At 69.1% G+C, this 57,671-nt stretch carries 46 protein-coding genes (1 of these 46 running past the window's edge); 36 read left to right on the forward strand and 10 right to left on the reverse strand.

Annotation, left to right across the window (positions count from 1 at the left end):
- Positions 1-1,524 precede the first annotated feature (1,524 nt).
- The 7 genes from WG922_RS18480 (at position 1,525) to WG922_RS18510 (ending at position 9,663) form a co-directional block, all read left to right on the forward strand.
- On the forward strand, positions 1,525-3,549 hold the full coding sequence (locus WG922_RS18480) for a SpoIIE family protein phosphatase (protein WP_340284311.1): 2,025 nt from the start codon (positions 1,525-1,527) through the stop codon (positions 3,547-3,549).
- A 110-nt stretch (positions 3,550-3,659) separates the two neighbouring features.
- On the forward strand, positions 3,660-4,535 hold the full coding sequence (locus tag WG922_RS18485) for a transporter substrate-binding domain-containing protein (RefSeq protein WP_340284313.1): 876 nt from the start codon (positions 3,660-3,662) through the stop codon (positions 4,533-4,535).
- A complete protein-coding gene (locus WG922_RS18490) occupies positions 4,532-5,362 on the forward strand; it encodes a class I SAM-dependent methyltransferase (RefSeq protein WP_340284315.1) in 831 nt (276 codons plus the stop codon). Before WG922_RS18485 ends, WG922_RS18490 begins: the two co-directional genes overlap by 4 nt.
- 29 nt (positions 5,363-5,391) lie before the next feature.
- On the forward strand, positions 5,392-7,059 hold the full coding sequence (locus WG922_RS18495; protein ID WP_340284316.1) for an ABC transporter permease subunit: 1,668 nt from the start codon (positions 5,392-5,394) through the stop codon (positions 7,057-7,059).
- Positions 7,056-7,658 carry an ABC transporter permease subunit gene (locus tag WG922_RS18500; protein WP_340284317.1) on the forward strand — a complete coding sequence of 201 codons (603 nt, stop codon included), beginning with the start codon at positions 7,056-7,058 and terminating at the stop codon, positions 7,656-7,658. The genes WG922_RS18495 and WG922_RS18500 overlap by 4 nt, the downstream gene beginning before the upstream one ends.
- 35 nt (positions 7,659-7,693) lie before the next feature.
- Positions 7,694-8,545, forward strand: coding sequence for an N-formylglutamate amidohydrolase (locus tag WG922_RS18505; protein WP_340284318.1), 852 nt, complete (start codon positions 7,694-7,696; stop codon positions 8,543-8,545).
- Positions 8,545-9,663: an NAD(P)/FAD-dependent oxidoreductase gene (locus WG922_RS18510; RefSeq protein WP_340284319.1), complete on the forward strand. Its 1,119-nt coding sequence runs from the start codon at positions 8,545-8,547 to the stop codon at positions 9,661-9,663. Before WG922_RS18505 ends, WG922_RS18510 begins: the two co-directional genes overlap by 1 nt.
- Positions 9,664-9,684: 21 nt before the next feature.
- Here WG922_RS18510 and WG922_RS18515 read toward each other — a convergent pair whose 3' ends face one another.
- Positions 9,685-10,743, reverse strand: a complete 1,059-nt coding sequence (locus tag WG922_RS18515) for a quinone-dependent dihydroorotate dehydrogenase (protein WP_340284320.1) — start codon at positions 10,741-10,743, stop codon at positions 9,685-9,687.
- Between the two features lie 35 nt (positions 10,744-10,778).
- Here WG922_RS18515 and rpiA point away from each other — a divergent pair, with 35 nt between their 5' ends.
- The gene (gene rpiA, locus WG922_RS18520; RefSeq protein ID WP_340284321.1) at positions 10,779-11,450 is read left to right on the forward strand and encodes a ribose-5-phosphate isomerase RpiA; all 672 of its coding nucleotides are present in this window, start codon (positions 10,779-10,781) and stop codon (positions 11,448-11,450) included.
- A gap of 96 nt (positions 11,451-11,546) precedes the next feature.
- Here the strand turns inward: rpiA and WG922_RS18525 are convergent, their stop codons facing one another.
- The 6 genes from WG922_RS18525 to WG922_RS18550 all read right to left on the reverse strand — a co-directional run bounded on the left by WG922_RS18525 (position 11,547) and on the right by WG922_RS18550 (position 19,313).
- The gene (locus WG922_RS18525; RefSeq protein ID WP_340284323.1) at positions 11,547-12,038 is read right to left on the reverse strand and encodes a type III secretion system chaperone; all 492 of its coding nucleotides are present in this window, start codon (positions 12,036-12,038) and stop codon (positions 11,547-11,549) included.
- 210 nt (positions 12,039-12,248) lie between these two features.
- Positions 12,249-12,905, reverse strand: coding sequence for a glutaredoxin family protein (locus WG922_RS18530; protein ID WP_340284324.1), 657 nt, complete (start codon positions 12,903-12,905; stop codon positions 12,249-12,251).
- Positions 12,906-12,938: 33 nt separating this feature from the next.
- Entirely contained in the window at positions 12,939-14,972 is a 2,034-nt protein-coding gene (locus tag WG922_RS18535; RefSeq protein ID WP_340284325.1) for a M3 family metallopeptidase, read from the reverse strand.
- 110 nt (positions 14,973-15,082) lie between these two features.
- Complete coding sequence (locus WG922_RS18540) at positions 15,083-15,934, reverse strand: bifunctional methylenetetrahydrofolate dehydrogenase/methenyltetrahydrofolate cyclohydrolase (RefSeq protein WP_340284326.1); 852 nt, start codon at positions 15,932-15,934, stop codon at positions 15,083-15,085.
- A gap of 227 nt (positions 15,935-16,161) precedes the next feature.
- Positions 16,162-16,779 (reverse strand): response regulator transcription factor, encoded by a 618-nt coding sequence (locus tag WG922_RS18545; protein ID WP_340284328.1) that lies wholly within the window; start codon positions 16,777-16,779, stop codon positions 16,162-16,164.
- A complete protein-coding gene (locus WG922_RS18550) occupies positions 16,776-19,313 on the reverse strand; it encodes a PAS domain S-box protein (RefSeq protein ID WP_340284329.1) in 2,538 nt (845 codons plus the stop codon). Before WG922_RS18550 ends, WG922_RS18545 begins: the two co-directional genes overlap by 4 nt.
- Before the next feature lie 195 nt (positions 19,314-19,508).
- On the opposite strand from WG922_RS18550, the gene aceE reads away from it, so the two are divergent.
- Genes aceE through lpdA (WG922_RS18570) form a run of 4 tightly spaced genes read left to right on the forward strand, consistent with a single transcriptional unit; the run spans position 19,509 to position 26,448 of the window.
- A complete protein-coding gene (gene aceE / locus WG922_RS18555) occupies positions 19,509-22,223 on the forward strand; it encodes a pyruvate dehydrogenase (acetyl-transferring), homodimeric type (RefSeq protein WP_340284330.1) in 2,715 nt (904 codons plus the stop codon).
- Positions 22,224-22,263: 40 nt separating this feature from the next.
- Entirely contained in the window at positions 22,264-23,982 is a 1,719-nt protein-coding gene (gene aceF / locus WG922_RS18560; RefSeq protein ID WP_340284331.1) for a dihydrolipoyllysine-residue acetyltransferase, read from the forward strand.
- A gap of 19 nt (positions 23,983-24,001) precedes the next feature.
- Positions 24,002-24,595 carry an MFS transporter gene (locus WG922_RS18565; protein ID WP_340284332.1) on the forward strand — a complete coding sequence of 198 codons (594 nt, stop codon included), beginning with the start codon at positions 24,002-24,004 and terminating at the stop codon, positions 24,593-24,595.
- Positions 24,592-26,448, forward strand: a complete 1,857-nt coding sequence (lpdA, locus tag WG922_RS18570) for a dihydrolipoyl dehydrogenase (protein ID WP_340284333.1) — start codon at positions 24,592-24,594, stop codon at positions 26,446-26,448. The genes WG922_RS18565 and lpdA (WG922_RS18570) overlap by 4 nt, the downstream gene beginning before the upstream one ends.
- Positions 26,449-26,845: 397 nt before the next feature.
- Here lpdA (WG922_RS18570) and WG922_RS18575 read toward each other — a convergent pair whose 3' ends face one another.
- Positions 26,846-27,448: a C40 family peptidase gene (locus WG922_RS18575; protein ID WP_340284334.1), complete on the reverse strand. Its 603-nt coding sequence runs from the start codon at positions 27,446-27,448 to the stop codon at positions 26,846-26,848.
- 451 nt (positions 27,449-27,899) lie between these two features.
- Between WG922_RS18575 and WG922_RS18580 the strand changes: the two genes are divergently transcribed.
- From WG922_RS18580 to WG922_RS18620, 9 genes are all read left to right on the forward strand, one after another.
- A complete protein-coding gene (locus tag WG922_RS18580) occupies positions 27,900-28,502 on the forward strand; it encodes an isochorismatase family protein (RefSeq protein ID WP_340284335.1) in 603 nt (200 codons plus the stop codon).
- A gap of 53 nt (positions 28,503-28,555) precedes the next feature.
- Positions 28,556-30,448 (forward strand): propionate--CoA ligase, encoded by a 1,893-nt coding sequence (locus tag WG922_RS18585; protein ID WP_340284336.1) that lies wholly within the window; start codon positions 28,556-28,558, stop codon positions 30,446-30,448.
- 267 nt (positions 30,449-30,715) lie between these two features.
- Positions 30,716-31,093, forward strand: coding sequence for a helix-turn-helix transcriptional regulator (locus WG922_RS18590; protein WP_340284337.1), 378 nt, complete (start codon positions 30,716-30,718; stop codon positions 31,091-31,093).
- Positions 31,090-32,445, forward strand: a complete 1,356-nt coding sequence (locus WG922_RS18595) for a type II toxin-antitoxin system HipA family toxin (RefSeq protein WP_340284338.1) — start codon at positions 31,090-31,092, stop codon at positions 32,443-32,445. Before WG922_RS18590 ends, WG922_RS18595 begins: the two co-directional genes overlap by 4 nt.
- 144 nt (positions 32,446-32,589) lie before the next feature.
- Positions 32,590-35,460, forward strand: a complete 2,871-nt coding sequence (locus tag WG922_RS18600) for a 2-oxoglutarate dehydrogenase E1 component (protein WP_340284339.1) — start codon at positions 32,590-32,592, stop codon at positions 35,458-35,460.
- 108 nt (positions 35,461-35,568) lie between these two features.
- The gene (gene odhB, locus WG922_RS18605; protein WP_340284340.1) at positions 35,569-36,861 is read left to right on the forward strand and encodes a 2-oxoglutarate dehydrogenase complex dihydrolipoyllysine-residue succinyltransferase; all 1,293 of its coding nucleotides are present in this window, start codon (positions 35,569-35,571) and stop codon (positions 36,859-36,861) included.
- A gap of 148 nt (positions 36,862-37,009) precedes the next feature.
- Positions 37,010-38,455, forward strand: a complete 1,446-nt coding sequence (lpdA, locus tag WG922_RS18610; protein WP_340284341.1) for a dihydrolipoyl dehydrogenase — start codon at positions 37,010-37,012, stop codon at positions 38,453-38,455.
- Between the two features lie 5 nt (positions 38,456-38,460).
- Positions 38,461-39,579, forward strand: coding sequence for a cell division protein ZapE (gene zapE, locus WG922_RS18615; protein ID WP_340284342.1), 1,119 nt, complete (start codon positions 38,461-38,463; stop codon positions 39,577-39,579).
- On the forward strand, positions 39,576-40,391 hold the full coding sequence (locus WG922_RS18620; RefSeq protein WP_340284343.1) for a hypothetical protein: 816 nt from the start codon (positions 39,576-39,578) through the stop codon (positions 40,389-40,391). Before zapE ends, WG922_RS18620 begins: the two co-directional genes overlap by 4 nt.
- 94 nt (positions 40,392-40,485) lie before the next feature.
- On the opposite strand, the gene WG922_RS18625 is transcribed toward WG922_RS18620, so the two are convergent.
- The gene (locus WG922_RS18625; RefSeq protein WP_340284344.1) at positions 40,486-41,250 is read right to left on the reverse strand and encodes a PP2C family protein-serine/threonine phosphatase; all 765 of its coding nucleotides are present in this window, start codon (positions 41,248-41,250) and stop codon (positions 40,486-40,488) included.
- Positions 41,251-41,348: 98 nt separating this feature from the next.
- On the opposite strand from WG922_RS18625, the gene WG922_RS18630 reads away from it, so the two are divergent.
- Together WG922_RS18630 and WG922_RS18635 are read left to right on the forward strand one after the other, a co-directional pair.
- The gene (locus WG922_RS18630; protein ID WP_340284345.1) at positions 41,349-41,552 is read left to right on the forward strand and encodes a DUF465 domain-containing protein; all 204 of its coding nucleotides are present in this window, start codon (positions 41,349-41,351) and stop codon (positions 41,550-41,552) included.
- A 104-nt stretch (positions 41,553-41,656) separates the two neighbouring features.
- The gene (locus WG922_RS18635; protein WP_340284415.1) at positions 41,657-43,666 is read left to right on the forward strand and encodes an ATP-dependent DNA helicase; all 2,010 of its coding nucleotides are present in this window, start codon (positions 41,657-41,659) and stop codon (positions 43,664-43,666) included.
- On the opposite strand, the gene WG922_RS18640 is transcribed toward WG922_RS18635, so the two are convergent.
- Positions 43,629-44,429, reverse strand: coding sequence for an outer membrane protein assembly factor BamD (locus WG922_RS18640; protein ID WP_340284346.1), 801 nt, complete (start codon positions 44,427-44,429; stop codon positions 43,629-43,631). The two genes, WG922_RS18635 and WG922_RS18640, sit on opposite strands and share 38 nt — an antisense overlap.
- 32 nt (positions 44,430-44,461) lie before the next feature.
- On the opposite strand from WG922_RS18640, the gene WG922_RS18645 reads away from it, so the two are divergent.
- The 13 genes from WG922_RS18645 to hfq all read left to right on the forward strand — a co-directional run.
- Positions 44,462-45,520: an RluA family pseudouridine synthase gene (locus WG922_RS18645; protein WP_445322859.1), complete on the forward strand. Its 1,059-nt coding sequence runs from the start codon at positions 44,462-44,464 to the stop codon at positions 45,518-45,520.
- A gap of 61 nt (positions 45,521-45,581) precedes the next feature.
- Positions 45,582-46,253, forward strand: a complete 672-nt coding sequence (scpB, locus tag WG922_RS18650) for an SMC-Scp complex subunit ScpB (RefSeq protein ID WP_340284347.1) — start codon at positions 45,582-45,584, stop codon at positions 46,251-46,253.
- A complete protein-coding gene (locus WG922_RS18655) occupies positions 46,250-47,890 on the forward strand; it encodes a pseudouridine synthase (RefSeq protein ID WP_340284348.1) in 1,641 nt (546 codons plus the stop codon). Before scpB ends, WG922_RS18655 begins: the two co-directional genes overlap by 4 nt.
- A 176-nt stretch (positions 47,891-48,066) precedes the next feature.
- Positions 48,067-48,492 carry a nucleoside-diphosphate kinase gene (gene ndk / locus WG922_RS18660; RefSeq protein WP_340284349.1) on the forward strand — a complete coding sequence of 142 codons (426 nt, stop codon included), beginning with the start codon at positions 48,067-48,069 and terminating at the stop codon, positions 48,490-48,492.
- A 19-nt stretch (positions 48,493-48,511) separates the two neighbouring features.
- Positions 48,512-49,666, forward strand: a complete 1,155-nt coding sequence (gene rlmN, locus WG922_RS18665; protein WP_340284351.1) for a 23S rRNA (adenine(2503)-C(2))-methyltransferase RlmN — start codon at positions 48,512-48,514, stop codon at positions 49,664-49,666.
- A complete protein-coding gene (gene pilW, locus WG922_RS18670; protein ID WP_340284353.1) occupies positions 49,663-50,511 on the forward strand; it encodes a type IV pilus biogenesis/stability protein PilW in 849 nt (282 codons plus the stop codon). The genes rlmN and pilW overlap by 4 nt, the downstream gene beginning before the upstream one ends.
- Positions 50,504-51,490 carry a helix-turn-helix domain-containing protein gene (locus WG922_RS18675; RefSeq protein ID WP_340284355.1) on the forward strand — a complete coding sequence of 329 codons (987 nt, stop codon included), beginning with the start codon at positions 50,504-50,506 and terminating at the stop codon, positions 51,488-51,490. The genes pilW and WG922_RS18675 overlap by 8 nt, the downstream gene beginning before the upstream one ends.
- Before the next feature lies 1 nt (position 51,491).
- Positions 51,492-52,763: a flavodoxin-dependent (E)-4-hydroxy-3-methylbut-2-enyl-diphosphate synthase gene (ispG, locus tag WG922_RS18680; protein WP_340284356.1), complete on the forward strand. Its 1,272-nt coding sequence runs from the start codon at positions 51,492-51,494 to the stop codon at positions 52,761-52,763.
- A gap of 11 nt (positions 52,764-52,774) precedes the next feature.
- On the forward strand, positions 52,775-54,100 hold the full coding sequence (gene hisS / locus WG922_RS18685) for a histidine--tRNA ligase (RefSeq protein ID WP_340284357.1): 1,326 nt from the start codon (positions 52,775-52,777) through the stop codon (positions 54,098-54,100).
- A gap of 50 nt (positions 54,101-54,150) precedes the next feature.
- Complete coding sequence (locus tag WG922_RS18690) at positions 54,151-54,801, forward strand: YfgM family protein (protein WP_340284358.1); 651 nt, start codon at positions 54,151-54,153, stop codon at positions 54,799-54,801.
- Positions 54,798-55,952 (forward strand): outer membrane protein assembly factor BamB, encoded by a 1,155-nt coding sequence (gene bamB, locus WG922_RS18695; RefSeq protein WP_340284359.1) that lies wholly within the window; start codon positions 54,798-54,800, stop codon positions 55,950-55,952. The genes WG922_RS18690 and bamB overlap by 4 nt, the downstream gene beginning before the upstream one ends.
- Before the next feature lie 23 nt (positions 55,953-55,975).
- The gene (der, locus tag WG922_RS18700; RefSeq protein WP_340284360.1) at positions 55,976-57,313 is read left to right on the forward strand and encodes a ribosome biogenesis GTPase Der; all 1,338 of its coding nucleotides are present in this window, start codon (positions 55,976-55,978) and stop codon (positions 57,311-57,313) included.
- Between the two features lie 138 nt (positions 57,314-57,451).
- A protein-coding gene (hfq, locus tag WG922_RS18705) for an RNA chaperone Hfq (RefSeq protein WP_340284361.1) crosses the window boundary here: on the forward strand, positions 57,452-57,671 show its 5' portion. Its footprint extends 29 nt past the window's final position; 220 of the gene's 249 nt are visible here — the first part of the coding sequence; the start codon lies at positions 57,452-57,454; the stop codon falls past the right edge of the window.

A 57,671-nucleotide genomic window follows, 5' to 3' on the forward strand; every position in this document is an offset into this window, starting at 1 on the left:
GCGACCCGTGGGGCCCTGTCGTGCCCCACGGGCGACCTGCGGTGCTCGGTCGGCGGGGGAAGCGCGCAAACTCGCCCTGCGGGCTCAGACACGCGCGCTTCTTTTTCCCCGCCGCCCTGCGCGCCGCAGGCGCAGCCACAGGGGGGAGGGGGCCCCGACGGGCCATCGCTGCGCTCGGCCGCGGCGCTGGCGGACATTCATCGGCCGAGCCGAGCGTGTGACGCTGGAGCCGAGTGGCTTCATCTGCGCTGTGGCGTTTCGCGTTCTAGGACTTGTGTAGTCGAAGAGAGGCGCCGGGAGTTCGCCCCGGCGGGCGACCTACTTTCTTTGCTTCGCCAAAGAAAGTAGGCAAAGAAAGGCGACCCCGGTGTCTGCGACCCTTGCGGCCCTGTCGGGCCGCAAGGGCGACCTGCGGTGCTCGGTCGGCGGGGGAAGCGCGCAAACTCGCCCTTCGGGCTCAGACATGCGCGCTTCTTTTTCCCCGCCGCTCTGCGCGCCGCAGGCGCAGCCACAGGGGGGTGGGCCCCGACGGGCCATCGCTGCGCTCGGCCCCAGATCTTGGGGAGAGTTCATGGCGGCTGAGAACTGCGGTGTGTCCCGCTCACGTACGCCGTACGACTCCCATACCTAACCGACTTGACGCCACGTCACGCCATCACGTCACGCCATCACGTCACGACACGTCACGCCACGCCACGACACGGCACGACACGTCACGTCACGCCACGCCACGCCACGCCACGCCAAACGCCAAACGCCAAAACGCCAAAACGCCAACGCCAACGCCAACGCCAACGCCAATCCGCAACGCGCGCCAGAAGCAACCACGAAGGACACGGCCACAAGCCGTGTTGACCCCAAGCCCGTGTGTCTGCGCCTGCGCCGGACGGCTTCGGCCGGAAAAAGGGCCGCGCGTGTCTGAGCCCGCAGCGCGAGTTTGCGCGGACCCCGGCCGAAGCCGTTCGGCGCAGGGCGCCCCGCAGCGCAGCGTAGGGGTCGCAGACAGTCGGGTCGCCTTTCTTTGCCTACTTTCTTTGGCGAAGCAAAGAAAGTAGGTCGCCCGCCGGGGCGAAATCCCGGCACGCCGCGCAAGCGATGAACTCGCAACGCCGCAGCACGCCTCGCACAAGCGATGAACTCGCAACGCAGCAGCACGCCTCGCACAAGCAAGCACGGGACCCGCCACGCAACGCCAGCACCGCGCGCCAGAGCAAACCACGAAGGAAACGGCCGCAGGCCGTGTTGACCCCGAAGTCCCGTGTCTCTGCGCAGGTCGCCCCGCAGCGCAGCTCGGGTCGCCTTTTCTTGGTCACTTCTCTTGGCGAAGCAGAAGAAGTGACTCGCCCGCCGGGGCGAGATCCCGGCACACGCCCCCCGCGCACCCTCCACCCGCGCCAACAAGGGAAACCGAGCGCATGAGTACGCTTTCCGAACGAAGGCTAAGCGTTTATGCTCAAGCAAAGACTCGTCAAGGGGCCGTATGAATGCAATGGTGTTGCCCGGACCGGGTGGGCGGAGTCGCCCGTGAGCCTGCGCGAGCTGCGGTTCTTCCGCAACTACAACCGCACCCTCGGCGCCGCCTACCTCGCGCTCCTGCTCGGGATGTCCGGCTTCTTCGCCTGGCAGCTCGATCGCGCCATGGACGACGAGGTCCGCGCCCTCGGCGAGCACCTGCAGCGGCACCATCAGTTCCTCGAATTCGTGCTGCGCTCCTCCGCCGACCAGGTGGAGTCCTTGCGCATGGCGGCGGGCCGACCGGCCGCAGGTGGTCGGCGCCCGCGCGCGACGTGCCCAGGCCGGCCCGCACAGCTCGCCACGCGCGCAGCGCTGCGGCCGGCAGCCGCCGGCGGCTGGAACCGGGACCTGCTCGAGGATCGCGACGCCGGTGGCAACCTCGTGGGCGTGGGCGCGCTCGGGGGACGCGACCCCGACTTCTACTGCGATCTGGACGCGGCCCTGTCGCTGGATGCGCAGCTGCGCTCGGTGGCATTTCGACTGCCGCACGCGGCGCGCGCGAGGTTTCTCTCGGTGCAGCAGTTCCAGCTCGCCTGGCCCTGGCGCCCCGCACACGAGATCCCGTTCATGCCGGCGCTCTACGACGATCCGGTCTGGCGCATCGCGCAGCCCCAGCGCAACCCGGAGCGGCTCAAGTTCTGGGGGCCCGCCTATTTCGGCGGACAGGACGTCGGCCTGCTGGTGCCGGTCGCCGCGCCGGTGTACGACGCCGACCGCTTCATGGGCGTGGTGGCGCTCGACATGAGCCTCGATTACCTGCACCGGGTGCACGCCAGCTTCGCCTGGGGTCTCGGCACGGCGTCGGTGATCGACGAGAGCGGCGCGCTGCTCGCGCATCCCGGGCTGTACGCCGACCCGCTCGCGGTTCTCTCGACGCTGCACATGTCCCAACTCCTGGCGCCCGACGCGCTGCCGGACTTCGCGTCCGTGCTCGCGTTGCCCGATGGTGTGCCGGTGGTGCGCAATGGCAAGCTCCTGATCCGCCGTGGCTTCGCTGCGGCGCCGTGGCACCTGGTCCAGGTGGTCCCGCGCAGCGCGCTGTGGACCAAGCTGCTGTTCGAACGCGGCGCCGGGATGCTGGCGGCGCTTGCCGGGATGGCCCTGCTGATGGCGCTGAGTTGGGTGCTCACCTCGCGCGAGTTCGTGCTGCCTGCGGCACGGCTCGTCTCGCATCTCATGGCCGAATCGGGAGGGCAGCCGCAGCCGGTGCCGCGCGTGCCCCCGGCATGGCGACCGTGGTTCGATGCGATCACCCGCGCCTTCCGGCGCTCGCTGGAGCTCACCGCGCTGCGCCGCGAACTCGACATCGCTGCGCGCTTGCAGCAGTCGATCCTGCCGCGACACTGGCCCTCCGATGCGCGCTTCACGTTGTGGGGAACGACGGCGGCGGCGCGGGAGGTCGGGGGCGACTTCTACGACCACTTCCAGCTGGTCGATGGCCGCTGCGCCCTGGTGGTGGCGGACGTGAGCGGCAAGGGGATCGGCGCCGGGCTGTTCGCCATGGTCGCCAAGACGCTGTTGAGATCGGTGGGCCTGCAGGCGCAGGCGGCGGTGGGCGAGGTCTGCGGCCACGTGAACACCGGGCTGTGCGCCGACAACGACACCAGCATGTTCGTCACGGCCCTGCACGCGCACTATGAGCCCGCGAGCGCCGAGCTGGTCTACGTGAGCGCGGGCCATCCCCCGGCGCTGTGGATCCATGCCCACGGCGGCTGCGAGTGGCTGGCCTCCACCGGCGGCACCGCGCTGGGCGTCGTCGAGGACCTCGCGTACCGGGAAGGCCGCATTCGCCTGGCACCGGGCGAGACCCTGCTGATGTACACCGATGGCGTCACCGATGCCGAGGACGCGGGCGCACGAGCTTTCGGCATGCAGCGCCTGCAGGCGCTGTTCGCGCAGCGTCCGCCGGCCGGGGCGCGCGAGGCCGTCGATCGGGTGCGCAAGGCACTGATCGACTTCACGGACGGCGCCGAGCAGTTCGACGACATCACCTGCATGGCGCTTCACTGCAACCGGTTGGGGGCGGCGGCATGAGGCGCCGCGACGGGGCCCCTGCACTGGCGCAGCGCCGGTCGATGCAGTCCATCGCGTCTTCGCAGGTGCGGTGCTCGCTGGCGCGCCGGCTATCGCACGCATTGCGGTCCGTGCGGCCCTTGCATGTCCTCCTGGCGCTCGCGTTCATGGCGCTCGCGCCACTCTCGAGGGCCGACGCCCTGGACGACATCCAGCGGCGAGGCCGGCTGGTGGTGGGCGTCAAGCAGGATGTGCCGCTCTGGGGATGGACCGATCCGCGCACGGGCGTACCGGTGGGGCTGGAGCCCGACCTCGCGGCCGACCTGGCGCAGCGCCTAAGCGTTCGCCTGGAACTGGTGGGGGTGCTGACCTCCGAGCGGCTGGATGCGCTCGAACGTGGGCGCATCGACGTGCTGATCGCAACCCTGTCCGACACGCTCGAGCGGCGTCGGCAGGCGGCGCTGGTGGAGCCGCACTACTACGCGTCGGGGGCCAACGTCATGGCACGCCGCACCCTGGCCCTGCGCAGCTGGTCCGACCTGCGTGACCGGCGCGTGTGCGGCCGCCGAGGCGCGTTCTACAACCGCGCGGTGACCGTCGAGCACGGCATCGACATCGTGGCGCTGTATAGCAACACGCTGGCCCTGGCCGCCTTGCGTGACGGTCGCTGCGACGCGGTGCTCTACGACGACACCAACATACTGGCCATGCTGCAGGACACCGCGTGGGGCCGCGACTTCGAGATGCCGCTGCCCTCGCAGCACGTGATGCCCTGGTCCATCGCGCTGCACCGCGACGAAGCCGGCGGCCGGCTGGCGGCGATGGTGTCGCAGGCGGTGGTCGATTGGCACCGCTCGGGCGAGCTGGCCCGACTCGAGCGCAAGTGGGGCATACCGGTCTCGGCGTTCACCAGGCGCATGAACGCGCTCTGGAGCCGGCGTGACAAGGGCGGCGCCTGGCACTGCGGGGCATCGGTCGGGCCCACGACGCCGAAGGAGTGCCTGTGAACCTCGGCTGGAGCGGCGTGCGCGAGCAGCTGCGCGATCTCTACGACGCCTACTACGCCTCGCGAGATTACGAGCGCCGCTACCCCCGCGCGAACCACGGCACGCTGGCGTTCATGTGGCGCCATGGCGCGGCGCGTGCGCGCTGCGTGCTCGACGTCGGTTGCGGCAGCGGACGCTATGCCATGCCGGTGCTGGCGGCCGGCAATGCCCGCGTGGTGGGCTGCGACATCTCGCGTGCGGCCATCGACGCCTTCGCCGCTCGGCTGCGGGGACACCGGCACGCAGCCCGCGTGACGCTGGTGCATGGTGGCGCCGAGGCCCTTGCGCCGCAGCTTCGGGCCGACTGCATCCTGCTGCTGTTCGGCGTCCTCAGCCACGTGGGACCACGCGCGGCGCGCGTGCGCGCGCTCGCCGAGCTGCGCGCGCGTGCCGCCGACGACGCGCGCCTGCTGCTGTCGGTGCCGAGCATCTGGCGCCGCCGGCCGATGGAATTGATGGCGTCCTTGGCGGACGTGCTGCGGGGCCGGCGCGAGCGATGGGGCGACATCGCCTTCCAGCGCGACATCGGTGGCCACAAGCGCACGTTCCACTACCACCTGTACACGGTGGCCGCGCTGCGCGAGGAGCTGGCGCTCGCGGGCTGGCAGCTCCAGGCCTGGGAGGCGGAGAGCCTGCTGCCGGAATGGCTGCTGACGCAGTGGCCGGCGCTGGAGCGGCTGGATCTCGCCGTGCAGCCGTGGCTGCCGGCGGCGTTCGGCTACGGTATCCGCGCCATGGCGCGCGCCACGCCCCACCAGCGCCCGCCCGCGGAGGGCGGCGCGGCGTGAGGCGCTGCCCAGGCGTCCGCAGCGCCTGCATGCCGGCGCTCGTGTCGGCGATCCTGCTGTCCGTGTCGGGTGCTCTGCCGGCGTCCGTCGTGGCGGCGGCGGCGGCCGGTGCCGAGCCCGTGGGCGACACGCTCGCGCGCATCCGTGCGCGCGGCGAGGTGGTGGTCGGGGTCAAGGCCGACTACCCGCCATTCGGCATGCGCGATCCGGCCGGGGAACTGCGGGGTCTCGAACCCGACCTGGCGGCTGACCTGGCCGCCCGGCTCGGGGCCAGGCTGCGCATGGTGCCGGTCACCGGAGCGAACCGCCTCCAGAGGCTGGAGGAGGATGCGGTGGATGTGGTGATCGCCACGCTCGGCGACACCGCGCAGCGGCGCCGGATCGCCACGCTGATCGAGCCCAACTATTACGCCTCGGGCGTAACCCTGATGGTGCGCCCCGGCACTCGGCTTGCCGACTGGCCCGCCGTCCGCGGCCAGACCGTGTGCGCCGTCCAGGGCAGCTACTTCAACCGGGCCATGGCCGAGCGCCACCTCCTGCACTTGCTCACCTTCACCAGCGGGCGCGACGCCAGGCTGGCGCTGCGCGACGGCCGGTGCATCGGGTTCCTGTTCGACGACACCGCCATCCAGGCCGACCTGCGCCAGCCGCAGTGGGCCGGATATGCGGCGCCGCTGCCACCGACGCTGAACGTCCCGTGGTCGGTGGCGCTGGCCCGGCGCGAAGCGGGCGGTGCACTGGAGCGGCTGGTGGGCGACGCGGTGGCCGAGTGGCATCGCAGTGGCTTCCTGCGCGATCGCGAGCGCGCCTGGGGCCTGCCGCCTTCGCGCTTCCTGGCCGAGGCCGAAGCCATGTGGCTGGCCCGCAGCCCCGACGGCACGCCGGTGTGCGCCCGCCTGCCGGACGGGCGCTGGCCGGCCGACTGCCGCAACCGCGCGCTGCTGCAGGCGCAGGACGTGGCCGGGCTGCACCAGTTCGGCCTTGCAGTGCGCGAACTCACCGGCTGGGACCTCAGCTTCGTCTACGACCCCTTCGACCGCATGCGATTCCTCTCGGGCCTCGGGACGACGGTGCTGCTGATGGTCGCCTGCGTGCTGGGCAGCCTTGCACTGGGAATCACGGGCGCGCTGCTGGCGCAGGCCCGCTGGCGCGCGCTGGCTCTGGCGACCCGCGCGCTCGCCGAGTGGGTCCGCATGACGCCGCCGCTGCTGCAGATGCTGCTGCTGTATTTCGGCCTGGGCTCGGTGTCCTGGTCCGCCTGGGTGCTCGGGGCACCGGCCTGGGCCATCGCCGTGCTGGCGCTGAGCGGCTATGCCGGAGCGTCGGTGATGGCGGCGCTGCTCGAATCCGCGCAGTTGCATGCGCGCCAGCTGCCCGGCTTCCGCCTGCGGCCCGCCACGCTGGCCCCGGTGGTCGGCGACGCGGCGGGCTCGATCACGGCCAGCCTCGTGAACGTCTGCAAGGCCACGATGATGGCCTCGGTGATCGCGGTGCCCGAGCTGCTGTCGGTGGCGACCGGGATCCTGGTGGATACCGGCAACGTGCGCGAGGTGATGAACGCCTTGCTGCTGAGTTTCCTGGTGCTGATCGCGCTGGCCGTGCGGCTGCTGCGCGGCCTCGAGCACGCCCTTCGGCGGCATGCGGCGGCCGTGCCGCTGCCCGCGGGCGCTCCTGAAGTCCTGGAGCAAAGCCGGTGAGCACGCTGCAGGCGCTGCTCGCGTGGACGCCGTTTCTGCTGGGCGGCTTCGCCTGGAACGTGGCGATCGCCTGCGCGGCGATGCTGCTCGGCACGGCGGCGGGAGCGGCGCTGGCCCGCGCCCGGCTGTCATCTGCGCCCTGGCTGCGCCGCCCGGCCGAAGCCGCCACCGAGCTCAGCCGCAACGTCCCGACCATCGTGTTCCAGTTCTACCTGGCGCTGATGCTGCCGCCCGACTGGGTGCCCACCTGGCTGAAGGCTGCCCTCGCGCTCGCCGTGGCGGTGGTCGGCTTCACCTCGGACAACCTGTTGATCGCCCTGCGCGCCTGGCGTGAGGGCCGGCACGGCGCGGCGCTGCTGTTCGTGCCCTCATGGGCCAGTTTCCTGCTCATCATCGTGATCGCCTCCAGCACGGCCTCGATCATCGGCGTGGGCGAACTGGTGAGCCGCAGCAATACGGTGATCGCCGCCACGGCCGACACCAGCCTGCTGGTGCCGGTCTATCTCTACGCCTGTCTCATCTTCTTCTGCTTCTGCTGGCCGCTCATGGCCGGGCTGCGCAGGGTGCGTGCGGTGCTGGGCGAACGCCTCGGCTCCTGACCCCGCGGCGGGCGCTGCTGCGCCACAATCGCCGGATGCGATCAGAGGTTGTCTATCTGCCGGGTACCACGCCGCTGGTGCTCGATTCGCCGCACAGCGGCACCGGCTATCCCGACGACTTCGGCCACTGCTGCGACCCCGCCGTCCTGCGCCGCGCCGAAGACACCCACGTGGAGGCGCTGTACGACTTCGCGCCGCAGCTCGGCGTGGCCTGGATCGAGGCCTTGTTCCCGCGCAGCTATCTCGATGTGAACCGGGACGTGGGCGAGCTCGACGTCGAGCTGCTGGACGGTTCCTGGCCCGGCGAGCTCGCCACGGATCCTGTCGTGCTCTCCAAGGTGCGGCTGGGCAAGGGCCTGGTGTGGCGCTGCACCGACGACGGCCAGCCGATCTACGACCGGCGCCTGTCGGTGGCCGAGGTCCAGGCGCGCATCGACCGCTGCTGGACTCCGTACTACGCCGCCGTGCAGGCGGCGATCGATGCCGCCCACGCACGCCACGGCTACAGCATCCACATCAACTGCCATTCCATGCCCGCGGTGGCCGCGAGCCACGCGACCGAGTTCCCTGGCATGGAGCACGACGACTTCGTGGTCGGCGATCGCGACGGCAGCACGGCCTCCGCGGCGCTGTCGCGGTGGCTGTGCGAGTGGCTGCGCGGGCGAGGCTACAGCGTCTCCTACAACCACCCCTACAAGGGCGTGGAGCTGGTGCGGCGCTTCGGCTTGCCGGCCGACAACCGCCACAGCATCCAGCTGGAGATCAACCGCAGGCTGTACATGGACGAGCGCACCTTGCAGCGCCACGCCGGCTTCGAGCCGCTGCGCGCCCAGCTGCGCGAGCTGGTGCAGGCGCTGCTGGTCCTCGATCCGCGGGGGCTGGGCTGATGGAGCGGGTCGATGCACTGGTGATCGGCGGCGGGGTGGTGGGACTGGCCGTGGGCAGGGCGCTTGCGCAGGCCGGCCGGGAGACCATCGTGCTGGAGGCGCAGAACGCGATCGGGCAGGGCGTGAGTTCGCGCAACAGCGAGGTCATCCACGCCGGCCTCTACTACGCGCCCGGCTCGCTCAAGGCGCGCCTGTGCGTGCGCGGCAAGGAACTGCTGTATGCGCTGTGCGCCAGCCACGGCGTGGACCACCGCCGCTGCGGCAAGCTCACCGTGGCCAACAGCGAAGCCGAAGTGGGCGCCCTGCGCGGGCTGCAGGCGCGCGCGTCCGCCAACGGCGTGGAAGCGCACTGGCTGGAGGCGTCCGAGGCGCATGCCCTGGAGCCGCAGCTTCGCTGCATCGCGGCGCTGCTCTCTCCCAGCACCGGCATCATCGACAGCCACGGCCTGATGCTGGCGCTGCAGGGTGACCTGGAACACGCCGGCGGCATGGTGGCCCTGGCCTCGCCGGTCGCTTCGGCCGTGCTGGGCCGCGGGGGGGAGCCGCACGTCGTGCGCCTGGAAGACGGCAGCGAAGTGGCGGCTGCGGTGCTGGTGAACGCAGCAGCGCTGCACGCCTGCCACTTGGCCCGGCAGTTCACGGGCCTCGACGGCGCGCACATTCCGCAGCCGCGCTATGCCAAGGGCAACTACTACGCCCTCCAGGGTCGCGCGCCGTTCTCGCACATGGTGTATCCGGCTCCGGCCGACGCGTTCCTCGGGGTGCACCTCACGCTCGACCTCGGCGGCCAGGCCCGCTTCGGCCCGGACCTGGAATGGCTGGAGAAGGCGGAGCGGCCCGAGGACATCGATTACGCGGTGGACCCGCGTCGCGCGGACGGCTTCTATGCCGAAGTGCGCCGCTACTGGCCCGACCTGCCCGACGGAGCGCTGGTGCCGAGCTACAGCGGCGTGCGACCGAAGATCCACGGGCCAGGGGAGCCGGCGCCCGACTTCCGCATCGACGGCCCCACGCGGCACGGCGTCGCAGGCCTGGTAAACCTCTTCGGCATCGAATCGCCCGGCCTCACCAGCTCCATGGCCATCGGCGAAATGGTGCGCGACCTGCTGGCAGCCTGAGGCGGACCAAACCCCGCTTCGTCAGGCCCGGTCCCGCGCCGCGGCAGCAACGGCGCGCGCCGCCTGCGGCACCAGCGCCGGGCCCTTGTAGATCAACCCGGTGTAGATCTGCACCAGGTCGGCGCCGGCCTGCAGCTTGGCCGCGGCATCGGCACCGCTCAGGACCCCGCCCACGCCCACGATGGGAAATTGCGGCCCCAGCGCCGTGCGCAGCTGCCGGATGACGCGGTTGCTGGCCTCGAAGACGGGACGTCCGCTCAGGCCACCCGCCTCCTGGCCATGCGGCAGCCCCTGCACGGCGTCGCGGGCGAGGGTGGTGTTGGTCGCCACCACGCCGTCCATGCCGTGCCGTTGCAGGGTGGCTGCGATCACATCGATCTGTTCCTGCACCAGGTCGGGCGCGATCTTCACGAACAGCGGCACGCGGCGCCCATGGCGCGCCTGGAGTTCGGAGCGCCGTGCGGCGAGCGCGCCGAGCAAACCGGCGAGCGCTTCGTCGCTTTGCAGCTGCCGCAGGTTGGCGGTGTTGGGGCTGGAGATGTTCACGGTCACGTAATCGGCGTGCGGGTAGACGCCGTCGAGGCCGGCCAGGTAGTCGTCGGTCGCGCGCTCGATGGGCGTGGCCGCGTTCTTGCCGATGTTCAGGCCCAGCACGAGGGCGTCGCGCACCTGCCGCACGCGCGAGCGGCGCACGTTGTCCAGGAAGGCGTCGAGGCCGTCGTTGTTGAAGCCGAGCCGGTTGATCAGGGCTTCGGCGCGCGGCAGGCGGAACATGCGCGGGCGCGGGTTGCCGGGCTGGGCGCGCGGGGTGACGGTGCCCACTTCGACGAAGCCGAAGCCCATGGCCGCGAACGCGTCGATGCAGCGCGCGTTCTTGTCGAGCCCCGCCGCGAGCCCCACGCGGTTGGGAAACCGCAGGCCTGCGATCTCGACCGGATCGGCAACGCGCGCCTGTTGCCAGCCATGGCGCAGCGGCGTGCCCTGTAGCCGGGCGAGCGTGTCGAGCGTGAGGTCGTGGGCGCTTTCGGCGTCGAGGGTGAACAGCAGCGTGCGCGCGAGCGGATAGGGCAGGAGGGCCATGGATAATCGTCGATTCGGATTCGAAGGATTGTCGCGTGACTCAGGACGAATTGAAGGCGCTGGTCGGCCAGGCGGCGCTGCAGTACGTGGTGCCGGGCGAGATCGTGGGCGTGGGCACGGGGTCCACGGTCAACAAGTTCATCGACGCGCTGGCATCCATGAAGGACCGCATCGCCGGTGCGGTGTCGAGCTCCGTGGCCTCGACCCAGCGTCTGGCGGCTTTGGGTATTCCCGTGTTCGATGCCAATGCCGTGGGCGAGCTGTCGGTCTACATCGACGGCGCCGACGAGATCGACGGCAACGGCTACCTGGTCAAGGGCGGCGGAGCGGCACTCACGCGCGAGAAGATCGTTGCGGCGCAGTCGCGCCGCTTCGTGTGCATCGCCGACGCGTCCAAGCGGGTCGAGGTGCTGGGGCGATTTCCGCTGCCGGTGGAGGTGATCCCCATGGCGAGCGCGCGCATTGCGCGCCAGTTCGCAGCGATGGGTGGCACGGCCCGCGTCCGTATGGCCGGTGACACCCCTTTGGTCACCGACAACGGCCAGCACATTCTGGACGTGACCGGCCTTGAGATCCGCGAGCCGCTCGCGTTCGAGTCGATGGTGAACCAGTGGCCCGGCGTGGTGACGGTGGGCGTGTTCGCGCACCAGAAGGCCAACGTCTGCCTGCTGGCGACGGCCGAGGGCGTGCAGACGCTGAACTGGTAGGCGAGAGGCCGGCGTCCGAGCCGCGGGCCGGCAGTTGCGCGCCAAGGCGACACGGCAAGCTAGCCGAAATCGGCGCAGCCATCTCACGGTGCTCCGCTAGCCGAAGATGCGCGGGCCGTCGCGTGCAGAGGAGGCGGAATCGCCGAGGTGGGCTGGCGCGGGGGGCGCGTCCCCCTCATCTGCGATCTCGGCGATGCGCTTCTTCCAGCGCTCGGCCTGGTTCACGAAGGTCTCGACGAGTTTCTCGAACGAGGCGTCGTCCAGCTCGGTGACGGCGCGCGCATGGGCCAGGATGATTCCGTTGCTGGCCTCTTCGAGCCCGAGCGTGGCGCCGTCGGTGCGGTGCCAGTACAGGTTGGCCACCATCAGTTCGCGCAGCAGCCGCTCGCCGCCCTCGGCGGGCGCTTCGGCGAGGTACGTGGAGAGGATCAACTGGCCCTCCACGTCGTCGAATTCGATGTTGAGGATGATGTCGCCGTCGAACAGCAGGACGCAGCTGTTGGTGGTCGCATCGAGTGTGAGCTCGGGCAGCGTGAGCAGTTGGCCGAAGTTGGCGATCAGTTTCTCGGCGAGGGATCTCTTGTCCATGCGGGCTCCTGGTGGTCCACGGCTTCAGTGACCGGCGGCCCGCGGTGGTTCCGGGAGTCGAGAGAATGGGCGCCGTGCCGCGGCAGGATGCGAGGACGGTCTTCAGGTTCGACGCACGCGGGCATGCGAAGCAGGGCCGGCGCCGCGGCGAATGCAGCCTGCGGGCCGATAGCTCCACTGCCAACGCAACGCCAGGCGCCCGCGTGGACCCTAGAACTGGATACCTGCGGGGTTGCTGGTGTTGCTGTCGCCAGTGGCACGCGAGCCCCCTCCGGGGCTTGTGGCGGCCGCCCGGGGCGAAGGCTGTTCGGCCTGCGCCGGTGCCGGCGCAGGCACGGCAGCGGCCGTGGGGGGCGCGAGCGGGCTGGCAGGGGCGGCGCGCCAGCCGGCGGGCAGGGCCGAGACCTGGGGGTAGCCGGCGGCGTCGAGCAGCTTGTGCCACTCGCTGGCGGCAAAGCCCTTCACGTGCTGCTGGCCGATGGTGAGAAACGGCAGGCTGCGTTCACCGGAGACGCGCTGCAGGGCGTTTCCATCTTCGGCGGTGGTGATGGAGCGCTCGGCATAGGGAATTCCCCGCGCCACCAGCAGCGTCCGCGCGGAATCGCAGGGAGGGCACTCGGGTCCGGCGTAGAGGACGACGGGGAAGCGCTGCGCCACCTGCCGCAGCGCGAATGGCAGGGGCGCGGTGGGCGAGGGCGCGACACCGCCCGTCGGCGCGGACGCTTTCGCATCCGGTGGCGGCACATCGGAAAAAACGACCCGCCCGTCGGGGCCGACGCTGCGGTAGATCGGCTGGGCCTGCGCGGTGGCCGACAGGGCTGATGCGGCCAGCGCAAGCAATGCGGCAGATACGGCGGTTCGGGTCATGACTTCTCCTCGTACTGCGACTGCACCCCGGCCTCAGGCCATGCCCTGATGGCGCAGCAGTGCGTCCATGGTGGGCTCGCGCCCGCGGAACTCCTTGAACGATTCCATCGCCGGGCGGCTGCCGCCGACCTCGAGGATGGACTGCCTGTATTTTCGGCCGGTTTCGCGGCTCGGCAAACCCTCGGCATCCATGGTTTCCTCGAAGGCGGCCCAGGCGTCGGCCGACAACACCTCCGCCCACTTGTAGCTGTAGTAGCCCGCCGCGTAGCCGCCGGCGAAGATGTGGCTGAAGGTGTGAGGCGTGCGGCTGAAGGCCGGCGGCTTGATCACCGAGACCTCGTCGCGCACGCGCGCGAGCAGCGGCAGCACGTCGTCGGCCGGGTCGTGTTCGCTGTGCAAAAGCATGTCGAACAGCGCGAATTCGATCTGGCGCAGCGTCTGCAGGCCGCTCTGGAAGTTGCGGGCCGCCACCATCTTGTCGAACAGTGCGCGCGGCAGCGGCTCGCCGGTATCGACGTGGCCGGTCATGTGGCGCAGCACGTTCCACTCCCAGCAGAAGTTCTCCATGAACTGGCTGGGCAGCTCGACCGCATCCCATTCGACACCGCTGATACCGGACACGTCACGCTCCTGCACCTGGGTGAGCATGTGGTGCAGCCCATGGCCCGCCTCGTGGAACAGGGTGGTCACGTCGTCGTGCGTGAGCAACGGCGGCTTGCCGCGGCCACCGCCGGCGAAGTTGCACACCAGGTGCGCCACCGGCGTCTGCAGCTGGCGCGTGTCGGGCCGCAGCCAGCGTGCGCGCACGTCGTCCATCCAGGCGCCGCCGCGCTTGCCGCTGCGTGCAGTGGGGTCCAGATAGAACTGGCCAACCAGCTTGCCGTCGCGCTCGATGCGATAGAACTCGACGCAGTCGTGCCACACCGGCGCCTCGTCGCGGCGGATCGCCACTTCGAAAACCGACTCGATGATCTTGAACAGGCCGGCCAGCACCTTGGGCGCGGTGAAGTACTGCTTGACCTCCTGCTCGCTGAAGGCATAGCGCGCCTCCTTGAGCTTCTCGCCGATGAAGGACCAGTCCCAGGGCTGCGGATCGGGGATGCCGAGGTGTTCGGCCGCAAAGGCGCGCATGTCGGCCACGTCGCGCTCGGCGAACGGCCGCGCCTTGCCCGCGAGCGTGCGCAGGAAATCGACTACCTGCTGCGGCGAATCGGCCATCTTGGCTGCGAGGGAAGCCTCGGCAAAGTTCTTGAAGCCTAGCAGTTGCGCCTCCTCGTGCCGCAGCGCCAGGATCTCCCGCATGATTTCGGAGTTGTCGAAGCGGCGGAACTCCTCGGGCGCCTGGTCGCTGGCGCGCGTGGCATAGGCCCGGTACATGCGCTCGCGCAGCGCGCCGCTGCGGGCGAACTGCATCACCGGCAGGTAGCTGGGCATCTTGAGGGTGAGCCTGTAGCCTTCATGGCCCTCGGCCTCGGCAGCCGCGCGGGCGGCGTGCACCACATCGTCGGGTACGCCGTCGAGTTCGTCGGCGCCGGCGTAGTAGGCGAACGAATCCGTGGCGTCGAGTGCGTTCTCGCTGAACTTCTGGGCCAGCTCGGCCTGCCGCTCCTGGATGGCGGCGAACCGCTCCTTGGCTGCTCCGGTCAACTCGGCACCGCCGAGCACGAAGTTGCGGATGGCGTTCTTGTGGGCCTGGCGCTGCTCGGCGTTCAAGGTGGACGGGTCGATGGCCTTGTACTTGGCGTAGAGGCGCTCGTCACTGCCCAGGCGCGTCCAGAACTCGGTCACGCGCGGCAGGCCCGCGTTGTAGGCGGCGCGCAGCTCGGGTGTGTCGGCCACGCCGTTGAGGTGGCTCACCGCCCCCCAGGAACGGCCCAGCTTTTCAGTCGCGCAGTCCAGCGTGAGTGCCAGGCGGCTCCAGTCGGCCGGGAAGTCGGGCACGACCACCGCCTCGAGGGCCTGCTCGCACTGCGCGAGCAGGGTGTCGAGCGCCGGGGCGACGTGCTCCGGCCGGATGCGGTCGAACCGGGGAAGGTCTTGGAAGTCGAGAAGGGGGTTGTCACTCATGCGGGGCATTGTGCGCCAGCGGCTTTCTCCCGTGCCGGCGCGCGGATTGATTTGCCCGATGGCGCCGATCGCCGATCGCCGAACACCGATGGGCGATCGGCATGCGGCGATCAACGCGTGGCGCGCTCGGCCGCTTCGAGCGTGTTCACCAGCAGCATGGCCCGCGTCATGGGCCCGACGCCGCCGGGAACCGGGGTGATCCAGCCCGCCACCTGGCGCACGCCCTCGAAATCGACGTCGCCGCAGAGCTTGCCTTCGTCGTTGCGGTTCATGCCGACATCGATGACCACGGCGCCTGGCTTGACCATGTCGGCCGTGAGCACGTTGCGCTTGCCGACCGCAGCGACGATCACGTCGGCCTGGCGCGTCATCGCGCCCAGATCGGCCGTCGCGCTGTGGCAGATGGTCACCGTGGCGTTCTGCTGCAGCAGCATCATCGCCATGGGCTTGCCGACGATGTTGCTGCGCCCGATGACCACGGCGTGCTTGCCGCGCAAGGAGAAGCCGATGCTCTCGAGCATCTTCATGCAGCCGTAGGGCGTGCACGGCCAGAAGCCCGGGCGCCCGACCATCAGGGCGCCGGCGCTGGAGACATGGAAGCCGTCCACGTCTTTCGAAGGCGCGATGGCTTCGATCACTTTTTGCGCGTCCATGTGCGCCGGCAGCGGCAGCTGCACCAGGATGCCATGCACAGCGGGGTCGGCATTGAGCGTCCGGATCCGCGCGAGCAGATCGGCCTCCGGGAGGTCGGCCGGGTAACGCTCCAGCGTGGCCTCGAGGCCGGTCTCGGTGCTGTCGTTGACCTTGTGGCGCGTGTAGACCTGGCTCGCCGGGTCGTCTCCGACGAGCACGATCGACAGCCGTGGCTGGATTCCGCGCGACTTCAGGTGGGCGATGCGGTGCGCGACGTCGGCGCGGATGGACTTGGACAGCGCGATGCCGTCGATCAGCTGGGCGGGCATTTCGGCAGGAGAGCTAGAAGCTGGAATTCAGGTGCGGTGAAGTGTGGTCTGCGATCCGGCACCGGGGGGCCAGGGCAAAGGACGCGATCGACGCCCCGGCTGCCTGGTGCTGGAACGTGGGTGCAGGCCGGGTGGAAAGCAGGCGCATGGGCGGGAGTGCAGCTGGTTTGCCGTGGCACCCGGCCCGTGCGTTCCGTGCCTGCCCTGGCAGCCCGGCGGGGCCTGCGTCAGGCCCTCGGGCCCAGGGCGATCTTCAGCAGATCGGCCACCGTGTTCGCGTTCAGCTTCTCCATGATGTTGGCGCGGTGCGCCTCCACCGTCTTGATGCTGATGCCCAGGTCGTCGGCGATCTGCTTGTTCAGGCGGCCGGCGACGATGCGCTCGAGCACCTGCGCCTCCCGCGAGGTGAGCTTGGCGAGCAGCGCATCGCGGCTGGCGGCACTCTGGTATTCGGCGAAGGAGCCGCGGGCGTGATCGAGCATGCGCTCGACCAGATTGAGCAGCTCTTCTTCCTTGAACGGCTTCTGGATGAAGTCCATCGCGCCCTTCTTCATGGTGTTCACGGCCATCGGCACGTCGCCGTGGCCGGTGATGAACACGATCGGAAGGGGAGACTTGCGTTCGATCAGCTTGTCCTGCAGCTCAAGGCCCGTCATGCCGCCCATGCGGATATCGACGATCAGGCAGGCGACCTCGCGCGGGTCGTAGCGGGAGAGGAAGGTTTCGGCGGAATCGAAGCAGCGTACGCGGTAGTCCTTGCCTTCGAGCAGCCACTGCACGGAATCGCGAACGGCTTCGTCGTCGTCCACCACGTACACGGTGCCCTTCTTCGGAATAAGGCTCATGCTGTGACCCCTGCGTCCTTGCCTGCTGTGTTGTGGGTCGCGGCGTTGACCGGAATCCAGAAGGAAAACTCGCAGCCCGCCACGTCGGGGCCATTGTAGATGTTCTCTGCATGCATTCTTCCCTGGTGCGACTCCACGATGGTGCGACACAGGTTCAGGCCGATGCCCATGCCTTCGGCCTTGGTGGAGAAGAAGGCTTCGTAGAGGCGGTCGAGGACTTCGGGAGAGAGCCCGCGTCCGGAGTCGCGCACGGTGAACTCGACCACCTCCTGGGCGTCGATCTGCCGCGGCACCACACGCAGTTCGATGCTGCGCGCGGAGGGTCCGCGCCGCGCGAGGTCGATCGATTCGGCGGCGTTCTTCAGCAGGTTCACCAGCACCTGCTCGATCAGGATCGGATCGACCATCAGGCGTGGCAGCCGCGCGGCCAGATAGTGCGAGAGCTTCACGTTGCGCCGGCGCAGTTCGATCTCCACCAGTTCCACCGCCTCGGTCACCATCGGTCCGACCTCCGACAGTGTCCGGTTCGGTTCACTGCGCTTCACGAAAGTGCGTATGCGCTGGATGATCTGCCCGGCACGCTGCGCCTGGCGCGCGGTCTTCTCCAGCGCGGCGAGCAGGTCCTCGTCGTTGATCTGGCGGCCCTTGATGCGCGAGACCATCCCGTTGCAGTAGTTGTTGATTGCCGTGAGCGGCTGGTTCAGTTCGTGCGCGACGCTCGAAGCCATCTCGCCCATGGTGATGAGCCGGCTTGCCGTCTGCGCGCGTTCGGCCTGCATCGCGGCCTGCTCCTCGGCGAGCCGCCGGGCGCTGATGTCGGTGGCGATGACCATCTGTGCCAGGCGCCCGTCCACCCAGTTCAGGTAGCGCGAGCGCACCTCCAGCCACTTGCCGAGTTCGGGCACGAAGATCTCCGCGTTCCCGCTGTGCACGGAGTCGAGCTGGCCGGTGGGCAGCCCGACGAAGGCATCGACGTCGTCGAGCGCCTCGTCCGGACTCAGGTGGGTGGGCGTGCCGGCCTGCGCCACCATCTGCAGGTGTCCGGCGGTGTGGGTGCCGAACCACTGCCGGTACAGCTTGTTCGCGAACAGCAGCTCTTCGCTGCCCAGCGGCGCGACCGACACCGAGGCGTCCAGCGCCTCCAGCACCGTGGTGAAGCGCTCGTGCGAGGCCTGCAACTGCTCACGGATGCGATTGGGCTCGGTGATGTCCGTCATCGAGGTCATCCAGCCGGTCTGCTGGCCCTTGGCGTCGATCAGCCGCGATACGTACAGCCGCGCGTCGAACAGGCTGCCATCCTTGCGCTTGACACGCACCTGGAAGCCGCCGGGCGTGTTGCGCCCCTGCAGTTCGTCCTCCAGACGCGCGGAGAGCAGGTCCCGGTCTTCGTCGGGCCAGTAGGGGAAGGGAGGGAGCCGGCCCACCAGTTCGGCTTCGCTCCACCCCGTCATCTGGCAGAAGGCGAGGTTCACATACGTGATGCGGCCCTGCATGTCCATGGCGCGCATGCCGGTGAGCACCGAGTTTTCCATGGCGCGGCGGAAGTTGGTCTCCGCGACCAGCGCACGCTGGGCCTGCAGGCGGCGGCGCACGTGGCGCCAGTTGCCGATCAGCATCCACGCGGTCATCACGCTCAACGTCCCCACCAGCCAGAAGAGGCCACTGCCGACCATGCCGAGCGAGGTGCGGTACGCCTGGGCGCGGATCACCAGCCCGTTGCCGACGGGGGAGACGGGAATCTCGTAGCCGTTCGCGCTGCGCGAGATCCACGGCAGCAGCTGGCTGGCCGCGCTGCGCGCCGGAACGGCCGTTCCCGCCAGCATCTGCCCATTGCCGTCGAGGAGGGCGACCGCGTACTTGGCCGCCACCTCGGTGGGAACGCCGTAGCGCAGCAGGCTGTCGATGGAGTATTCGCCCAGGATCACGCCGCCGAAGCGGCCCTGGTCGGTCAGCGGCACGTGCAGCTGCAGCAGGCCGGCGTTGTCCGCGCGTGCGGCGGGCTGCGAGTACACCGGTTGCTGCAGATCACGCGCGAGGCTGTACATCGTCTCGGTTTCGCCGGTGCGCAGCACTTCACCGGGCAGCCGCTGCTGGAAGCTCGCCACGCTCGGCGCGGAGTAGGTGGCCTTGATGCGGCGGCGCTCGTCGATCCACGACAGCGCCTGCAGCTCCGGATACTGGATCACCATGGACTCGGCGCGGCCCATGAACTCCTCGGGGTCCACTTCCTTGTTGGAGATGTCGCGCGCAATGCGCATCAGCTGCTCCTGGCGCTCGAGCAGGCGCAGGCGCACACGCTGCTGCGCGTACTCGACATCGCGCTTGACGGCTTCGAGTTCGCGGTCTTCCTCTTCGAGGCGCAGGTAGCCGAAAGCGGAGACGATGGCCGCCAGGAACAGGAAGACCGCGACCAGCGGCGCCAGCATGGCGAAGCGGTCCTGCCGGCTCGCCGGCTGCTTGCGCCACCAGCGGCGCAGCCAGGGAGCGGGAGGCACGGCTTCGTGCAATTCCGACGGGGATACCGAGTCCTGCATAGACCGGCGAGTGTAGGCTTGCAGGGCATTGACACCGGGCCGCACGGCTTTGCAACGCGCATGGCGAGCGGGCTTCTAAATTTCGCATTGCAAAAGGCCTGTGCGCTATTTGAAAGGTAGGCGAAATGTGTCACACTGCGCGCCGCCACGGAGCCCCCGTACTTCCGCTAACCTGCCCCCGAAGGAGACAAGCACATGTCAGCTCAGCCCGACAGCACGTTCGGCTCGGCCGCGAACGACGCGGACGCCCAGGAAACACGCGAATGGGTGGACGCGCTGTCCGCTGTGATCGCCAACGAAGGGCGAGAGCGCGGGCATTTCCTGCTCGAGCAGCTGCTCGAGGAAGCCCGGCAGCAGGGTATCGACCTTCCTTTCTCGGCTACCACCGGCTACGTCAACACCATCGAGCCGCAGGACGAGGAGCGTTGCCCGGGCAACCTGGAGATCGAGGAGCGGCTGCGTGCCTACATGCGCTGGAACGCGATGGCGATGGTGGTCAAGGCCAACCGCCTGCACCCGGCCGACGGCGGTGACCTGGGGGGACACATCAGCTCGTTCGCCTCGCTCGCCACCATGTTCGGCGCGGGCTTCAATCACTTCTGGCACGCCGAGAGCGAGAACCACGGCGGCGACCTGCTCTACATCCAGGGACACAGCGCACCCGGCATCTACGCGCGGGCATTCCTCGAGGGACGCATTACGGAGGAGCAGCTGCTGAACTTCCGCCAGGAGGTCGATGGCAAGGGCCTGTCCAGCTATCCGCACCCCAAGCTGATGCCGGAGTTCTGGCAGTTCCCCACCGTCTCGATGGGCCTGGGCCCGCTGATGGCCATCTACCAGGCACGCTTTCTCAAGTATTTGCACGCGCGCGGGATCGCCAACACCGAAAACCGCAAGGTCTGGGCCTTCCTGGGCGACGGCGAGATGGACGAAGTGGAAAGCCTGGGCGCGATCGGCGTGGCCGCGCGCGAAGGGCTGGACAACCTCATCTTCGTGGTGAACTGCAACCTGCAGCGCCTGGACGGCCCCGTGCGCGGCAACGGCAAGATCATCCAGGAGCTCGAGGGTGAGTTCCGCGGAGCCGGCTGGAACGTCATCAAGCTGATCTGGGGCAGCTACTGGGACCCTCTGCTGGCCCGCGACAAGGACGGCATCCTGCGCCAGATCATGCTGGACACGCTGGACGGCGACTACCAGGCGATGAAGGCCAACGACGGCGCCTACGTGCGCAAGCATTTCTTCGGCAAGCACCCCAAGGCGCTGGAGATGGTCGCGAACATGAGCGACGACGACATCTGGCGGCTGAACCGCGGCGGCCACGATCCGCAGAAGGTGTATGCGGCCTACCACCGCGCGGTGAACCACAAGGGCCAGCCGACCGTGATGCTGATCAAGACCGTCAAGGGCTTCGGCATGGGCAAGGCCGGTGAAGGCCGCAACATCGCGCACCAGGCCAAGAAGCTCTCCGACGAGGACATCCGCACCTTCCGCGACCGCTTCAACATCCCGATCCCGGACGACAAGCTGCCGGACATCCCGTTCTACAAGCCCGAAGAGCACACGCCGGAGATGCAGTACCTGCACGCCCGCCGCCAGGCGCTCGGCGGCTACCTGCCCAAGCGCCGCGCGCGCGCCGACGAGCAGCTCAAGGTGCCTCCGCTCGAAGCGTTCAAGTCGGTGCTCGAGCCCACGGCCGAGGGGCGCGAGATCAGCACCACGCAGGCGTACGTGCGCTTTCTCACCGTGCTGCTGCGCGACAAGGAACTGGGGCCGCGCGCCGTGCCCATCCTGGTCGATGAGGCCCGCACCTTCGGCATGGAAGGCCTGTTCCGCCAGATCGGCATCTACAACCACGAAGGCCAGAAGTACACGCCGCAGGACCGCGACCAGGTCTCCTACTACAAGGAGGACAAGTCCGGGCAGATCCTGCAGGAAGGCATCAACGAGGCCGGCGGCATGGCCAGCTGGATTGCGGCGGCGACGTCGTACTCCACCAACAACCGCATCATGGTGCCGTTCTACATCTACTACTCGATGTTCGGCCTGCAGCGCGTGGGCGACCTGTGCTGGGCTGCGGGTGACATGCAGGCGCGCGGCTTCCTGCTGGGGGGCACCTCCGGGCGCACCACGCTCAATGGCGAGGGACTGCAGCACGAAGACGGCCACAGCCACGTGCTGGCGGCCACCATTCCCAATTGCGTGAGCTACGACCCGACCTACGCGCACGAGGTGGCGGTGATCATGCAGCACGGCCTCAAGCGCATGGTGGAAGACCAGGACAACGTCTTCTACTACATCACCCTGCTCAACGAGAACTACGCCATGCCTGGACTGCAGCAGGGCACGGAGGAGCAGATCATCAAGGGCATGTACCTGCACAAGCCCGGCGACGGCGCGGGCGCGGGCAAGCCCCAGGTGCAGCTGCTCGGCTCGGGCACCATCCTGCGCGAATCGCTGGCGGCGCAGGAGCTGCTCGCGCAGGAGTGGGGCGTGTCGGCGTCGGTCTGGAGCTGCCCGAGCTTCAACGAGCTTGCGCGCGAAGGCCAGGACTGCGACCGCTGGAACCTGCTGCACCCCACCGAGGCGCCGCGCGAGTCCTTCGTGCATCGGCAACTCGCGCCCCATGCCGGACCCGTGGTCGCATCGACCGACTACATGAAGGTGTATGCGGACCAGATCCGCCCCTTCGTCCCCAAGGGGCGCAGCTACCGGGTACTGGGCACCGACGGTTTCGGCCGCAGCGATTTCCGCACCAAGCTGCGGGAACACTTCGAGGTCAATCGCCACTACATCGTCGTGGCGGCACTGAAGGCGCTGAGCGACGACGGCGCCGTGCCCGCGACCACGGTGGCCGAAGCGATCGCCAAGTACGACATCAAGGCCGACCGCATCAATCCGCTGTACGCCTGAACGCCGTTGCGGCGAACAACAAGAACAGGAGAACACGCACATGGCGTTGATCGAAGTGAAGGTCCCCGACATCGGGGATTTCGACGAAGTCGCTGTCATCGAGGTACTGGTCAAGCCGGGCGACACCGTCAAGCCCGAGCAGTCCCTGGTCACCGTGGAGTCCGACAAGGCTTCCATGGAGATCCCGTCCTCCGCGGGCGGCGTCGTCAAGGAACTGCGCGTGCAACTCGGGGACAAGGTCGCCGAAGGCAGCGTGCTGCTGCTGCTCGAGGGCAGCGACAGCCAGGCTGCCGCCCCGCAGCAGCCGGCTCCGCAGCAGGGGGCCGCGCCTGCACCGGCACCTCAGCCCGCCGATGCCCCGCGGGCTGGTGAGCGCGCTGCGCCGCCGGCGGCGCCCGCGTCCGAGCCTGCCGGTGTCGCGGGCCCCGTCGAGGTGCGGGTGCCCGACATCGGCGACTTCAAGGACGTCGCCGTCATCGAACTGCTGGTGAAGCCGGGCGACACGGTCAAGCCCGAGCAGTCGCTCATCACGGTGGAGTCGGACAAGGCCTCGATGGAAATTCCATCTTCGGCCGGCGGCACCGTGAAGGAGCTGAAGGTGAAGCTGGGCGACAAGGTCAACATCGGTGACCTGATCGCGGTGCTGGAAGGCGTGGCGGCCGCAGCGTCGCCTGCCGCCTCTGGCGGCCCCGCTGCTGCGGCTTCGCCAGAACCGGCACCCGCGCCCGCGCCCGCGCCCGACAAGGCCGGCGCTGCGCCGGCGCCCGCCGCCGAACGCATCTCGCCCACCGCCGCGCTGCCGCCGCACCAACCCGAGGTGCGCACCGGCCTGCCGCATGCATCGCCCTCGGTGCGCAAGTTCGCACGTGAGCTCGGCGTGCCGCTGGAGGAAGTCAGGGGCTCCGGCCCCAAGGGACGCATCACCCAGGAGGACGTGCAGGCCTTCACCAAGGCCGTCATGCGTGGCGACGCCAGCACCAAGGCTTCGGCTGCACGTGCACCCGCGGCAGGGGCAGGCGGCGAAGGCCTCGGACTGCTGCCCTGGCCCAAGGTCGATTTCACCAAGTTCGGTCCGGTCGAGCGCAAGGAGATCGGGCGCATCCGCAAGATCAGCGCGGCCAACCTGCACCGCAACTGGGTGATGATCCCGCACGTCACCAACCACGACGACGCGGACATCACCGAGCTCGAAGCGTTCCGCGTGCAGTTGAACAAGGAAAACGAGAAGAGCGGCATCAAGGTGACGATGCTGGCTTTCCTGATCAAGGCCTGCGTGGCGGCCTTGCGCAAGTTCCCCGAGTTCAACAGCTCGCTCGACGGCGAGCAACTCGTGCTCAAACAGTACTTCCACATCGGCTTCGCCGCCGACACGCCCAACGGGTTGGTCGTGCCGGTGATCCGCGAAGCCGACAAGAAGGGCGTGCTGCAGATCAGCCAGGAGATGGGCGAACTCGCGAAGAAGGCGCGCGACGGCAAGCTCTCACCCGCGGAGATGCAGGGCGCGAGCTTCACCATCTCGTCGCTCGGCGGTATCGGCGGGCGTTACTTCACGCCGATCATCAACGCGCCGGAAGTCGCTATCCTTGGCGTCTGCAAGAGCCAGACCGAGCCGGTCTGGGACGGCAAGCAGTTCCAGCCCCGGCTGATGCTGCCCCTGTCGCTGTCGTGGGACCACCGTGTGATCGATGGCGCCGCGGCTGCCCGTTTCAACGCCTACCTGGGGCAGATCCTGGCCGACTTCCGGCGGGTCCTGCTCTGAAGAACAAAAGCGGCTTTTCATGACGACTGTGGTTGTGGTGCGAAAGGCGGGGCAAATTGCCATCGCCGCGGACACTCTGGTGACTTTCGGCGATACCCGGCTCGCGCATCGGTACGAGAACAACACCAAGATCTTCCGTGTCGATACGGACGCGGGCCCCAACTACATCGGCATGGCCGGCACCGTGGCGCACTTTCCGGTGCTGCGCAAGGCGCTGGGCACCATGCCGCGCGAGATCCTGCAGCTGGGCAGCAAGGACGAGGTGTTCGACACCTTCACCAAGCTGCACCCCTACCTGAAGGACAACTTCTTCCTGCAGACCAAGGAAGAGGACAGCGACCCGTACGAGTCCAGCCAGTTCAGCGTCATCATCGCCAACGCCACCGGCATCTACGGCCTCTACAGCTATCGCGAGGTGTTCGAGTTCAAGGAGTTCTGGGGCATTGGCTCGGGTCGCAGCTTCGCGCTGGGCGCGATGCACGCCGTCTACGCCAAGGCCAAGACCGCCCGCGAAGTGGCGGAGGCGGGCATCGCCGCCGGCTGCGAGTTCGACCGCAATTCCGACGGACCCTGGGACCTGTTCACCGTCAAGACCAAGGAAAACAGCAAATGAGCCTCGTCGAAGTGAAGGTGCCGGACATCGGCGACTTTTCGGAAGTCGCGGTCATCGAGGTGCTGGTCCAGCCGGGCGACACCATCCGCGCCGAACAGTCGCTGGTCACCGTCGAGAGCGACAAGGCTTCGATGGAGATTCCTTCGAGCCATGCGGGCGTGGTGAAGGAGCTGCGCGTGAAGCTCGGCGACAAGGTCGCCGAAGGTTCGGTGCTGCTGGTGCTGCAGGCGCAGGACGCCGACCCGGCGTCGCAACCGCAAGCCGCTGCTTCGCCGGCACCGGCGCCCGCGGCCTCCGCGGCGGCCCCGGCTTCCCCATCGACGCCTTCCTCATCCCCGGCGCCCGCTTCGACACCGACGCCGGCTGCTGCTGCGCAGGCCGGTGCCTCCGCGCCCCAGCCAGCGAGCTACGCGGGCGGGGCCGACCTCGAATGCGACATGCTCGTGCTGGGCGCCGGTCCCGGCGGCTACTCGGCTGCATTCCGGGCCGCCGACCTCGGCATGAAGGTCGTGCTGGTCGAGCGCTACGCAACCCTCGGCGGGGTGTGCCTCAACGTCGGCTGCATTCCGTCCAAGGCCCTGCTGCACGTCGCCGCGGTGATGGACGAGGTGAGCCACTTCGAAGCACTGGGCGTGCAGTACGGCAAGCCGGCGCTCGATCTCGACAAGCTGCGCGCGCACAAGGCCAAGGTGGTGGGCAAGCTCACCGGTGGTTTGTCCGCCATGGCCCGGATGCGCAAGGTAACCGTGGTGCGCGGCCACGGCGCCTTCGTCGATCCGCACCACCTGCGGGTCGAGGAGACTGCCGGCGAGGCGCAGGAGCGCACGGGCAAGTCCCAGACCATTCGCTTTCGCAACGCAGTGATCGCGGCCGGCTCGCAGGCCGTGCGCCTGCCGTTCATGCCGCAGGATCCGCGCGTCGTCGATTCGACCGGTGCGCTCGACCTGGCATCGGTTCCCAAGCGCATGCTCGTCCTCGGCGGCGGCATCATCGGCCTCGAGATGGGGACGGTGTATTCGACCCTGGGCGCGCGGCTGGACGTGGTCGAAATGCTCGACGGGCTGATGCTCGGTGCCGACCGCGACCTGGTGAAGGTCTGGCAGAAGTTGAACGCTCCGCGCTTCGACAACATCATGCTCAAGACCAAGACGGTGGGTGCCGAAGCCACGCAGGACGGCATTCTGGTGCGCTTCGAGGGGGAGCAGGCGCCCAAGGAGCCCCAGCTCTACGACCTGGTGCTGCAGGCGGTCGGCCGCGCGGCCAACGGGCTGCGCATCGGCGCCGACAAGGCGGGTGTCGCGGTCGGTGAACGCGGCTTCATTCCAGTGGACGTGCAGATGCGCACCAACGTGCCGCACATCTTCGCCATCGGCGACATCGTGGGCCAGCCCATGCTCGCCCACAAGGCGGTGCACGAGGGGCACGTCGCGGCCGAAGCCGCCGCGGGCGAGAAGTCGGTGTTCGATGCCCGCGTGATCCCCAGCGTCGCCTACACCGACCCCGAAGTGGCCTGGGTCGGCATCACCGAAGACCAGGCGAAGGCCCAGGGCCTCGCGGTCAAGAAGGGGTTGTTCCCGTGGACCGCCTCGGGTCGGGCCATCGCCAACGGGCGCGACGAAGGTTTCACCAAGCTGCTGTTCGACGCGCAGACGCACCGCATCGTCGGCGGCGGCATCGTCGGCACGCACGCCGGCGACATGATCGGCGAAGTGGCGCTGGCCATCGAGATGGGCGCCGACGAGGTCGATATCGGCAAGACCATCCACCCGCACCCCACCTTGGGCGAAAGCATCGGCATGGCCGCCGAGGTCGCGCACGGCACCTGCACCGACGTTCCGCCCGCGCGCCGCTGAGCGCGCGGCATGGGCTGCACTCGGCTGCGGGTGTGGGTGCGAGTGCGAGTGCGAGTCGGGGCGTCGGTGCCTCGTTGTCCGGCGTTCAGGTGCTTCTGTGCTTCGGCGGTTCGACGACTCGGCGGCGCCTCGATGAAACATGGCTCAAGGGATGGGTCGGTGGCTGTCCGATCGCTGCCCGAGGGCGCCGCGCCTCGATGACGAAGTGTCCGGGCAGTGCATTCGGGCGTGGCGAAGTTCGTGAGCGGAGACCCTGATCGGCGGCTTCGCGCCACGTGAAGCTCCACCGCAGTGCAGCGGTCCCGGATCTGACTCGGAGTCGGGGCGTCGCCGGACCTCGGCTCAGACGCCTGCGGCGCTGCTTCCGAAGCGGATTCTGCCGAATCTCGCTGGCAGCTCAGTTCTGCGCTTCGCCGGCTATGGCCACCCGACGTGCTCCGTCGAAGCGCTTGGACCAGTAGCTGCCGCCCATGTTCTCGACCCGCACCTGCGCCCCGGCGCGCGGGGAGTGGATGAACTTGCCGTCTCCCACGTAGATGCCGACGTGGCTGAAGGCGCGGCGCATGGTGTTGAAGAAGACGAGGTCTCCGGGCTCGAGGTCCTGCTTGTCGATGACCTGGGTGGCGGCGGCTTGCTCGTTGGCACGGCGCGGCAGCACCAGGCCGACCGACTGCTCGTAGATCGCACGCACGAAGCCGCTGCAGTCGAATCCGGTGTCGGCCGAGCTGCCGCCGCGGCGGTACGGAACGCCGAGAAAGCCCATGGCGTTGACCACCAGCTCCGAGGCGCGATCGCGCACCGTTCCAGCGCGGTCCATCATCGTGCCGGCGCGATCCATCACGCTGTTGCCCACCTGCTCGACGCGTGTGAACAGGCCCTTGTCTTCCATGAAGCGGCCCACGTCTTCCTCGGCACTGGTAGTCCGCGCCGCCTGGCTCGGCAGGGCGAGAACGAGCGTCGAGGCGAGCAGGAGAGGGCGGAGCCGTAGGCGGGCGAGCATGGCCGCGAGCTTAGCACCGCGCCTGCCGAAGTCCAACATGAGGTATCTGGTGTAACTCGCTGCTGTACATGGCGATTCTGCGCGGCGGATCCCGGCGGGACCTGATCGGGATCGGCAGCCTGCGGCGTCTCGGTGTCCCGGCGTCCCGCGAGACGCGCGTGGCGCCAGAAAGAACGATACATCCACCCCAAGCGCAAGGCACGCTGCCGCGCTGCCCGCCTTGCTTCGCGTCGCCTCGCGCACCTTCCCCGCCAGCACGTTCCTGCTGATCGCGGCGGTGTCGGTCCGCGCGCCGCCACTTTCGAAGCCGTCGCCTCGGGCCTGGAACACCCGTGGGCCGTCGCGGTCCTCCCGGACGGTCATTTCCCGCCGGCTCGTCCGCCCATGCACCCGGCAGCCGCGCAGCCGCTGTCAGTTCCAGGACAGTTCGGCCGGCTGAAATAATCGGCAGATGCTTCTCGATCTCGACGATTCACAGCTCGTGCTCCTGGACTACCAGGAGCGGTTGATGCCCGCAATGCACGACGGCGCTGCCGTACTGGCACAGGCGCAGCGCCTGGCCCGGCTCGCCCGGCTGCTCCAGGTGCCGGTGTGGGCCAGCGAGCAGAACCCCCAGGGCCTCGGCCCCACGGTGGCAGCGCTGCGCGAGCTGGTGCCGCCACCGGCTCCCAAGATGGAGTTCAGCGCGGCGGCGACCTTGATGGCGCGGCTGCGGCCGCCGCAGCGCGCAGCCGTCGGCGGCAACGCGCGCAGCCTGCCCAGGCACCTGCAGAAGCCGGCGGCGCCCGCACCTGGGCGCAACACGCTGCTCCTGGCCGGCTGCGAGGCGCATGTGTGCCTGCTGCAAACCGCCCTGGAGCTGCTGGAGGAGGAATTCGAGGTCTGGGTCGTGACCGACGCCTGCGGCTCGCGCAGCGAGCGCAACCGCGACGCCGCCTTCGACCGGCTCGCCGGAGCCGGCGTGGAGCTGGTGACCACCGAGATGGTCGGCTTCGAGTGGCTGCGGTCGGCCGAGCATCCGCGCTTCAAGGAAGCGCTCGCCCTGATCAAGTAGGCATGGGTGCGGTCCTCGCGACCTGCATGCCACGAACCGTGAAGGAGACCAGCATGACGTACGAGGATTTCTATCGCCGCTCCATCGACGACCCGGACGGTTTCTGGGCCGAGCAGGCCCGCCTCATCGACTGGCACACGCCGCCCCAGCGCATCTGCGACAACGATCGGCCGCCGTTCACCCGCTGGTTCTCCGGAGGCCGCACCAATCTCTGCCACAACGCGGTCGATCGGCACCTGGCGGCCCGCGGCGGCCAGGCCGCCCTGATCCACGTGTCCACCGAAACGGGGCGCGAGCAGACCTACAGCTTCGCCGAGCTGCACCGCGAAGTGCAGCGCGCCGCGGCCATGCTGCGGGAGCTGGGGGTGGGCATGGGCGACCGCGTCCTGATCTACATGCCCATGATTCCCGAGGCCGTGTTTGCCATGCTGGCTTGCGCGCGCATCGGCGCTGTCCATTCGGTCGTGTTCGGAGGCTTCGCCTCGGTGTCGCTGGCCTCGCGCATCGAGGACGCCGCGCCGCGGGTGGTCGTGAGCGCCGACGCCGGCTCGCGCGGCGGCAAGGTCATCCCGTACAAGCCGCTGCTGGACGAAGCGATCCGCCTTTCGAGCCACAAGCCCGACGCGGTGCTGCTGGTGGACCGCAAGCTCGCGCCCATGGAGTGCGTCGCCGGACGCGACCACGGCTGGGAAGCCTTCGGCGCGCGGCACGCCGACGCACAGGTCGCGTGCGAGTGGCTGGATGCCACCGACATCAGCTACACCATGTACACGAGCGGCACCACCGGCCGGCCCAAGGGCGTGCAGCGCGACGTGGGCGGCTACGCCGTCGCGCTGGCGGCCAGCATGCGCCACATCTTCCAGGGCGAGCCGGGGCAGACCTATTTCTGCACCAGCGACATCGGCTGGGTGGTCGGCCACAGCTACATCGTCTATGGACCGCTCATCGCCGGGATGGCGACCATCCTGTACGAAGGCCTGCCGACCCGCCCGGATGCAGGCATCTGGTGGAGCCTGGTCGAGAAATACCGGGTCTCGGTCATGTTCAGCGCGCCCACGGCGGTCCGCGTGCTGCGCAAGCACGATCCGGCCTTCCTGCGCCAACACGACCTCGGCAGCCTGCGGGCGCTGTTTCTCGCCGGCGAGCCCCTGGACGAACCCACGGGGAGATGGGTCAGCGAGTCCCTGGGCGTGCCGGTCATCGACAACTACTGGCAGACGGAGACGGGCTGGCCGATCCTCACGATCGCGAACGGCGTCGAGCCGCGCGCCAGCCGCTTCGGCAGCCCCGGGGTGCCGATGGCCGGCTGGCGGGTCAAGCTGCTGCACGAAACCACCGGGGAAGAACTTACCGCGCCGAACCAGAAGGGCGTGGTCGCCATCGAGCTGCCCACGCCGCCGGGGTTCATGCAGACCATCTGGCGCGACGACGAGCGCTTCGTGAAGACTTATTGGCAGACCATCCCGGGGCGCACGGTCTACAGCACCTTCGACTGGGGTATTCGGGACGAGGACGGCTACTACTACATCCTGGGGCGCACCGACGACGTGATCAACGTCGCCGGCCATCGCCTGGGCACGCGCGAAATCGAGGAGAGCATCTCCAGCCATGCGGCCGTGGCGGAGGTGGCGGTGGTGGGGGTCGCCGATGCCTTGAAGGGCCAGGTCGCAGTGGCCTTCGTCGTGCCGCGCGACGCGGCCGCCACGGCCGACGCGGCATCGTGCCTGCGCCTGGAGGGCGAGATCATGAAGGTGGTGGACAGCCAGCTCGGGGCCCTCGGGCGGCCGGCCCGGGTGCGCTTCGTGTCCGCCTTGCCCAAGACCCGCAGCGGCAAGCTGCTGCGACGCGCCATCCAGGCCGTGTGCGAGGGGCGCGACCCGGGGGACTTGAGCACCATCGAGGACCCCAGCGCGCTACAGCAACTGCGCGACGTGGCGCAGGGCTGAGCCGCCTGCGCGGCCGACGGCTTCTGCCCTAGGGCCTCGCGCTGCGGGCCGCGATGATGGGATGCGCGCAAGGCGCGCGGCCAGCCCGTGCAGGACTTGCGCGCACGTCGGTGGCGCGCGATGGCGGCCGGTGTCGCGACCCCGCCTTTGTGGCAATCACAGCCATGCGTGTGGGCGCGTGCTGCACAGCGCCCGGAAGTACACTGGCCATTCGGTGCGGTAATCAAAGTATCCTTTAATGAGCTAAGGGTCACTATGCGAACCATCATGGAGCTCGCCACCACGCTGGAGGATGCGCGCCTGGCACAGCAGGTCACGTTCGAGGAACTCGCTGCGGCTGCCGGGCTGTCGCGGCTCGCGACACGGCGGGTGTTGCGGGCGGAGTCAGCGCCGCGCGTGACCACGCTCATGGCCATCGCCGACAAGCTCGGGCTGGAACTGGTGCTGGTGCCGCGTCAGGTGGCGGCTGGTTTGGCCGCGCCAGCCTCCTCGCAGCGTCCCCTATCTCGTGTGGAGCAGTTGAAGTTCGGCACCGACGCACTCGCGCGCGACGCCGCGGCCGACGCGACGGCCGCTGTGGGCGCGCCGGCCGCTCCCGCGCCGCGGCGCACCCGCGTCTCCCGAAGCAGGAAGGGCGCCCGATGAGGCTGCGGCTGCTCGACATCCGGCTCGGCTCGCGGCATGTGGGCCAACTCTTTCAATGGGGCGAGGGCGCCTCCGCGCTCACCCGCTTCGTGCCGGACGAGGCCTGGTGGCGCGATCCGCAGGCACCTTTGCTTTCCTGGGCCACCGTGGTCGCGCCCGAGGCGCGCGAGCTGTTCTGGAGCTCGCACGCAAGCATTCCCTTCTTCAACGGCACCGGTGCGCAACTGCCGCCCTTCTTCCAGAACATGCTGCCGGAGGGCGCCCTGCGCCGGCACCTGGCGCAGATCCGCAACTGCGCGATCGACGACCACTTCGAGATCCTCGCCGCCTGCGGCACCGACCTGCCGGGCGCGGTGCTGGCGCTGCCGGCCGACGTCTCGCGCGACCGGGTGGCGGCCATCGTCACCCAGCACCACGACGCGCTCGAGGTGAGCGTCACCGCCGATCCCATCGCCGACGCCACTTCGCTGTCCGGCCTGCAGGCCAAGATGTCGCTGGTGGAGCAGGCCGGCCGCTACGTGGCCCGCACGCGCGACCCCGCGGGCGTGCACATCATCGCCAAGCTGCCGACGCCCGAATTCCCGCTGCTGCCGGAGGTGGAGGACCTGTCGCTGCGCCTGGCGGCGGCGGCGGGCGTGAGCACCTGCCGTGCGTCGCTGGCGCCGCTGAGTGCCATCCAGACCGATGTGCCGTTCACCGTCGGTGAGGCACGCAACTTCCTTGCGGTGGAACGCTTCGACCGGCGCGACGGTCGCGAGCACGTGCATTGCGAAGACTTCGCCCAGGTGCTGCAGGTGCCGCCGGAGATGAAATACCAGGACCCGAACGTCTCGTATGCGCTGATCGCGCGGGTGCTGGAGGCCATGGGGGGTGCCGAGGCGGCCGTCAAGGAGCTGCTGCGCCGGCTTGCGGTGAACGAGATGCTGGGCAACTACGACGCCCACGTGAAGAACTTCGGCGTGGTCTACCCGGATGGGCGCACGCCGGCACTCGCGCCTGCCTACGACGTGGTGGCCTACGCGGCCTACCTGCCGGGGCGCGGGCACGCGCTGCCTTTCGCCCGCGGCACGCCGGCGCGCGCGCGGCTGGGGCCGGCCAGCCTGCGCTCCTTCTGCAACGACTGCGGGATGCCCGAAACCGTGGCCTCCGCCGTGGTGCGCGCTTCGGTGCGCGCCGCCCTGGACACCTGGCCCGACCTGATCGCCGCCAGCGCCCTGCTGCCGCAGCAGAAGGAGCGGCTGATGGCGCACTTCACGGCGGTTCCGGCGGTGGCTGCACTGGTGCGACGCGTGCGGTCGCGTAAGGCACCGCCAACCCCGTCGGCCGAGGGGCCGCCCCTGGAAAACCCGTAATACAACGGTATTTCAGTGGCACAATTCCGGGCGCAACCACGGTCCTTCCAGCCACAGTCGCATCCGCCAACCGGTCCAGCCGTGTCGCGGAAGGTTGTCCAACCATGCTCATGCTCCCTGCAGGGGGGCGGAAAGTAGCGAAACATGAGTGAGACGAGCTCCGTCTACAAAGCCTATCGAGGCAACTCCCATCTCTTCGGGGGCAACGCCCCATACGTCGAGGAGATGTACGAGAACTACCTCGCCAATCCCGGCAGCGTTCCCGACAATTGGCGCGAGTACTTCGACGCGCTGCAGAACGTGCCCGCCGGTGACGGCAGCAACACACGCGACGTTCCCCACCTCCCGGTCATCAACGCTTTCGCGCAGCGTGCCAAGCAGGGCGGCACGCAGGTGGTGGTCGCCTCCGGCGCCAACTCCGAGCTCGGCCGCAAGCGCACCGCCGTCCAGCAGCTGATCGCCGCCTACCGCAACGTCGGCCAGCGCTGGGCCGACCTCGATCCGCTCAAGCGGACCGAGCGACCGAACATCCCCGAGCTGGAGCCGTCGTTCTACGGCTTCACCGACGCCGACCAGGAGACGGTGTTCAACACGAGCAACACCTTCTTCGGCCGCGAGACCATGACGCTGCGCGAGCTGATCAACGCGCTGCGCGAGACCTACTGCGGCACCATCGGCGCCGAGTACATGTACATGACCGACCAGGGCTGCAAGCGCTGGTGGCAGCAGAAGCTGGAGTCGAGCCGCACCAAGCCCAACTTCAGCGCCGACAAGAAGAAGCACATCCTCGATCGGCTCACTGCCGCCGAAGGCCTCGAACGCTTCCTGCACACCAAGTACGTCGGCCAGAAGCGCTTCTCGCTCGAAGGCGGCGAGAGCTTCATCGCCTCGATGGACGAGCTGATCCAGCAGGCCGGCAGCAAGGGCGTGCAGGAGATCGTGATCGGCATGGCCCACCGCGGCCGCCTCAACGTGCTGGTGAACACGCTGGGCAAGATGCCGCGCGACCTGTTCGCCGAGTTCGAGCACACCGCCAAGGAAGACCTCCCCGCCGGCGACGTGAAATACCACCAGGGCTTCAGCTCCGACGTCTCCACCCCCGGCGGCCCGGTGCACCTGAGCCTGGCGTTCAACCCCTCGCACCTCGAGATCGTCAACCCGGTCGTCGAGGGCAGCGTGCGCGCGCGGATGGACCGCCGCGCCGATGCGCAGGGCAAGCAGGTGCTGCCCGTGCTGGTGCACGGCGACGCGGCATTCGCGGGCCAGGGCGTCGTCATGGAGACGCTGGCGCTCGCCGAAACGCGTGGCTACTTCACCGGCGGCACGGTGCACATCGTCATCAACAACCAGATCGGCTTCACCACCTCCGATCCTCGCGACAGCCGCTCCACGCTGTACTGCACCGACGTGGTCAAGATGATCGAGGCGCCGGTGCTGCACGTGAACGGCGACGATCCCGAAGCCGTGGTGCTTGCGACGCAGCTCGCCCTCGAATACCGCATGGAATTCGCCAAGGACGTGGTCGTCGATATCGTGTGTTTCCGCAAGCTCGGTCACAACGAGCAGGACACACCCTCCCTCACGCAGCCGCTCATGTACAAGAAGATCGCGGCGCACCCCGGCACCCGCAGGCTCTATGCCGACAAGCTCGCCACGCAGGGCCTGGGCGACACGCTGGGCGACGACATGGTGAAGGCCTACCGCGCCGCCATGGACGCCGGCACGCACACCGTCGATCCGGTGCTGACCAACTTCAAGAGCAAGTACGCCGTCGATTGGAGCCCGTTCCTGGGCAAGAAGTGGAGCGACGCCGCCGACACCGCCATTCCGCTGACCGAGTGGAAGCGACTGGCCGAGCGGATCACCTCGGTGCCCGAGAACTTCACCGTGCACCCGCTCGTGCGCAAGGTCCTCGAGGACCGCGCTGCGATGGGACGCGGCGAGGTCAACGTCGATTGGGGCATGGGCGAGCACATGGCCTATGCCTCGCTGGTGGCCAGCGGCTACCCGGTGCGCCTGTCGGGCGAAGACGTGGGCCGCGGCACCTTCGTGCACCGCCACGCCGTGCTGCACGACCAGAACCGCGAGCGCTGGGACGTCGGCACCTACGTGCCGCTGCAGAACGTGGCCGAGAACCAGGCCCCATTTGCCGTGATCGACTCGATCCTGTCGGAAGAGGCGGTGCTCGGCTTCGAGTACGGCTACTCGTCCAACGACCCCAACACCCTGGTGGTCTGGGAGGCGCAGTTCGGCGACTTCGCCAACGGCGCACAAGTCGTGATCGACCAGTTCATCGCATCCGGCGAAGTGAAGTGGGGCCGGGTCAACGGCATCACGCTGCTGCTGCCGCACGGCTACGAGGGCCAGGGCCCCGAACACAGCTCGGCGCGCCTGGAGCGCTTCATGCAGCTGTCGGCCGACCTGAACATGCAGGTCTGCCAGCCCACCACGGCAAGCCAGATCTTCCACCTGCTGCGCCGCCAGATGGTGCGCCCGGTGCGCAAGCCGCTGGTGATCATGACGCCCAAGTCGCTGCTGCGGAACAAGGACGCCACCTCGCCGCTGTCGGAGTTCACCAAGGGCGGCTTCCAGACCGTCATCCCCGACGCAGCCGACCTGCGCGGCGACAAGGTCAAGCGCGTCATCGTCTGCTCGGGCAAGGTCTACTACGACCTGGCCAAGAAGCGGGCCGAGCGCGAGAGCGAGGACGTCGCCATCCTGCGCGTCGAGCAGCTCTATCCGTTCCCGCACAAGGCCTTCGCCGCAGAGCTCAAGAAGTATCCCAACGCGACCGATATCGTCTGGTGCCAGGACGAGCCGCAGAACCAGGGCGCGTGGTTCTTCATCCAGCACAACATCCACGAGAACATGATGGACGGCCAGAAGCTCGGCTATGCCGGCCGAGCCGCCTCGGCCTCGCCGGCGGTCGGCTACTCGCACCTGCACCAGGAGCAGCAGAAGGCGCTGGTGGATGCGGCCTTCACCAAGCTCAAGGGGTTCGTGCTGACCAAATGACGAAACGGCGAACCGCTGGCGGCCGCCAGGCCGCGCGGGTGCGGGGGTGGGGCCTGCAGTTCCAGGCCCCACGCCGCGCCACAAGAACAACATCCCGAAAGAACACCCATGATCGTTGAAGTCAAAGTCCCGCAGCTGTCCGAATCGGTCGCCGAGGCCACGCTGCTGCAGTGGAAGAAGAAGCCGGGCGAGGCCATCGCGCAGGACGAAATCCTGATCGAGATCGAGACCGACAAGGTCGTGCTGGAAGTGCCCGCGCCCAGCGCCGGTGTGCTGGCCGAAGTGGTCATCGACAGCGGCGGCACCGTGGTGGCCGACCAGGTGATCGCCCGCATCGACTCCGAAGGCCGTGGCGGCATGTCGGCCGCCGCCCCCGGCGCGCCCGCCGCGGCGGCTGGCGCCGGTGGTACCGCGCCGGCTCCCGCGCCGGCTCCCGCTCCCACCGCCGCACCCGCTGCCGCCGGTGGCGGCTCCATGGCCGGCGTCGCGATGCCCGCGGCCGCCAAGCTCATGGCCGACAACCAGCTGGCCGCCGGATCCGTCGCAGGCACCGGGCGCGACGGCCGCGTCACCAAGGGCGACGTGCTCGGGGCCGTGGCCTCCGGCAGCGCCAAGGCGCCGGCGGCTCCTGCCGCTGCGCCGCGCGCTCCCGCGCCGGCCCTGCAACAGGTCGCCGCGCCGGCACCCGCCGACCTCGGCGAGCGTCCCGAGCAGCGTGTGCCCATGAGCCGCCTGCGGGCCCGCGTCGCCGAACGGCTGCTGCAGTCGCAATCGACCAACGCCATCCTCACCACCTTCAACGAGGTGAACATGGCCCCGGTCATGGAGATGCGCAAGCGCTTCCAGGAGAAGTTCGAGAAGGAGCACGGCGTCAAGCTCGGCTTCATGAGCTTCTTCGTGAAGGCCGCGGTGCACGCGCTCAAGAAGTACCCGGTGATCAATGCCAGCGTCGATGGCAACGACATCGTCTACCACGGCTACTTCGACATCGGCATCGCCGTCGGCTCGCCGCGCGGGCTGGTCGTGCCCATCCTGCGCAATGCCGACCAGATGACCTTTGCCGACATCGAGAAGAAGATCGGCGAGTTCGGCCAGAAGGCGCGCGACGGCAAGCTCGGCCTCGAAGACATGACCGGCGGCACCTTCTCCATCTCCAACGGCGGCGTCTTCGGCTCGATGCTGTCCACGCCCATCATCAACCCGCCGCAGTCGGCCATCCTGGGCGTGCATGCCACCAAGGACCGCGCCGTCGTGGAGAACGGGCAGGTCGTGGTGCGGCCGATGAACTACCTGGCCATGTCCTACGACCACCGCATCATCGACGGCCGAGAAGCCGTGCTGGGCCTGGTGGCCATGAAGGAAGCGCTGGAAGACCCGTCGCGCCTGCTGTTCGACATTTGAGTAGAGAAGTGGCCGCAGGCCAGGAGCCGGTGACCGGGGGAGCGTTCCTCCGGTTGGCGGCTCCCGCCGGCGGCACTGCCCGTCAACGCCGAGGTCGGCGCCCCGTTCGTTTCCTGGCACGCAGCCCCCAGATCGAGTTCCTCACACCATGAACCAACAACAATTCGACGTCATCGTGATCGGCGGCGGACCGGGCGGCTACATCGCCGCCATCCGCGCTGCGCAGCTCGGCATGCGCACCGCCTGCATCGACGAGTGGAAGAACGACAAGGGCGGTCCGGCGCCAGGTGGCACCTGCACCAACGTCGGCTGCATTCCCTCCAAGGCCTTGCTGCAGTCCTCGGAGAACTTCGAGCACGCCGGCAAGCACTTCGCCGACCACGGCATCAAGGTCAGCGGTCTCGAGCTCGACCTGACCAGGATGCTCGGCCGCAAGGACGCGGTGGTGAAGCAGAACAACGACGGCATCCTGTACCTTTTCAAGAAGAACAAGGTCACGTTCTTCCACGGCCGCGGCTCCTTCGTGAAGGCCGAAGGCGGCAGCTACGAGATCCGCGTTTCCGGCGCCGCCGAGGAGACGCTGGTCGGCAAGCAGGTGATCGTGGCCACCGGCTCCAATGCGCGGGCGCTTCCCGGCGTGCCGTTCGACGAGGTCAACGTGCTGTCCAACGATGGCGCGCTGCGCATCGGCAAGGACAGTGGCGCCGTGCCCCGCAAAGTGGGCCTCATCGGCTCGGGTGTCATCGGTCTCGAGATGGGTTCCGTGTGGCGACGCCTCGGCGCGGAGGTGACCATCCTCGAAGGCCTGCCGACCTTCCTGGGCGCGGTCGATGAACAGGTCGCGAAAGAGGCGCACAAGGCTTTCACCAAGCAGGGTCTGAAGATCGAGCTGGGCGTGAAGGTCGGCGAGATCCGCAACCAGGGCGCCGAGGGGGTCTCGGTGCAGTACACCGATGCCAAGGGCGAGGCGCGCACGCTGCAGGTCGACAAGCTCGTAGTCTCGATCGGCCGCGTGCCCAACACCGTCGGCCTGAACCCCGAGGCGGTCGGCCTGCAGCTCGACGAGCGTGGCGCCATCGCGGTGGATGCCGAGTGCCGCACGAACCTGCCCGGCGTCTGGGCGGTGGGCGACGTGGTGCGCGGGCCCATGCTGGCGCACAAGGCCGAGGAGGAGGGCGTGGCCGTGGCGGAGCGCATCGCGGGGCAGCACGGGCATGTGAACTTCAACACCATCCCCTGGGTGATCTACACCAGCCCCGAGATCGCGTGGGTCGGCCGCACCGAGCAGCAGCTCAAGGCCGATGGCGTGCAGTACAAGGCCGGCAGCTTCCCGTTCCTCGCCAACGGGCGGGCCCGGGCGCTGGGTGACACCACCGGGCTGGTCAAGGTGCTGGCGGACGCGACCACCGACGAGATCCTGGGCGTGCACATCTGTGGTCCCATGGCCAGCGAGCTCATTGCCGAAGCCGTGGTGGCCATGGAGTTCCGCGCGTCCAGCGAGGACATCGCCCGCATATGCCACGCGCACCCCTCCCTGTCGGAGGCGACCAAGGAGGCCGCCCTCGCGGTGGACAAGCGCGCGCTCAACTTCTGACGCCGATGGGGGACGATCGCCAGCCGGCACTCGTTCACCAGGCCTACGAGGCCGAGCTGGCAGCGCGCGGCTTCCAGAGCGATCCGGCGCAGCTGCGCGCGGTGCAGGCGCTGGAGCGCTGCGCGCGGGAGTGGGCGCTGTTCAAGGAGCAGCGTTCGAACGTTTTCAAGAAGCTGATCAACCGCCCCGAGATTCCGCGCGGCGTCTACATGTACGGCGGGGTGGGGCGCGGCAAGAGCTTCCTCATGGACTGCTTCTACGGCGCCGTGCCACTTCGGCGCAAGACGCGGCTGCACTTCCACGAGTTCATGCGCGAAGTGCACCGCGAGCTGTCCGACCTGCAGGGAACGGTGAATCCGCTGGAGGTGCTGGGCGAACGCATGGCCAAGCGGTACCGGCTGATCTGCTTCGACGAGTTCCACGTCGCGGACATCACCGACGCGATGATCCTGCACCGCCTGCTGCAGGCGCTGTTCGACAACGGCGTCGGGTTCGTCACCACATCCAACTTCCGCCCCGACGAGCTGTACCCCAACGGCTTGCACCGCGACCGCATCCTGCCGGCGATCGCACTGCTCAACGAGCGGCTGGAGGTGATCAACGTGGACAACGGCACCGACTACCGGCGGCGCACGCTGGAGCACCTGAAGCTCTATCACACGCCGCTCGGACCGCAGGCCGACGCCGAGATGGACGCCGCCTTCACCGAGCTGGCCGAGACGCACGACGAGAACCCGGTGCTGCACATCGAGCAGCGCGAGATCCGGGCCCGCCGCAAGGCCGGCGGCGTGGTGTGGTTCGACTTCAAGACGCTGTGCGGTGGTCCGCGTTCGCAGAACGACTATCTCGAGATCGCGACGCAGTTCCACACCGTGCTGCTCTCGGACGTCCCTTACATGCCGGTGCGCATGGCGTCCGAGGCGCGGCGCTTCACCTGGCTGGTGGACGTGCTGTACGACCGGCGCGTCAAGCTGATCATGTCTGCGCAGGTGCCCCCGGAGCAGCTGTATACCGAAGGGCCGCTGGCCCACGAGTTCCCGCGCACCGTCTCGCGGCTGACCGAGATGCAGTCGGCGCAGTTCCTGGCGGAGGAGCGCCGTACCGTGGACACGAGACTGACATGAGAACGCCCGCTGCCACCGCGCTCGCCTGCCTCCTGCTCTCCGGCAGTGCAGCCTTCGCGCAAGTACCGACCGATCCGGCTTTGGTGGAGGCGGAACGCGTACGCATCGCGCAGGAACGAGCGGCCGCCGAAGCGCGCTTCGCCGAGGAGTCGATCGCCTGCCGGGCGCGCTTCGCGGTCAATGACTGTGTCGCCCAGAGCCGCGCCCGCCGACGGGCCGTGCTGTCGGAATTGCGGCAGCAGGAGCTGGCGCTGAACGCCTCCGAGCGCCAGCGGCGTGGTGCCGAACGGCTGCTGGAACTGGAGCAACGCAAGCGCGATGCCGATGATCGGGCACCGGACCGTACGCCTTCCGGTGCAGGTGCAGGTGCAGGTGACCGGTCCGCGCCGGCGGCGTCCGCAGGCTCGCAACGCACCCCGGTGGCGCCCGCTGTGCCGCCTGCGATGACGGCCCCCACCGCGCCCTCACGCCCTTCTGGCGCAGCAGGCGTGCCGCCGCTGGCCGGCACGCCCGCGGGCTCGACCACCGGACCCACGCGCAGGACCGAGCGGCCCGCCGTGTCCGGCGCTGTACCCCAGCGGCGCGACACGGAGCAGCCCCCGACCCCGGCAGCAGTCGGTCGCTCCGCGCGGGTGATACCGTCCGCTCCCGTGGATCCGCTCGAGACCGAGCAGGCGCGCCAGGAGCGGGAAGCACGCGCCCGGGAATACGAGGAGCGGCTCCGGGATGCTGCCGAGCACAAGGCGCAGGTTTTGCAGCGCCTTGAGAACCGCAGCAAGCCGCGCTCCGATCCGCTGCCTGTGCCACCCTGAATTTGAGGCCCGGCGCGCCTCAAGCCTCGCGCTTCGCGCCTCCTCACGCCTCAAAGCCTCAAAACCTCAAAACCTGTACGAGGCGCAGCGCGCGTCAGGCGTCGGCCAACGGCTCCAGCTTGACGATGATCAGCGAGAGGTTGTCGCCCGAGCCTGCCGCGCGCGCACGGGCTTTCTCCACCAGGAACTCGCTGGCTTCGCGCGGCGCAAGCGAGGTGAGCGCTGCACCGAGCTCCTCCGGCGTGAAGTAGTGCCACAGGCCGTCGCTGCACGCCAGCAGGATGTCGCCCGGGCGCAGGCGCGAGATGCAGTGCGCATCGGTGGGTGGCTCATCCTCCGATCCCAGGCAGCCGACGACGATATTGGCCTGCGGATGCGTGCGGGCCTCTTCCTCGGTGATCTCGCCGCGCGAGACGAGCACCTGCACCAGGGAGTGGTCGAGGGTGCGCGTCACCAGCTGACTGCCGTGGAAATGGTAGATGCGGGAGTCGCCTGCGTGAACCCAGTGGCAGTCGCCGCCCGGGTTGATCAGGAACGCCGCGATGGTGCTGTGCGGCTCCTGCTCGGCGGAGATGGCGGTGAGCTTGATGACCAGGTGGGCCTCGCGCACCATCTGGCGCAGCAGGAAGGCTGCGTCGTCCTGTTCGGGTGAGTAGCGCTCGAACAGCTGGCGGGCCGTGAGCATGACCTGGTCCGATGCCTTGCGGCCGCCGCTTCGGCCGCCCATGCCGTCGGCAATGACGCCCAGTACACAGCCCGGTATGCGCGGATGGCCGATCAGCGCGAGCTGGTCTTGCTGGTACTCGCGGTCGCCCTTGTGGATGCCGGTGGCGGCACTGATTCGGAAGCCTTTTGCCATGCTGGTGTGTGGGGGCAGCGAGCTGGGAAGCAGGTATTATCAACCGCGATCAACCGCGCCCCGGACGTCCCTGCGGCGACGCGCACCCCGCTCCTGCCGTGAACTCCAACCTGCACTCTCCCGAGCGCCGCCTCATAGCGCTGCGCATCGAGCACGCCGACCTCGACGCCGTCATCGACCAGGCCGGCCAGGAACCCAGCATCGACGAACTGCTGTTGCGGCGGCTGAAGAAGCGCCGCCTGGGCTTGCGCGACGAGATCGCGCGCCTCGAGCGGCAGCTCGCTCCCAGGGAGCCCGCGTGAGCCGGGCCAACGACCTCGAAGAAGCGGTGTGTGAAGCCTTTTCCGCGGGTGGCGCGCTCTCGCGCGCGGCCGAGCGCTTCCAGCCGCGCCTCGGACAGACGGAGATGGCGCGCGCTGTGGCCCGCACCATCGAATCCGGCGGGGTGCTGGTGGTCGAAGCCGGCACCGGCGTCGGCAAGACCTTCTCCTACCTGGTGCCGGCCCTGATGTCCGGTGAGCGTGTGCTGCTGTCCACCGCGACCAAGACCTTGCAGGACCAGCTCCATGGCCGCGACCTGCCGCGCCTTGCAGAGGCCCTCAACCTGCCGCTGCGCACCGCACTGCTGAAGGGGCGCGCCAGCTACCTGTGCCTGCACCGCATGGAGGTAGCACGCCAGGACCCGGCGCTGTCCGAACGCGCGCAACAGCGCACGCTGGCCAAGATCGAGGACTGGTCGCGCAGCACGCGCACCGGCGACCTCGCCGAACTGCCCGGGCTGGACGAACGCTCCCCCGCGATCCCCCTGGTGACGTCCACGCGCGAGAACTGCCTGGGCGCGCAGTGTCCGCGCTTTCGCGCCTGCCACGTGAACCAGGCGCGGCGCGAGGCCCTCGCGGCGGACGTGGTGGTCGTGAACCACCACCTGTTTTTCGCCGACCTCGCCGTGCGCGAGTCGGGCATGGCCGAGCTGCTGCCGACCGTGCGCGTGGCCGTGTTCGACGAAGCGCACCAGCTCAATGAAATAGGCGTGCAGTTCCTGGGCGCGCAGCTCGGCACGGGCCAGTTGATCGATTTCTGCCGCGACATGCTTGGCGCGGGGCTGCAGCTCGCCCGCGGGCTCGCCGACTGGCAGGCGCTCGCGGGGGGTGTGGAGCGTGCTGCGCGCGACCTGCGTCTCACGGTGGGACGCAGCCCCGCGGGGGCGCGCCTGCGCTGGAGCGAGGCGGCCCCCGAGAACGTCGATCCGACGGCCTGGCGCGCGGCGCTGGCTGGCGTGGCGGACAGCTGCGAAGCAGCGGCGCAGGCGCTCGACACGGTGAGCGAAATTGCGCCCGACTTCGTGCGCCTGCGCGAGCGCGCCGACGCGCTGGCGCAACGCGCTTCGCGCTTCGTGCAGCCCTGTGAGCCCCAGTCGGTGCGCTGGGTCGATGTCGGCATGCAGCTGCGCCTGCTCGAGTCTCCCCTGGACATTGCACACGCGGTGCGCAGCCGGCTGCTGCGCCGGCCGTCAGGTGCGGGGGCGCAGATGCACGCCGACGCCGATGCGCGCTCCGAGGACACCGAGGACGGCGATCGCCGCGACGCCGCGACGGAGCCCGACGACGGCGGCTCGAAGGCCTGGATCTTCACCTCGGCCACTCTGGGCAACGATCCGCGCCTGCGTTGGTTCACCGAGCCGTGCGGCCTGCACGATGCGCAGGTGCTGCGCGTGGGCAGCCCGTTCAACTACGCGCAGCAGGCGGCGCTCTACGTTCCCGCGCAGTTTCCGCGTCCGGCCGATCCCGCGCACAGCGGCCGGGTGGCGGCCATGGTGGCCGACGCGGCAGCGCGCATCGGGGGCCGCACCCTCGTGCTCACCACCACGCTTCGGGCGCTTCGGGCGGTGGGCGACGCGCTGCAGGTGCGCTTCGACGGCAGCGCCGAAATCGAGGTGCTGGTGCAGGGCCAATGGCCCAAGCGCCGGCTGATCGAGCGTTTCCGCGAGGGGAGTTCCGGCGCGCGCGCGGGCTGCGTGCTGGTGGCATCGGCGTCGTTCTGGGAAGGCGTCGATATTCCGGGCGACGAACTGCAGCTGGTGGTCATCGACAAGTTGCCGTTTCCACCGCCGGGCGATCCGCTGGTGGAGGCGCGTGCGCGGCGCCTGGAACTGCAGGGGCGCAACGCTTTCGGCGACTACCACCTGCCCGAGGCGGCAGTGGCACTCAAGCAGGGCGCGGGGCGTCTGATCCGCAGCGAGTCGGACCGCGGCGTGCTGGTGGTGTGCGACAACCGGCTGACCGGCATGTCCTACGGTCGGCGCCTGCTGTCGTCGCTGCCGCCGATGCGGCGTCTGGCGAGCGCACAGGAGTTCGAACAGGCGCTGGAGGACCTGGCAGCTACCAGAAGCGCCACCACGCATCCTGCTGCCGCTTGAAGCCGCGGCTCAGGAACTCGCTCTGGGGATAGTTGGTTTCCAGGACGCGGCGCGCGTCCGCGGCGAGCTGCTGCATACCCAGCGCCTCGTAGGAGCGGTGCAGGATGAACAGGGCTTCTTCGAGCGCCGGCACTTCCTTGTACTCCGCAAGTGCCGCCTGGGCCCGGTTTATCGCGGCGACGTAGGCGCCGCGCGAGTAGTAGTAGCGGGCCACATGCACTTCGTAGGCCGCGAGCGAGTTGACGATGTACGTCATGCGCGAGCGCGCATCGGCCGCGTAGCGCGATTCGGGAAAGCGCGCGCTGAGTTCGCGGAATGCTTCGAACGATTCCTTGGCCGCCTGCTGGTCACGCTCGGAGAGGTCCTGCCGCGCCAGCGCCGAGAAGATCCCGAGCTGATCGTTGAAGTTGACCAGGCCCTTGAGGTACAGGGCATAGTCGGCGGCCGGGCTTGCCGGGTGCAGGCGCAGGAAGCGGTCCAGCGTGGCAATGGCTTCGACCCGCTCGCCGGCACGGTAGTGCGCATAGGCCTTTTCCAGCTGGGCCTGCTGTGCCAGCGGCGTGCCGGCAGCCCGGCCCTCGAGCCGCTCAAGCAGCGGGATCGCCTTGTCGTAGGAGCCGGCGTCGAGCTCGCCCTTGGCTTCGGACAGCAGGCGGTTGGGGCTCCAGTTGGCGGAAGCGTCCTCGGCGGTGGTGGAGCAGCCGGCCAGCAGGCTGCAGGCGAGCAGCAAGGGAGCGACCGTCGATAATTTCGCACGCAGCATCGCGCAGGCTTCTTTCAGTGGAACAAGGCACCTTGATTATATCGACCGACCCCCTCGCAACCGCCCTTGACGGCGGGTTGGAGGAGGGCGCCGAGGCCGGCGCCGACAGCGAGCTGCGGGCCTTTTCCATCGATGTTTCGGGGCACGGGATGCGCCTCGATCGGGCGCTCGTGCAGCGCGTTCCGGAGTTCTCGCGCAGCTACCTGCAGCAGCTGGTCGAAGCCGGCGCAGTGCGCCTGAACGGACAGCCGGCGCGCCGCAGCGCGCAGCGGGTCCAGGCCGGTGACGCGTGCGAGGTGGAGCTGCGTCCCACGCCGCAGAGCCAGGCTTTCATACCCGAGCCCATGGCCTTGTCCGTGCTGCACGAGGACGAGCACCTGCTGGTGCTGCACAAGCCGGCCGGACTCGTGGTGCATCCCGCCCCGGGCAACTGGTGCGGCACCCTGCTCAACGGCCTGCTGGCGCGCGATGCACGGTGTGCGCTCCTGCCGCGCGCCGGCATCGTGCACCGGCTCGACAAGGACACCAGCGGGCTGATGGTGGTGGCCCGCGAACGCCAGACGATGGAGGCGCTCGTGCGCCTGATCGCGGCGCGCGAGGTCGAGCGGCAGTACGTGGCGCTGGCGCACCGGCCGTGGGCCGGGCCGCCGCAGCGCGAAGTCGAGGCAGCCATCGGGCGCGATCCCGCCAACCGCTTGCGCATGGCCGTCGTCGATCCGCAGCGCCACCCCGGAAAGCCGGCCGGCACGCAATTCCAGCTGCTGCAGCAGGCTGCGCATGGCTGCCTCGTTCGCGCCAGCCTGCGCACCGGCCGCACCCACCAGATCCGGGTGCACATGGCGCACATCGGCCATCCGCTGGTGGCCGATACGCTCTACGGCGGAGCGCCGGCCGCCGGCATGGCGCGCCAGGCGCTGCACGCGGACCGGCTGGCGTTCACCCACCCTGCAACCGGTGCGCATATGGAGTTTCACGCGCACCCGCCGGCCGATCTTCTGCAGGCTTTGGCGGCCTGGGGGCTGCGTTACAATCCGCCGGCGCGCGCCACGCCCCGCCCATTCGGCCAATCTCCCGGAGACGCCGGCGCATGAGGTCCTTCCGGGCCCGACTGTTTCGCCTGCCGCACCGCGGCACTTCCTGCGACAAGAGACCATGAATACCTCGGATGCCAAGCGCGTCCTGGAAACAGCCCTGATCTGTTCGCCGCAGCCGCTGCCGGTGCGGGAGTTGCGCGTGCTGTTCAACGACGAGTTGGGTGCCGACACCATCAAGACGCTGCTGCAGGAGTTGCAGGACGAATGGACGCCGCGCGGCGTGGAGCTGGTGCAACTGGCCGGCGGATGGCGTTTCCAGAGCCGCCCCCAGATGCGCGAGTACCTCGACCGGCTGCACCCGGAAAAGCCACCGCGCTACACGCGCGCCACCCTGGAGACGCTGGCCATCATTGCCTACCGGCAGCCGGTCACGCGCGGCGACATCGAAGACATCCGCGGAGTCACCGTCAACTCCCTCATCATCAAGCAGCTCGAAGACCGCGGATGGGTCGAGGTGATCGGCCACCGCGAGGCACCGGGGCGACCGGCGCTGTTCGCCACCACGCGCCAGTTCCTCGACGACCTCGGGCTCGCCTCGCTCGACCAGCTTCCGCTGCTCGAAAGTCCCGCACAGGGCGCCGCCCTGCTGCAATCCCTGGCCGGAGATCCCTCCGAGCAGCCTGAACTCGCGATCGAAGCCGCGGCCCAGCCCGAGTTGGTCGCCGCCGAGAACGATGCGCCTGCCTCCCGATCGATTGCCGACGACCAGCGTCCTCCCGAAGCACCATGACCCACTCCACCCCTGAAGGCGCCGCATCGCGCACCCCTGACTCCGAGACCGACCAGCGCGAGAACGCCCGGGGTGCTGTCCCGCACGCGGAGAGGGCACAAGACGAGAGCGCGCAGGAGGTGCATGCGCCGGCGGTTGGCGGCCAGGCGCGAGACGGGCAGGGTGCCGCGCCCGCAACGCCCGCCGCGCAGGCACAGGCGTCGGACGACGCCCCAGCCGAGGAGCGCCTCCCACCCCGGCTGGACAGGGGTCAAGCGGAACGAACGGACCTGAACCGAGCTGCCGCAGTGGGAGATGCGGACGACGGGCACGACCAGGAGGACGACGACGAGGACGACGAGGACGACGAGGACGACGATGATCACGACGGCGCACGTCAGGCTCGCCGCCACCGCGCCGCTGCGGCCGAGTCCGCTGCCGTGCCCCCGATCCGGTTCGAGGACGTGGTATCCGGGCAGTACGACGCCGACGAGCAGAGCGTTGCGCTGGCACCGCCCAAGCGAGTGCTCTCACCGCAGGCGGACACGCCCAAGCTGCACAAGGTGCTGGCACAGGCCGGACTCGGCTCGCGCCTCGAGATGGAGCAACTCATCACCGAGGGGCGCATCTCCGTCAACAACGAGCCGGCGCACATCGGACAGCGCATCCAGTGGGGCGATCAGATCAAGGTCAACGGCAAGCCGATCCGGGTGCGCATTGCACCGCCGCCGGCCCGCGTGATCGCCTACCACAAGCCCGTGGGCGAGGTAGTGACGCACGACGACCCGCAGAACCGCCCGACCGTGTTCCGCAAGCTGCCCAAGCTGTACCAGGGCAAGTGGCAGTCGGTGGGCCGGCTCGACCTGAACACCGAAGGCCTGTTGCTGTTCACCAGTTCGGGGGAGCTGGCCAACAAGCTGATGCACCCGCGTTTCGGCCTGGAGCGCGAGTACGCGGTCCGGGTGCTCGGAGCCTTGAGCAACGAAGAGAAGCAGCGCCTCCTGGACGGCGTCACCCTCGACGACGGGCGGGCGCAGTTCGGCTCCCTCGAGGACGGGGGAGGCGAGGGCGCGAACGCCTGGTACCGCGTCACCATCTCCGAAGGACGCAACCGTGAGGTGCGGCGCCTGTTCGAGGCGGTGGGCCATGCGGTGAGCCGCCTCATCCGCATCCGGTATGGCGCGATGGTGCTGCCGCGCGGGCTCAAGCGCGGCGCCTGGATGGAACTCGATGAGCGGGACATCCGCGAACTGATGCACGCAGCCGGAGCGGAGCGCCGCGAGCGGGGCGAGGGCGACGCGGCCGACGGCGCGGGCGCGCGCCGCGGAGGCGGCAAGCAACGCCGCGGCGGCGGCCCCCGCGGTAGCGGCGACTCGCGCGGCGCCCCGCCGGCGCGAAAGCGCGGTCCAGGGCAACAGGCGCAAGGCCAGGGGCAGGGGCAAGGCCAGCAGCGGCGCAAGGAGCGGGGCGACCGACCCGCCAGCAACCAACCCGACCCCATGAAGACGTCGCTGGGCTATATCGGCGCCGACAGTTTCACGCGGCAGCGCCAGGCCGGAGGCCCCGGTCCGCGGCGCGGCGGCGGCATGGGCGGCGGCGGCATGGGCGGTGGCAACGGCGGCGGCCAGCGCCGCGGCGGCGGGCGTTCGCGAGGCTGAGCGCCCAGGCGCATCGGCTTCGCCGGCGCAGCGTTTCGACCTCTGCGCCGCGGGTTAAAATTGGCGGCTTTGTCGAACTTTAGGGCGCGGCTGCGACACGAAGCCAGTGCAGCATTTCTGCGAGCACGAGTGCCGAGCCCCCATCCGTTCAAGAACACCCACTCCAGGAAAACAACATGGCCATCGAACGCACCCTGTCCATCATCAAGCCCGACGCCGTCGCCAAGAACGTCATCGGCCAGATCTATTCCCGTTTCGAAGGCGCCGGCCTGAAGGTGATCGCCGCCAAGATGGCGCACCTGTCGCGCGGCGAAGCCGAGCAGTTCTACGCCGTGCACAAGGCCCGCCCCTTCTTCAAGGACCTGGTCGATTTCATGATCTCCGGCCCGGTGATGATCCAGGTGCTCGAGGGCGAGAACGCCATCGCCAAGAACCGCGAGCTCATGGGCGCGACCGACCCCAAGAAGGCTGAGAAGGGCACCATCCGCGCCGACTTCGCCGACAGCATCGATGCCAATGCCGTGCATGGCTCCGATGCACCCGAAACTGCTGCCGTGGAAGTCTCGTTCTTCTTTCCCGGCATGAACGTCTACTCGCGCTGACCCCAGCGACGTTCATGCGATGACGGCCAACCTTCTCGACTTCGACCTGGAGGGCTTGGCCGCGTTCTGCGAAACGCTGGGCGAGAAGCGCTTTCGCGCCACCCAGCTGTTTCGCTGGATCCACCAGCGCGGCGCGAGCGACTTCGAGCAGATGACCGATCTGGCCAAGTCGCTGCGCAGCAAGCTGCAGGGTGCCGCGCGCGTGCAGGGGCTGTCGGTCCTCACCCAGCAGGAGTCCGCCGACGGCACGATCAAGTGGCTGTTCGATGTCGGCGGCGGCAACGCCGTCGAGGCCGTCTTCATCCCGGAGGACGACCGCGGAACGCTCTGCGTGTCCTCGCAAGCGGGATGCGCCGTCGGCTGCCGCTTCTGCTCCACGGGCCACCAGGGCTTCGCACGCAACCTCACCACCGGCGAGATCGTGGCGCAGCTCTGGTTCGCCGAGCACTTCCTGCGCGGCCATCTGCAGACGTCCGAGCGCGTCATCTCCAACGTCGTGATGATGGGCATGGGCGAGCCGCTTCAGAACTACGGCGCGCTCGTTCCGGCCCTGCGCACGATGCTGGACGATCACGGCTACGGCCTGTCGCGGCGACGCGTGACGGTGTCCACCTCCGGCGTGGTGCCGATGATGGACCGCCTGGCGCAGGACTGCCCCGTGGCGCTGGCCGTCTCGCTGCACGCACCGAACGACGCTCTGCGCGACGGGCTCGTGCCGCTGAACCGCAAATACCCCATCGCCGAGCTGCTCGACGCCTGCAACCGGTACCTGCTGCGCGCCCCTCGCGACTTCATCACCTTCGAGTACTGCATGCTCGACGGGGTGAACGACCAGCCTGCCCACGCGGAGCAGCTCATCGCGCTGGTGCGCCAGCACGCGGGGGTCGGCGTGAGTTGCAAGCTGAACCTGATTCCGTTCAATCCGTTCCCGGCTTCGGGCCTGACGCGATCGCCCCACACACGGGTCATGGCCTTCGCGAAGAAGCTCATCGATGCTGGTATCGTCACGACGGTTCGCAAGACCCGCGGTGACGATATCGATGCGGCCTGCGGACAACTCGCCGGCGACGTGCAGGATCGCACCCGCGTCGGCGAGCGCATTGCGCAGCGTCGCACCATCGCGCTCACGCCGGTGCACGACACCGCGCCCACTTCCAAGGAGAGGACGCAATGACCCCCCGCCACGCACATCCCGAAAGCCTCTCGCCGCTCGTTCGCCGTTCGCTTGCCTGCTGCGTGGCCGTGGGCCTGCTCTTGCTCGCAGGCTGCGCGAGCCCCGGCGGCACGGCCGGGGGAGCTGGTGCCGGCGCGGGCGCCGACCTCGTCACCGAGTCCGACGAATCGCCCGAACGCAAGCGCGCCCGCATCCGCATCGAGCTGGCCGTGGGCTACTTCGAGCAGGGGCGCACCGAGTTCGCGCTGGACGAGGTCAAGCAGGCGATCTCGAGCGACCCCTCCTTTGCGCCGGCCTACAACCTGCGCGGCCTCATCTTCATGCGCCTGAACGACATGCGCCAGGCCGAAGAGAGCTTCCGCCGCGCGCTGGCCATCAACCCGCGCGACGCCGACACGCTGCACAACCAGGGGTGGCTGTTGTGCCAGCAGGGGCGTTACGAGGAGGCGCTGGGCGCATTCCGCCAGGCGCTCGTGAACCCGTTGTATGCCGGCCGCGCCAAGACCTACATGACGCAGGGCCTGTGCCAGGCACGCGCCGGGCGTTTCGAGGACGCCGAGCAGAGCCTCGCACGATCCTACGAGCTCGATGCCGGCAATCCGGTGACCGGCTACAACCTCGCGAACCTCCTGTTGCGTCGCAACGAGCTCGAGCGTGCGCAGTTCTATATCCGACGGCTGAACAACGGCGAGTTCGCCAACGCCGAGTCGCTCTGGCTCGGCATCCGGGTCGAGCACCGGCTGGGCGACAAGCTTGCGATGACCCAGCTGGCCGAGCAGCTGAGGAAGCGCTATCCGCAATCGCGTGAACTCGCGGCCTATGACAGGGGAGCTTTCAATGAGTGAGGTGGTGGACGTGGCCGACACCCGGCAGGCGGCGAGTGCCGGCGCGCTGCTGCGCGAAGCGCGCGAGCGCGCCGGACTGCACGTGGCGGCGCTGGCCGGCGCCCTGAAGGTGCCGCAGCGGCAGCTCGAGGCACTTGAGCAGGATCGTCTGGAACTCCTGCCCGACGTGGTCTACGCGCGTGCCCTCGCCGCGAGCGTCTGCCGCACCCTGAAGATCGATTCCAGGCAGGTCTTGTCCCTCCTGCCCAAGGGCGGCGATTCGCGCCTGGGCAAGGTCGAGCCGATCAACGTCCCGTTCCGCGCGTCGGGAGATGTGGGCCGGTCCGCAGGCCGTGAGCTGCTGCGGCGGCCGCCGGTTCTGGCCGCGCTTGCCCTGCTCGTGGGGGCGGTCGTGCTGCTGCTGCTGCCGCTCATTCCCAACCGGCAGGAGCCTGCAGCCACGGGCGACGCGATGGTGAAGCCGGAGGCTGCGTCGAATGCCGCAGCGGGGAGTACCACCGGCGCGGGCGACGCGGCTACTTCCGCTGCGGCCCCTCTGGCGCTGCCCGGTACGGTCACCGAGGCCGTCGTGCCGCCGGGCGCTGCGCTGGCGGGCGCCACGCCGTCCGCCGGCGTCCCGCAGGTCGCTCCTGTCACGCCTGTCGCGCCGGTTGCGCCGCCGCTGCCGACCAGCGGCGGCACGGTGCCGGGCGCAAGCGCAGGTGCTGCCACGACCTCGGCCGGCTCCGACGCCGCCGTCGAAGCGCCGGTGATCCAGTTCTCCGCGCGCCAGGCTGCGTGGGTGCAGGTGACCGACTCGCGCGGCTCGGTGTACCTGCGGCGCATGCTGGCCGCCGGAGAGACCGTCGGCGTCTCGGGCGCGACCCCGCTGGCGGTGGTGGTCGGCAACGTCAGCAACGTGCAGGTGCAGGTGCGGGGCCGTCCGCACGACGTCGCGTCGTCCACGCGCGATAACGTCGCCCGCTTCGAGGTGCGCTGACATGACCCCGGACTGCGGACCGATCGCCGTGAGCTCGCCTTCCGCGCGGCGCTCGCGCCAGGCGCGCATCGCGTGGGGGTCGCGCGTGGTGACCGTCGGCGGCGACGCACCGGTGCGCGTGCAGTCGATGACCAACACCGACACTGCCGACCCGATCGGCACCGCCATCCAGGTCAAGGAGCTTGCCGTGGCGGGCTCTGAGATCGTTCGCATCACCGTGAACACGCCCGAGGCGGCGCAGCAGGTTCCCTACATCCGCGAGCAGCTGGACCGCATGGGCATCGATGTCCCGCTGGTGGGCGACTTCCACTACAACGGCCACCGCCTCCTCACCGAATTTCCGGCTTGTGCGCAGGCGCTGTCCAAATACCGCATCAACCCCGGCAACGTGGGCAAGGGCGACAAGCACGACCGGCAGTTCGCCCAGATGATCGAGGCCGCGCTGCGCTGGGACCGTCCGGTGCGCATCGGTGTCAACTGGGGCAGTCTCGATCAGGAACTGCTGGCGCAGATGATGGACGAGAACAGCCGCCGGGCCCAGCCCTGGGACGCCAAGGCGGTGCTCTACGAAGCGCTCATCACGTCGGCCACCGACTCGGCCCGGCAGGCGGTGGCGCTCGGCATGGACCCGAACCAGATCCTGCTGTCCTGCAAGGTCAGCGGCGTGCAGGACCTGATCTCCGTCTATCGCGAGCTGGCTCGCCGCTGCGACCACGCCCTGCACCTGGGCCTGACCGAGGCGGGCATGGCGACCAAGGGCACGGTGGCGTCGAGCGTCGCCATGGGCGTCCTGCTGCAGGAAGGCATCGGCGACACCATCCGTGTCTCGCTGACGCCGCAACCGGGCGAATCGCGCACGCAAGAGGTGGTCATCGCCTCCGAGATCCTGCAGGCACTCGGGCTGCGCACCTTCGTGCCCAGCGTGACCGCCTGCCCAGGTTGTGGGCGCACCACCAGCACCACCTTCCAGGAGCTCGCCAAGCAGATCGACGACCATCTGCGTGCGCAGATGCCGGTGTGGCGCGCGCGCTATCCGGGCGTCGAGCAACTGAAGGTCGCGGTGATGGGCTGCATCGTCAACGGACCCGGCGAGAGCAAGCACGCCGACATCGGCATCAGCCTGCCGGGCACCGGCGAGGCGCCCGCGGCGCCGGTCTTCATCGACGGCCAGAAAGCTCTCACGCTGCGCGGCGAGAACATCGCTGCCGAGTTCCACCAGCTCGTCGCGAACTACATCGAAAAACGCTTCGGCGGCAGCACTGCCACCGTCTGACCCACGCGCCCATGTCCGAGAAGAACGAGAAGATCGAGAAGACTCCCGCCGCAAAGGCGCAGCCCCTGAGCGCCGTCAAGGGCATGAACGACATCCTGCCGCCGCACTCCGGCCAGTGGGAGTGGCTCGAAGACAAGGTTCGCGCGCTCATGGCGCGCTACGCGTACCGCAACATCCGCACGCCCATCGTCGAGCCCACCCAGTTGTTCGTGCGCGGCCTCGGCGAGGTCACCGACATCGTCGAGAAGGAGATGTACTCCTTCGAAGACCGCCTGAACGGCGAGCACCTCACCCTGCGCCCCGAGAACACGGCAGGCGTGGTGCGCGCGGTCGCCGAGCACTCGCTGCTGTACGACGGCGGCAAGCGGCTCTACTACATGGGACCCATGTTCCGCCACGAGCGGCCCCAGCGGGGGCGCTACCGCCAGTTCCACCAGATCGGCGCCGAAGCCCTCGGCTTCGCCGGGCCCGACATCGACGCCGAGATCATCCTTCTGGCCGACGCGCTCTGGCGCGAACTCGGCCTGCAGGATGTCCGGCTGGAGATCAACAGCCTGGGACAGCCCGAGGAGCGCCGCCAGCACCGGGCCGAGCTCATCGCCTATCTCGAGCGCCACGCCGACCTGCTCGACGAAGACGGGCGGCGGCGCCTGCACAGCAACCCGCTGCGCATCCTGGACACCAAGAACCCCGCCATGCAGGCGGTCGTCGAGGGTGCGCCGCGCCTGATCGACTTTCTGGGCGAGCAGTCGCTCGCCCACTTCGAGGGCGTCAAGGCGATGCTGGAGGCGAACGGCATCGCCTATCGCATCAATCCGCGCTTGGTGCGCGGCCTCGACTACTACAACCTCACCGTGTTCGAGTTCGTCACCGAACGGCTCGGCGCGCAAGGCACGATCTGCGCGGGCGGCCGCTACGACCTGCTGATCGGCCAGATCGGCGGCAAGCCGGCCCCGGCTGTCGGCTGGGCGTTGGGTGTCGAACGCGTGCTGGAGCTGGTGCGCGAGCAGGGCACCGACATCCCGCTTCCGGTGCCCGACGCCTACGCCGTGGTGCCGGACGCGTCGGCCTTGCCGCTGGTGCTGCGTACGCTCCAACAGTTGCGCGCCGCCGGCGTCGCCGTGCAGATGCACGCGGCGGGCGCCGAGGGCATGGGCAGCATGAAGTCGCAGTTCAAGAAGGCCGACGCGAGCGGCGCGCGCTACGCACTGGTGTTCGGCAGCGACGAGCTCGCCGCCGCAGAGGTGACCGTCAAGGCCCTGCGCGACGGGTCCGGTGCGCAGTCGCGGGAGTCGCTCTCGGGCGCCGCCGCGTGGGCGAGCCGCCTCAAGACCTGAGCTTCCGAAACACCGCGTCACTACAATCGCCCCAGTTTTCCAACCCATCCATGGCACAACACCTCGACCTCGAAGAACAGGAGCAGCTTGCAGAGCTCAAGCACTTCTGGAGCAAATACGGCAACCTGATTTCCACGGTGCTGATCGTGGTGTTCGGCAGCATCGCCGCGTGGAACGGCTGGAACTGGTGGCAGCGCAGCCAGGCGGCCAATGCGTCGGCCCTGTACGCGCAGGTCGAGCTCGCCGTGCAGACGAACGACCTGGAGCGCGTGCAGCGTTCGGCCGCCGACATCCAGTCGCAGTTTGCACGCACCACCTACGCACAGCAGGCCAGCCTTCTGGCGGCGCAGGCACTCCAGCAAGCAGGGCGCACCGACGCGGCTCGCAGCGCGCTCGAGTGGGTGGCGGACAAGGCGTCCGATCCCGGCTACCAGGCCGTCGCGCGCCTGCGGCTGGCGGCCATCCTTGTCGATGCCAAGGCCCATGACGATGCGCTGCGACGGCTGTCCGGCAGCATGCCTGCCGAATTCGCACCGCTGGCCGCCGACCTGCGCGGAGACATCTACAAGTTGCAAGGCAAGGCCACCGAAGCGGTCGCCGAATACCAGAAGGCGTTGGCGGGCTTGCCGGCGGACGCCGAATACCGGCGGCTGGTCGAGGTCAAGCTGACTTCGCTGGGCGCGGAGGTGCCCAGGTCATGAGTCGGCGCGATGGCGTTCGCCTGCACCTGCCGGCTCTCGCGCTGGCGGCCGGCTTGCTTGCCGGGTGCTCGTCCCTTCCCGGCTTTCTCGGCGGCGGGCCTGAGCGTCCCAAGCCGGCGGAGCTGGCGCCGAATCCGCAGCTCCTGGGCGTGCGCCAGGCCTGGTCCGCGCGCGTCGGTGCGGTCGATTTCCCGCTTTCGGTGCAGGTGAACGGCACGCGCGTGACGGTGGCGAGCGGCGACGGGACGGTCGCCGTCTTCGATGCGCAAACCGGTCAGGAGCAGTGGCGCGCCAGCGTCGGCGCGGCCCTGGCGGGCGGCGTCGGCAGCGATGGCAGGCGCGTCGCGGTGGTCACGCGCGAGAACGAACTGGTGGCGCTCGCCGACGGCGCCGTGCAGTGGCGCCAGCCGCTGGGCGCGCAGAGCTATACCCCGCCGCTGGTCGCCGGAGAGCGGGTCTTCGTGTTGGCCGCTGACCGTTCCGTCACCGGGCACGACGGTGCTAGCGGGCGTCGCCTCTGGAGCCTGCAACGGCCCGGGGAGGCCCTGGTGCTGCGACAGGCCGGTGTGATGCTCCCGGTCGGCGACACGCTGGTGGTCGGGCAGGGCGGACGGCTCGCGGGCGTGAACCCGCTCACGGGCAGCGTCCGATGGGAGGCGCCGATCGCGAGCTCCCGCGGTACCAACGATGTGGAGCGCCTGGTCGATCTGGTCGGGCGCGCCAGCCGGCAAGGCGACTCGGTCTGCGCGCGCGCGTTCCAGGCTGCGGTGGGCTGCGTCGATGCCGCCCGCGGCACGCTCAGCTGGACACGCCGGGCCAACGGCTCCGACGGCCTCGACGGCGACGAGCGCCTGCTGTACGGCACCGAGGCCGATGGTCGCGTAGTGGCCTGGCAGCGTGCCACCGGCGAGCCGGCCTGGACCCACGAGCAGCTGCAGTGGCGCAAGCTGAGCGCGCCGCTCGTCATCGGGCGCTCGGTAGCCGTGGGCGACGACGCCGGCTTCGTGCACCTGCTCTCTCGCGAGGACGGTCGGCTCCTCGACCGGCTCACCACCGACGGCTCGGGTATCGCCGCGGCGCCGATCCTGGCCGGCAACACCCTCGTCGTCGTGACCCGCAGCGGCGGTGTCTTCGGCTTCGTTCCCAACTGATCCTTTCTCCCGGGCGCCCCGCCATGAAACCCGTCGTCGCCCTGGTGGGCCGGCCCAACGTCGGCAAATCGACGCTTTTCAACCGGCTGACCAAGTCGCGCGATGCCATCGTCGCCGACTTCGCAGGCCTGACCCGTGATCGCCACTACGGCAACGGCCGCCTCGGTCCCCACGAGTTCATCGTCATCGACACCGGCGGCTTCGAGCCCACGGCCGAAACCGGCATCTATGTGGAGATGGCCAAGCAGACCCGTCAGGCCGTTGCCGAGGCGGACGTCGTGGTCTTCGTGCTCGACGCACGCGCCGGGCTCTCCGCGCAGGACCACGACATCGGCAACTACCTGCGCAAGCTCGGCAAACCGACCGTGCTGGTGGCCAACAAGGCCGAAGGCATGACCGAGGGCACCCAGCTCGCCGAGTTCTACGAGCTCGGGCTGGGCGAGGTCTTGCCGGTCTCGGCCGCGCATGGGCAGGGCGTACGCAGCCTCATCGAGCAGGCCCTGGGGATGCTCGATCTGCCGGAGCCAGGTGAGGACGCCGAAGAAGGCGACACCGGCGTCACCCGGTTGGCCGTTGCCGGGCGTCCGAACGTCGGAAAGTCCACTCTCATCAATACCTGGCTGGGTGAGGAACGGCTGGTCGCCTTCGACCTGCCCGGCACCACCCGCGATGCGATCACGGTTCCGTTCGAGCGCGCCGGCCAGAAGTACGAACTCATCGATACGGCCGGGTTGCGGCGCAAGGGACGCGTGTTCGAGGCCATCGAGAAGTTTTCGGTCGTCAAGACGCTGCAGGCCATCGAATCGGCCAACGTGGTGCTACTGCTTCTCGACGCCACCCAGGGTGTCACGGACCAGGACGCCCACATCGCCGGCTACATCCTCGAGAGTGGCCGTGCGGTGGTGATCGCCGTCAACAAGTGGGATGCAATCGACAACTACGAGCGCGAGCAGGTGCAGCGGCAGATCGAATCGCGCCTGGCCTTCCTCAAGTTCGCCACGGTGCACCTCATTTCGGCCAAGAAGCGGCAGGGGCTCGGTCCGGTGTGGCAGTCCATCACCGAGGCCCACCAGTCGGCCATGCGCAAGATGCCGACGCCGGTGCTCACGCGGCTGCTGCTCGAAGCCGTGCAGTTCCAGGCGCCCAAGCGCGCCGGCATGTTCCGGCCCAAGCTGCGCTATGCCCACCAGGGTGGAATGAACCCGCCGGTGATCGTGGTGCACGGCAACTCGCTCGAGCACGTCACCGACGCATACAAGCGCTTCCTCGAAGGCCGTTTCCGCAAGGAATTCAAGCTCGTGGGCACGCCGCTGCGCATCGAGATGAAGACCTCGACGAATCCATACATCGAAAAAGAGTGAGGAAAAAAGGGCTCGCGCCCTTGAAGCGATGGCCCACGCTCCCATGTGCAGGGCTGTCGGCAGGGGCCTACTTGTGTGTAGGGCTTGCTGTGGTAAGGTGCAAATTCCAAAGAACTTCCGAACAACACGGAGAATATCGTGAGCAACAAAGGGCAGCTACTACAAGACCCCTTCCTCAACACCTTGCGTCGCGAGCATGTGCCGGTTTCGATCTACCTCGTCAATGGCATCAAGCTACAGGGTCAGATCGAGTCTTTCGATCAGTATGTTGTGCTCTTGCGCAACACCGTGACGCAGATGGTCTACAAGCACGCCATCTCCACCATTGTCCCCGGGCGAGCCGTGAACTTCTCCGCGG

Origin of the sequence: Ramlibacter sp. AN1015 (genome assembly GCF_037726105.1) — a bacterium.
In the GTDB taxonomy this organism is placed as follows: domain Bacteria; phylum Pseudomonadota; class Gammaproteobacteria; order Burkholderiales; family Burkholderiaceae_C; genus Ramlibacter.

What these genes read in the sequence shown, in the direction of transcription:
- WG922_RS18675 (WP_340284355.1), top strand. Translation starts at nt 50,504, where the DNA reads ATGAGTGAGGTGGTGGACGTGGCCGACACCCGGCAGGCGGCGAGTGCC.
- WG922_RS18595 (WP_340284338.1), top strand. Translation starts at nt 31,090, where the DNA reads ATGAGGCTGCGGCTGCTCGACATCCGGCTCGGCTCGCGGCATGTGGGC.
- WG922_RS18600 (WP_340284339.1), top strand. Translation starts at nt 32,590, where the DNA reads ATGAGTGAGACGAGCTCCGTCTACAAAGCCTATCGAGGCAACTCCCAT.
- pilW (WP_340284353.1), top strand. Translation starts at nt 49,663, where the DNA reads ATGACCCCCCGCCACGCACATCCCGAAAGCCTCTCGCCGCTCGTTCGC.
- bamB (WP_340284359.1), top strand. Translation starts at nt 54,798, where the DNA reads ATGAGTCGGCGCGATGGCGTTCGCCTGCACCTGCCGGCTCTCGCGCTG.
- WG922_RS18590 (WP_340284337.1), top strand. Translation starts at nt 30,716, where the DNA reads ATGGAGCTCGCCACCACGCTGGAGGATGCGCGCCTGGCACAGCAGGTC.
- WG922_RS18505 (WP_340284318.1), top strand. Translation starts at nt 7,694, where the DNA reads ATGCGATCAGAGGTTGTCTATCTGCCGGGTACCACGCCGCTGGTGCTC.
- WG922_RS18525 (WP_340284323.1), bottom strand. Translation starts at nt 12,038, where the DNA reads ATGGACAAGAGATCCCTCGCCGAGAAACTGATCGCCAACTTCGGCCAA.
- WG922_RS18550 (WP_340284329.1), bottom strand. Translation starts at nt 19,313, where the DNA reads ATGCAGGACTCGGTATCCCCGTCGGAATTGCACGAAGCCGTGCCTCCC.
- rlmN (WP_340284351.1), top strand. Translation starts at nt 48,512, where the DNA reads ATGACGGCCAACCTTCTCGACTTCGACCTGGAGGGCTTGGCCGCGTTC.
- aceE (WP_340284330.1), top strand. Translation starts at nt 19,509, where the DNA reads ATGTCAGCTCAGCCCGACAGCACGTTCGGCTCGGCCGCGAACGACGCG.
- odhB (WP_340284340.1), top strand. Translation starts at nt 35,569, where the DNA reads ATGATCGTTGAAGTCAAAGTCCCGCAGCTGTCCGAATCGGTCGCCGAG.
- WG922_RS18535 (WP_340284325.1), bottom strand. Translation starts at nt 14,972, where the DNA reads ATGAGTGACAACCCCCTTCTCGACTTCCAAGACCTTCCCCGGTTCGAC.
- WG922_RS18690 (WP_340284358.1), top strand. Translation starts at nt 54,151, where the DNA reads ATGGCACAACACCTCGACCTCGAAGAACAGGAGCAGCTTGCAGAGCTC.
- WG922_RS18635 (WP_340284415.1), top strand. Translation starts at nt 41,657, where the DNA reads ATGGCGCGCGCTGTGGCCCGCACCATCGAATCCGGCGGGGTGCTGGTG.
- WG922_RS18540 (WP_340284326.1), bottom strand. Translation starts at nt 15,934, where the DNA reads ATGCCCGCCCAGCTGATCGACGGCATCGCGCTGTCCAAGTCCATCCGC.
- WG922_RS18625 (WP_340284344.1), bottom strand. Translation starts at nt 41,250, where the DNA reads ATGGCAAAAGGCTTCCGAATCAGTGCCGCCACCGGCATCCACAAGGGC.
- lpdA (WP_340284341.1), top strand. Translation starts at nt 37,010, where the DNA reads ATGAACCAACAACAATTCGACGTCATCGTGATCGGCGGCGGACCGGGC.
- aceF (WP_340284331.1), top strand. Translation starts at nt 22,264, where the DNA reads ATGGCGTTGATCGAAGTGAAGGTCCCCGACATCGGGGATTTCGACGAA.
- WG922_RS18530 (WP_340284324.1), bottom strand. Translation starts at nt 12,905, where the DNA reads ATGACCCGAACCGCCGTATCTGCCGCATTGCTTGCGCTGGCCGCATCA.
- ndk (WP_340284349.1), top strand. Translation starts at nt 48,067, where the DNA reads ATGGCCATCGAACGCACCCTGTCCATCATCAAGCCCGACGCCGTCGCC.
- WG922_RS18515 (WP_340284320.1), bottom strand. Translation starts at nt 10,743, where the DNA reads ATGGCCCTCCTGCCCTATCCGCTCGCGCGCACGCTGCTGTTCACCCTC.
- WG922_RS18495 (WP_340284316.1), top strand. Translation starts at nt 5,392, where the DNA reads ATGCCGGCGCTCGTGTCGGCGATCCTGCTGTCCGTGTCGGGTGCTCTG.
- lpdA (WP_340284333.1), top strand. Translation starts at nt 24,592, where the DNA reads ATGAGCCTCGTCGAAGTGAAGGTGCCGGACATCGGCGACTTTTCGGAA.
- WG922_RS18620 (WP_340284343.1), top strand. Translation starts at nt 39,576, where the DNA reads ATGAGAACGCCCGCTGCCACCGCGCTCGCCTGCCTCCTGCTCTCCGGC.
- WG922_RS18580 (WP_340284335.1), top strand. Translation starts at nt 27,900, where the DNA reads ATGCTTCTCGATCTCGACGATTCACAGCTCGTGCTCCTGGACTACCAG.
- WG922_RS18575 (WP_340284334.1), bottom strand. Translation starts at nt 27,448, where the DNA reads ATGCTCGCCCGCCTACGGCTCCGCCCTCTCCTGCTCGCCTCGACGCTC.
- der (WP_340284360.1), top strand. Translation starts at nt 55,976, where the DNA reads ATGAAACCCGTCGTCGCCCTGGTGGGCCGGCCCAACGTCGGCAAATCG.
- WG922_RS18585 (WP_340284336.1), top strand. Translation starts at nt 28,556, where the DNA reads ATGACGTACGAGGATTTCTATCGCCGCTCCATCGACGACCCGGACGGT.
- WG922_RS18655 (WP_340284348.1), top strand. Translation starts at nt 46,250, where the DNA reads ATGACCCACTCCACCCCTGAAGGCGCCGCATCGCGCACCCCTGACTCC.
- scpB (WP_340284347.1), top strand. Translation starts at nt 45,582, where the DNA reads ATGAATACCTCGGATGCCAAGCGCGTCCTGGAAACAGCCCTGATCTGT.
- WG922_RS18510 (WP_340284319.1), top strand. Translation starts at nt 8,545, where the DNA reads ATGGAGCGGGTCGATGCACTGGTGATCGGCGGCGGGGTGGTGGGACTG.
- WG922_RS18565 (WP_340284332.1), top strand. Translation starts at nt 24,002, where the DNA reads ATGACGACTGTGGTTGTGGTGCGAAAGGCGGGGCAAATTGCCATCGCC.
- hisS (WP_340284357.1), top strand. Translation starts at nt 52,775, where the DNA reads ATGTCCGAGAAGAACGAGAAGATCGAGAAGACTCCCGCCGCAAAGGCG.
- zapE (WP_340284342.1), top strand. Translation starts at nt 38,461, where the DNA reads ATGGGGGACGATCGCCAGCCGGCACTCGTTCACCAGGCCTACGAGGCC.
- WG922_RS18545 (WP_340284328.1), bottom strand. Translation starts at nt 16,779, where the DNA reads ATGAGCCTTATTCCGAAGAAGGGCACCGTGTACGTGGTGGACGACGAC.
- ispG (WP_340284356.1), top strand. Translation starts at nt 51,492, where the DNA reads ATGACCCCGGACTGCGGACCGATCGCCGTGAGCTCGCCTTCCGCGCGG.
- WG922_RS18640 (WP_340284346.1), bottom strand. Translation starts at nt 44,429, where the DNA reads ATGCTGCGTGCGAAATTATCGACGGTCGCTCCCTTGCTGCTCGCCTGC.